This window comes from Pedobacter immunditicola (assembly GCF_037482985.1).
In the GTDB taxonomy this organism is placed as follows: domain Bacteria; phylum Bacteroidota; class Bacteroidia; order Sphingobacteriales; family Sphingobacteriaceae; genus Pedobacter; species Pedobacter immunditicola.
Genome location: NZ_JBBHKC010000005.1, coordinates 287,459 through 345,129, shown reverse-complemented (window position 1 = coordinate 345,129; position 57,671 = coordinate 287,459). Strand labels below are relative to the sequence as shown.

The following is a 57,671-nucleotide window of genomic DNA, read 5'->3' as shown; positions in this document are numbered from 1 at the left end:
GAATTGCTAACTTTAGTTATCCAATTAAATCGCGTATGAAAAGCAAATGTATGCTGTTCGTAGTTCTTTTGGCATTAACGGTTATGAAAAGTGCCTTCGCTCAATTAAATAACGCCGCAATAACTGGTGCATGGCAAATCAAAGAAGCAGACAAAGAACAGGTATTGATTTTCCAGGACGGATTCTTCTTTCATACGGCTTACAACAAAAACGAAAAGCGCTTTATTTACAGTCGTGGCGGAACATATACGCACCATGCGGATACATTAAACTGTAAGATTTCTTTTAATTCAGTGAATAAAGAAGAGGTCGGGAAGCAGTTCAGCGCAAAGTATTCAATTGCCGACCATACGGTTCATCTATTCATCAATGGGGAAACACAAAATTGGCAGCGACTAGATGATAGTTCTGCACCCCTGGCTGGTGTATGGCGAATTACTTCGCGTATGCAGGATGGTCAACTGACTCCCATTCATCAGACGGGGTCAAGACAGACCTATAAAATTCTTACCGGCACTCGCTTTCAGTGGGCAGCAATAGATCCTGATAAAAAAGAATTCTCAGGAACCGGAGGGGGTACCTATACCTTCACAAATGGAAAATACGTGGAAGCTATTGAATTTTTCTCACGTGACAGCTCACGTGTAGGTGCTTCCCTGACCTTTGATGGGAAGCTAGAAAATGGCGAATGGCATCATAGTGGCCGAAGCTCGAAAGGTGATCCGATTTATGAAATATGGAGCCGGGTGAGATGAGTTAACCGTACACTGCAATTCCATCACCCCTTCGGCCGAATTAACGAGTAAATCACATCATCTAAAAACTCACCATTATAATACGTTTTCTCTTTAAAATGAGCTTCTTTCACAAAATTATTCCGCTGCAACAAATTCTCCGAAGCCGTATTTAAGGGATCAATCAGTGCTTCCAGGGAATGGAACTTCAATGTATTAAAAGCATAATCAATGACGGTTTTCAAAGCCTCATCAGCAATACCTTTTCCATGAAACACAGGATTAAGGATATAACCAATTTCAGTCCTGTAATTTTCAGGCTGTATATTTACCAGGCAGATCATGCCGATCAGCCTGTCCTTTCCTTTTTCAGTAATGGCCCAGTTGATGGATTGATTGGCAGCGAGGCCCCGGTTGATCACTTCAATATGGTTCAAGGCGTCCTGCAAATCTTTAGCCAATGGCCGGGGTATGTATTTCATTACCCCGGCATCCGACCGCAATAAAAAAACTTCCTTTACATCCGTTTCATTTACCTTTCTAAGCTTCAAACGAGCAGATTCCAGTTCGGGAAATGGTTTAAAATTGATTTGCAGCATAACAGCATTTTTATACCTTAAGCTTAGGGATTTCTTTTAACACGGCCAAAAGAAAAGGCCAATATTTTTGCACAGAAGAAATCTGTACCCGTTCATCCGGCGAATGTGCTCCAAGGATGGTAGGTCCGAAAGAAATCATATCCATGCCCGGTAAATGACCACCCAAAATACCACATTCCAATCCGGCATGACAAGCCTCCACCCTGGGCGCCTCAGCAAAGCGTTCCTGGTATAAATTAACCATCAATCTCAATATCTCCGAATCAGGATCAGGCTTCCAACCAGGATAATCACCATTTCTTGTCACCGTGAAGCCGATGTTTTCGAAAGCCGCACCGACAGCATTCGCTACATCCGCCTTCGTGCTTTCCACACTGCTGCGTTGCAAAGACTGGGTAATAAACTGTCCATCCTTGATGATCACCCTGGCCAGATTGGTAGAGGCTTCGACCAAGTTGCTGATATCAGGACTCATGCGAAAAACACCATTTGGTACGGCATAAATTGCATTCACAATTTTCACAAGATCGGGCATATCCATCACCACTTGAGGCATTGCGCATTCTTCAACCGTGATAGCTAAAGCAGGCTCTACGGTTTGGTATTCTTCTCTTAATATGGTAGAGAAAATGCCAACTAGGGCTAAAAATTCCAGTTTCTGTGCAACAGGTAACACTACAACAGCCCTAGATTCCCTTGGAATGGCATTTCTTAAACTTCCGCCATCAAGTTCATGAACATGGAGCGACAAAGTCTTTAAGCCTTCGTAGAACAGACGGTTCATCAGTTTATTGGCATTAGCACGTCCTTTGTGGATATCCATTCCCGAATGCCCGCCGGTTAATCCCTTCACGTTGATTTCAAACGCGATTCCATTTTTATCAGCCGCCACATGGGTATAGGTATACGTGGTATTGGTATCTACGCCACCGGCACAGCCGATCGTCAGTTCATCATCTGCTTCCGTATCCAGGTTCAATAAAATAGAGCCTGTAAAATTTGCCGGATCCAATTGCTTTGCGCCGGTCATCCCCGTTTCTTCATCAATGGTAAACATGGCTTCTAAAGCAGGATGAGCAATTGACGTACTTTCCAGCAGGGCCATAATGGTGGCTACACCAATGCCATTATCAGCACCAAGAGTAGTGCCGCGTGCTTTTACCCAGTCACCTTCAACAAACATATCAATCCCTTGCGTATCGAAATCGAAAACTGTATCACTATTTTTTTGGTGCACCATATCCAGGTGAGATTGTAAAACCACCGTTTGGCGGTCCTCCATCCCTTTGCTGGCCGGTTTTTTAATCACCACATTTCCTGCAGGATCTTGGATAGTCTCCAGACCTAAACGTTCCCCAAAACTGCGCATAAAAGCAATCACACGTTCTTCCTTTTTTGAAGCACGTGGTACAGCGTTTAAATCTGCAAAATTGCGCCAAAGTTCCTGAGGTTCTAAATTTTTGATATCCATAAGCCGATTAACAAGTGTTTTTTGTAATAAGGTAAAGTTATAAAACTAATGATATTTGTCTTGATGTGAAATAATAGTTCAGTTTGATTTTCTTCAGTTGGTAGGCTGGATAAAGCTCGCTAAAGATCCATGGTACCCCTAGATCCACTATCACCTATCAGTCATGACTCCCTCACCTGAATTCACTTTGCCTTTTAACGAATAACCACCTGATTAGCCATTTGATTTCAACCAAGCATTGACTCATTTTTAGTGAAAGCTCAACTATTTGTATACATTTGCATCGCTTTTGGTTCCTACCCTGCACAAACAGGATGGATTAAAAGGGAATCTGGTGTAAATCCAGAACTGTCCCGCAGCTGTAAGCTCCAATAACTAAGGTATAATCAAAAGGTCACTGTTCAAATTTTGAATGGGAAGGCCATACCGAGGGGAGCAAGTCAGAATACCTGCCATCGCATTATATAATTCATAGCTTTCGGGGATTGAAGCTGGAATGAAGATGCCGTAGGCATTTCCATTTTCAGTATGCTCTATGCCGTTTGCTTTGCAAGGGTATCGACATGGAAAAACTAACAATTACAGTACTTCTCTTCTTCATTGCAGCATTAGGCTTGGTGTTTTTGTGTCCTGACGCCGCTGCACAGCAGCCGGATTCAGTGAAGGTCCGGAGCCTTAAGGAAGTGCGGGTGCAGGGTAAAATAAACTCCATCAGAAATACTTCGGCAACTCCTGCACAGGTAATTGGAGGTGAAGCCTTACAACGACTCAATAGCTTTTCTGTTGCCGATGCCCTCCGCTATTTTAGCGGTGTTCAGCTCAAAGATTATGGCGGGGTTGGCGGACTAAAGACGGTTAACGTAAGAAGTCTGGGCAGCAATCACACGACCGTCTTTTATGATGGCGTCCAGATGGGAAATGCCCAAAACGGACAGGTAGACCTCGGCCGGTTTTCTCTTGACAACCTGGAGGAAGTGGCGCTTTATAATGGCCAAAAAAGCGATATTTTCCAGCCTGCCAGATCTTTTTCTGCTGCAAGTTCAATCTATATGCGCAGCAGGATACCAAAATTTGCGGATGGGAAATCCTCGAACATAGGGTTGGGCTATAAGGGCGGTTCTTTCGGACTGCTGAACCCATCTCTTTTATACGAACAGAAGATTACTGCACGAACCGCTGCCTCATTGAGCACAGAATGGGTAAATTCACACGGGCAGTATAAGTTCCGTTATACCAATGGCGTTTATGATACCACCGCTTTACGCAACAATACCGACATCAACGCGTATAGGATGGAGGCTGGATTAAACGGCCAGCTAAGGGATAGCTCAAATTGGTCGGTAAAAGCCTATGGCTATACTTCTGCCAGAGGACTTCCCGGTGCGATTGTGTCCAATAGGTTCAACTATAACCAGCGCCAGTGGGACCGTAATCTTTTTCTGCAGGGGCATTTCCAGACGCCTGAAAACCGCAGGTACGGCCTGAAGCTCAACGCAAAATATGCAAACGATTACCTCCGCTACCTGGACCCTGATTTTACAACCCTCAATGGCTTCCAGGATAACAGGTTCCGTCAGCAGGAAATCTACATCTCTGCAGCAAACCGATTTCGCATCCTTCCCATTTGGGATGTTGCTTTTTCTACAGATTATCAGTGGAACACCCTGGATGCGAACCTTTACAGGTTCCCCTACCCGACCAGGCATACTGTACTCAGCTCGGTGGCATCAGCGGTAAAACTTAAAAAGTTCAGCCTTCAGGCATCCCTCCTTGGAACCTTTGTTTTTGACCAGGTAAAAGAGTTTTCCAGTGCCGGAAACAAACAGGAATTCAGCCCCACGGCAATGGCTACTTTTCATCCATTTGACAGCAAAAAACTGATGTTCAGGGCATTTTATAAAAAAATATTCAGGCTCCCCACCTTTAACGATCTCTATTATACCTTCATCGGCAATTCGTTGCTGCGTCCGGAGTTTACAAACCAGTATGACCTGGGAATAACCTATTCCATACAGCCCAAAACTACGGCACTGACCTCGCTTTCGATACAGGCAGATGCTTATTATAACCAGGTGAAGGATAAGATTGTGGCCGTTCCCAGTGCAAACCTGTACCGCTGGACGATGTATAATATCGGCAAGGTTGCTATAAAGGGATTGGAGACAAACGTGCAGTCGGTTTGGGCTGTATCCGCTGGTGTGACTATCAATGTCTCGGCTAGTTATACCTTTCAACAGGCGAGGGATGTGACCGAAGGAAGGAATGACCGATACAATATCCCCTATATGCCGCTTCATAGTGGATCGCTGACTATGGGTGGCGACTGGAAAAAACTGGAGTTGAACTACAGCTACATTTATTCCGGTGAACGCTACAATCAGCTCAGCACGTACCAGAATGCTGTTTACAACCGCATGGAGCCTTGGTATACCCATGATATGGGAATCGGGTACAAGCTGAACGTAATGGGCAGAAAAGCAAAGGTAAATATGGAGGTCAACAATATTTTCAACCAGGACCGGGAGATCATTTCCAACTTCCCCATGCCCAGAAGATTTTACCGTTTCAAGTTAAGCTATACGATATGAGAATAGACAATCAGTGCATTGCATTATTGATGGGCGCTCTTTTGTTGCTTCTTGGCGCATGCAGAAAAGATCCTGCCGTTGCTCCTGAACAGACAGAGACTGCCTTTCCACCAAATCCATCGAGTGTAATCAAGGGCCTGTACCTGCTCAACGAAGGCAACATGAACATGAACAAGGCCTCGCTGGATTTTGTGGACCTCCGAACAGGAAACTACAGGCGCAACATTTATGGCCAGGCCAATCCGGAAGTAACCAAAGGCCTCGGTGATGTTGGGAATGACATCGGCGTCTATGGGTCGAAGCTCTATGTGGTGGTTAACCTATCCAACAAACTGGAAATCCTGGATGTGAAGACTTCCAAAAAGATCAAGCAGATAGACATTACCAATGGCCGCTATGTTACTTTTTACAAGGGCAAGGCTTATGTAAGCGCCTACCTTGGAAAGGTCGGTGACCCAACTGCGCCTAACGGCAGCATTACCGAGATCGACACGGCCACGCTTCAGGTGGAACGAAAGGTTGATGTGGGTAGACAGCCCGAAGAAATGGCGATAGTCGGTGAAAAACTCTATATCGCAAATTCCGGGGGTTATAGCCCACCGAATTACGAAAGGACCATATCGGTCATTGACCTTCATTCTTTTACCGAAATCAAGCGTATAGATGTAGCCATCAACCTCGCCAGACTGAAAGCAGACCGTTATGGTGATCTTTATGTTACCTCCAGGGGCGACTATTACCATATCCCCTCGAAACTTTTCGTCATAGACACCAAAACAGATCAGATCAAAAAGTCATTTGATATCGCAGCGAGCAACCTCTGGATAGATGATGATACGGCATACCTCTATGCGACCGAATGGAGCTATATCCAACAGAAGAATATCATTTCCTATTCGATGATCAATGTAAAGGACGAAACGCTGGTCGATAAAAAATTCATTACCGACGGAACTGATGCGCAGATTAAGATTCCATACGGGATCATGGTAGACCCGCTGACCAAAGAGGTTTATGTGAGCGATGCCAAAGATTACGTCACGCCCGGAACCCTTTATTGCTTCGACGCAAATGGGAATAAAAAGTGGTCAGTCGTTACGGGCGACATTCCCGCACATTTTGCCTTTGTATACTAATACTTATCATCCATATATACTATATCAAAATCATATGAAACTGAAATCTGTAACCGTACTGACCCTTTTATCTGTTGTGCTCCTTTCCTGCAAAAAGGAAAACACAGCAGAGAATGAAAAACCAGTAGCGGAATTATCGCCCTATGTAAATAAGATCTATGAATTTAAGCCGGCTCCGGGGCAGTTTATCAACGATGGTGGCAGCACAGATCTTGCTAAGACTGAAATCCTGATCGGTGCCGTAGGTAATGGCCTGGTTTCCCTTGGCGGATTCGGTGGCTATATCGTTTTCGGATTTGACCACCCGATAACCAATGGTTCCGGAGCAGATCTGGGGATTTATGGCAACCCTTTGGTTGGTGCAGGCATGGAGTTTTCTGAACCCGGCATCGTATGCGTCATGCAGGACCAGAACAAAAACGGCCTGCCGGATGATCAGTGGTATGAGCTGGCAGGAAGCGATTATAGCGCTGCGACCACCATAAAAAATTACAAAATCACCTATCATAGACCCGCCAGTTTAAGTGATGATATCCGGTGGACAGATAACCAGGGTAAGGAAGGACTGATTTTAAGAAACAAGTTCCATGCACAGGATTATTTTCCTGGCTGGACAACCGCAGCTGAGCTATCATTTACGGGCACACTGGTCAGAAGTACATTGACAGCCGGAGATCTTATTAACAATAAGCCATTGGGATTTGGTTATGCCGATAATGGCTCCAATGATTACCTGGCCTTGCAGGAACAGTTGGGCAGGGGCTACAATACCTTCGATATCGACTGGGCCGTTAGTTCCAATGGCAATAAGGTGGCCTTGACCTCAATAGACTTCGTGAAAATCTATACGGCGCAAAACAGTAATGGAAATCCGTTTAGTCCGGATAACAGCAATGAACGTTCCCGCTACATCGGTGAGATTTCGACTGAATTTGCTGGAGCGGTAGATCTTAAACTTTTAAAAAACAAATAAATAATAACATATGAAACACTTCAACTTTAAGCAATTATTCGTAGCGGCATTGCTCCTGGCAACGGGTCTTTCCGCTTGTAAAAAGGACAATGTCGATGATCCACAAATTGACCCGGCAGCGGGCAAATATAAGAATGGGTTCTTTGTGATCAGTGAGGGTTCTTACGCACAAAACGCTGGCACCATCAACTTTTACAGCTACGGCGACGATACACTTTCGACCAGGGTTTATGAAAAAGAAAATCCGGGCAAGATTTTGTCAAATGCAGCTAAAACCAGCAGCCTGCAATTCGCTTCAGTAATCAACGGCAGCATTTACCTGATGAGCAAAATGAATGGGCCGATTGTAAAAGTAAATGCGTTCAGCCTGAAGGAAGAAGCCAGATATGTGCAAGAAACAAGCAACTGGAGAAGCATCATCCCGGTAGAGGGAAACAGAGGTTTGGTGAGTGCAAACGACGGGGTGTATCAAATCGATTTGAACACACTTTCTCTTCAAAATAAATTGACAACAGTTGGCGCCTTAAACACAGGTGATCTATGGAAAAAAGGCGACTATATTTACCTGTTGCAGAGTAATGGTGCCAAAATTGTATCAGCTGGCAATTATTCATTGGTGAAAAGCTTCTCCAATATCAACCGCGGGTTCGCGGAGACACCAAATGGTAAAGTCTGGGCTTCTACGGGCTCCCGTTTAATTTCTATTGATCAGAATTTAGATACCGCTGGTGTAGCTTTATCGGTGACGGTAGGTTCATTTGGTCTTGATGCGCCAACCAGGCTTACCGCATCAACCAAGGAAAATGCAGTGTTCTATCATTCAGGAAAGGCTATCTATAAGTATATAGATGGCAATGCCTCCTCATTAAAACAGCCATTTATCACGATCACCGAGAATCCTTTCATGATTTACGGTGCGATCCGTTATGATAAGAATAAGGATTACATTGTCGTGAACGGTATTCAGGGTTACGGAGCAGCTTCTACTGTAAACTATCTGCTGATCTATAATGCTTCTACCGGTGAGCTGGTAAAAAAGATTAAATATGGTGGTGATGGCGTTACGGTTGATTTCTCTAAGATCTTCTTCCCAGATCTAACGGTTTTTCACTAAACATTTTTTAAACTGAACCCTATTTATACGCTAGAAAATGCCAGATCTGGAAAGCGCTAAGAAATACATAAATATTTTAAAATTATTTTAAGGTTGACACAATATTTGGCTCAACAAAGCGTCTTATATCCGAGAGCGTTAATTTAGATGACGGGGATTTGGTTTTAGAACTAGATCCCCGTTTCTTTTTTAAGCTTTTTTATAATATTCTAATTTTTTTAGATTTTCAAATCCTTTGCTATTTCAAGATTCTTCCTCCTGCTGCTTAATATTCGAAAGGATAAGTCTCGGGGATTTTATGTCCATCCGGTTTCAGGTGTAAAGGATGAAGTGCCCTGGTTTGATCAATATATAGAAAGGCATCGTACCTTAAATTTAAAATCGTAGGCACATAGTTTCCAAATTTTTCACGTTCGGGATGATAAACCACCCCAATAGCACGATGCGCTATCCAGGGATAAAGATTTTCATCGTCATGAGCTGCATCAAAAGCCTTATCAAAAATTAACAGTTGATTTGCCGCAAACTGTTGATGCAACTGTGCTTCAACACTATCTTTTCTTGCCTCAGGCACGGGCATCACTTCCATTGGTGCGCTCCAGGCTTTGCCCGCAATCACCGTACCCTGGAAAGAGCCAAAGCCAACCAGCACCACATCCTTTTCGCCCCTTGCTTCCCTCACCAATTGCCCGACGTTGATGAGTCCGGCTTTTTTCATATCTGTATAACGGGCATCTCCAACATGCGTATTGTGTTCCCAAACAATGGCCTTTGATGCAGCTCCATGGAACTTAAACAACCGCAGCAGCGTTTCCATCATGTGTGTATCCCGCATATTCCAGGTATTGTCGTTGAAACTTGTCATATTGGTATAATACGCTTCGGCGTTAACAGCGATATGAACATTTTGCGCTGCATTTAAGGCAGCCTCAGGGTCATGGTCATAACTAGGCACTTTCTTTTTGATATGAGAAAGCAAGCGGATAAGCGGTTCGCGGCATGATGCCGACATGGTGAATTGAGCCCTGGCATAACGGTGTTCATCTTCACCATAAGGCTCAAAACACCGAATGGCTTTCTTTGCCAGGTCTGCCGCAACGGGATCTTCTTGCTCCAGGTAGGATACAATGGTATTCATAGATTCCCACAAACTGTAAACATCAAGCCCGTAAAAGCCCACTTTCTGCTCCATGGGCAGTTTCGCATTATGTGCCTTCAACCAGTTGACTAAAGAGACAATTTCCCAGTTGGCCCACATCCAGGTAGGCCAGCGGTCGAAACTATGTAAAACAGCTGCAGGCTTCTTATCCTGGTCATCCAAGCCTTTAATATACCTGTTGATCTTGTAACAGTCTGGCCAGTCGCCCTCTACGGCAATGAAATTGAACCCCTTTTCCTTGATCAGTCTTTTCGTGATGGCCGTACGCCAGGTATAATACTCATGTGTACCATGCGAAGCTTCACCGAGCAGCACAGCATGTGCATCACCCACCCGTTCCATCAGCGGATCCAGGTCGCCGGATTTCGTTAAACGATATAACCGCTGCTGTACCATGTGAAGGCATTTATCACCTTAACAATCCGCTGATTTATTTGTTTAACTCCGCTGTTTCCCGCTGCTTATCATCTGGTAACATTACGACACAATGGAAGTATTAATTTTTATCAAATGCCGTAAGCAATTCATTTAACTGTTTAACTTCATCTGCTTTATCTCGCTCCGCATAAATTTCGTCAACACGATTAAACGCTAATTCATATTCTTCACCTGTTGATATTTTTCCCTTCTTTAATATCTTTTGGATTGCTTTTAAGCGGGCTTTATCAACTGCCTCATAATCAATATGTAATTTTTCCTTAAAAAGGCCTTTTAATTTATTAGCCATTGATAATGGCATATGTCTGATCACCTGATCATCAATATCAATACTTATAGCCTTAAGCGGCTTCATTTTTCCTTCTTGATAAGCAGCTTCTATATATTTATTTGCAGCTAGATAAGTACCCATTAATTCTCTTGGAATAGCTCCGCTATCAATCATAAATTGGTTATATAAAATGCATTTATCCCTTAATGTCTTTAACGCAATATTCTCCATCTTTTTCATTTTACATTAGGCTACTCTGTCTATTCGGGTATGACCATAGGTCCAACGCTCTCAAATACCAGCTTGATTTAGATTTCCGGCTATCACTTGTTAACAACTTCTTCCACTTCCTTAGGTTTAGTAAGGTAATAAACAGGAATCCCGGCCAGCATAATCACTACCCCCCAGCCACAAGTATTAGTTTTGGTAATCAGCAGCGATATACAAATCGCTGTAGCAACAATGATGTAAAACATTGGCAGAAAAGGATAGCCGAAAGCTTTATAAGGACGTTCTGCATTCGGCATTTTACGCCTTAAAATGAAAATCCCATAAATGGTGAGGATATAGAAAATGATCACAATGATCATCACATAGTCCAAAAGAGCACCGTATTTACCAGTGAGGCATAATGCCGAGGCCCAAACACATTGAAACCACAATGCCCAGGCTGGCACCCTTGCTTTGTTAAGCAGGGCGGCTTTTTTAAAGAACAAACCATCATTGGCCATGGTATAATAAACCCTTGCGCCCGCCATAATCAAGCCATTGTTACAGGCGAAAGTAGATATCATGATCATGATGGCGATGATGATGGTCCCCATACTGCCAAAAATATACCCCGCACCCACCACCGCCACCCGGTCGGATTTAGCCAAAGCAATCTCGTTCAGGGGCATCACCGAAATGTACATCAGGTTGGCCAGCACATAAATCACACTGACAATTAAAGTTCCCAGGAAAAGGCTCAAACCGACATTCCGTTTAGGATCCCTGATTTCACCGGCTATAAAAGTGACCCCTACCCAGGCATCACTCGAGAAAAGCGAACCCACCATCGCCGCTGCAATACCTGATAATAACGCAGTACCACCAATACTTACCCATGTGCCGCTGGCCATGTCAAACGCCCTGGTATTCCAGGCATCTGCCCAGTTGGCATTCCACACTTCAGCGCGGGCACCCAAGGTAAAGCCGAAAACAATTAAGCCAAACAGCGAAAGTATCTTAATGATGGTTAAAAAGGTTTGCAACAACTTACTGTTCTTTACCCCCTTGCTATTGAGGTAACTGAGTAAAACGATCGTAACAATGGATACTATTTGTGCCGCATTTAACTGGAAAGACCCAATCTGATATAAGATGTTCTCATCACTGAAGGGTTCGTAGAGGTAAGCGGCGAATTTGGAGAAAGCTACCCCTACTGCGGCAATAGTGCCCGTTTGGATGACAGCAAAAAAGCTCCAGCCATATAAAAAGGCAATCAGCTTATTATAGGCTTCTTTAAGGTATACATATTGGCCGCCGGCTTTGGGAAACATGGCACTCAGCTCGCCGTAACTCACGGCAGCGATAACGGTAATAATTCCGGTGAGTACCCAAACTAAAATCAGCCAGCCTGCAGCACCCACGTTACGTGCGATATCTGCACTGACAATAAAAATTCCTGAGCCGATCATAGAGCCTACCACCAGCATAGTGCCGTCGAGCAGGCCCAGCTCTCGTTTAAAAGACTGATCTTGTTTTTCTTCTTTCATGAAGTGGTTCGTTGGGTTAGGTTTATTTGCTTTGTAGGAACTAATATATTTAAAAAAATGATATATATTAGCAATAGAAGTTAAAGGCTTTAACATAAACCAACCAACCAAATATTTTATGGAGTTTTTACAAAACAATTTAATCTACATGATACCGGCCTTTGGCTTGGTAGGAATTTTAGTGATGGCCATTCAAAGTGCATGGGTGTCACGGCAAGATCCTGGGGATGAAACCATGACCGAACTTGCAGGGTATATTGCTGATGGTGCCATGGCCTTTTTAAAGGCCGAATGGAAGGTGCTATCCTATTTTGTCATCATCGCTGGAACCTTGCTGGCCTGGTCGGGCACTATGAAAGGTACCCCTGAAAACCCTATCCATTCCAGTCCCGTTATTGCCCTGGCCTTTTTATTTGGTGCCGTATGCTCCGCAACCGCTGGTTACCTGGGTATGCGCATTGCCACAAAAGCAAATGTTAGAACCACACAAGCTGCCAGGTTCAGCTTACCAAAAGCGCTGAAAGTGTCATTTACCGGCGGTACCGTCATGGGTTTTGGTGTTGCCGGACTGGCGATTTTTGGTCTGGGAGGCTTATTTATCGTTTTGTATCACAGCTTTGTGCCCGACGGTGTTTTGGCTTCGGGCATGGAGATGAAAAAAACCATTGAAGTACTGGCGGGATTTTCCTTAGGTGCAGAGAGTATTGCCCTTTTCGCACGTGTTGGTGGTGGTATCTACACTAAAGCTGCCGATGTGGGTGCCGACCTTGTGGGTAAAGTGGAAGCAGGCATCCCTGAAGATGATGTCAGGAACCCGGCAACCATTGCTGATAACGTGGGTGATAATGTGGGTGATGTGGCAGGTATGGGTGCGGATTTATTCGGCTCCTACGTGGCAACCATCCTCGCCACGATGGTGTTGGGACAGGAAACAACTTCAGATGATAAATTTGGTGGCATGGCCCCCATCTTACTCCCTATGCTGATTGCAGGCCTGGGATTGTTACTTTCCATAATTTCATCCTGGTTTGTTCGAATCAAAAAAGAAACAGACAGTGTACAGCATGCATTGAATATAGGCAACTGGATGTCAATTGTATTAACCGCGGTGGCTTCGTTCTTTGCCGTTTTCTGGATCATGCCGGATACCATGTCGATCAGAGGCCTGGAATTTACTTCAAAAGACGTATTCCACTCCATTTTAGTGGGTCTGGTCGTAGGCACGTTAATGAGCCTGATCACGGAATATTATACCGCCATGGGCAAGCGCCCGGTAAAATCTATCGTCGATCAATCCTCTACAGGTCATGCCACCAATATCATTGGTGGTTTAGCCATGGGAATGGAATCTACGGTATTGCCAATCCTGGTTTTAGCATCCGGAATCTATTGTTCCTATTTTTTCGCAGGCTTTTATGGCGTAGCTATCGCTGCCGCCGGCATGATGGCTACCACAGCCATGCAATTGTCGATTGATGCTTTTGGCCCTATTGCCGACAATGCAGGTGGTATAGCTGAAATGAGTGGCTTACCCAAAGAAGTAAGAGAACGTACAGATAATTTAGATGCTGTGGGCAATACCACCGCAGCGACAGGTAAAGGTTTTGCTATTGCTTCTGCGGCTTTAACGTCGTTGGCACTGTTTGCGGCTTTCGCAGGGATCTCCGGCATTACATCGATTGATATTTATAAAGCCGATGTCCTGGCTGGTTTGTTTGTCGGCGGCATGATTCCTTTTATATTTTCTTCCTTGTGTATCTCTGCCGTAGGCCGGGCGGCCATGGCCATGGTGCAGGAAGTAAGACGACAATTTAAAGAAATTCCCGGTATCATGGAATATAAGGCAAAACCGGAATATGAAAAATGTGTGGCCATCTCTACCAATGCTTCGATCAGGGAAATGATGCTGCCGGGTGCCATTGCCTTAATTGTACCCATCATTATCGGCTTCGCTTTTGGCCCAGAAGTATTGGGTGGATTGCTGGCCGGAGTTACCGTGTCAGGCGTGCTGATGGGCATCTTCCAGTCGAATGCCGGAGGGGCATGGGACAATGCTAAAAAATCTTTCGAAAAAGGGGTGATGATCCAGGGAACGATGCACTACAAAGGTTCTGAACCACATAAAGCATCCGTAACAGGTGACACGGTTGGCGACCCGTTTAAAGACACTTCCGGTCCTTCCATGAATATCCTCATCAAACTGATGTCTATTGTTTCTTTAATTATTGCGCCACACATTGCAGTTAGCGAAACAACCCTGGCTCAAACTGAAATAAAGAAAGAAATCAAAATTATCAAGACAAGAGATAATTCAGGCATCGTGAAGACAGATACCATCATCAATAAGACTGATACGGTCATTAATTATTGATATAACTTAAAATAAGCTTTAAAAATAAAAGGGATATTAGCACATAAATCCCTTTTATTTTTAAATTATTTTTAATTAGGTTTGGTTTTTTAATTCCCCAAAAATTCAACTATTCAGACAAAACCTTACTAAACCTCAAATTATGTTATTCAAAAAATCAATAGACTCCTTGATTGCGGAGTCTAATGAAACTGGTGAAGGAACCCTAAAGCGCACCTTAGGCGTAGGTAACCTGGTCGCTCTGGGTATTGGTGCCATTATTGGTGCCGGCCTCTTTGTCAGAACAGCAGCAGCAGCAGCTGAACATTCTGGCCCAGCGGTAACCTTATCCTTCATCCTCGCTGCACTTGGCTGTGCGCTGGCAGGCTTATGTTACGCAGAGTTTGCTTCTATGATCCCGATTGCCGGAAGTGCTTATACTTATTCCTATGCTACTATGGGCGAAACGGTTGCCTGGATTATTGGCTGGGATTTGGTATTGGAATATGCCGTTGGTGCGGCTACCGTGGCAATCGCCTGGTCTGAATACCTGAATAAGCTCCTCGAAAACTTTGGCGTCTCCATACCTTATGAATATTGTCACTCCCCATTTCAAACTTCTTTAGATGGCGTACAGGGTATCATTAACCTCCCTGCTTTATTTATCGTTATTTTACTTACTCTGGTGCTGATTAGGGGAACACAAGAGTCTGCAACTATCAATGGAGTCATTGTAGTTTTAAAAGTAGCTATTGTTATTGCATTTATTGCTATCGGATGGGGATTCATCAACCCTGAAAACCACACGCCTTACATCCCTGCGAATACAGGTGAAGTAAAACTGGCAAAAGGCGAGATTGGCTTCTTTGACTTTTTCACAACAGACTTTGGTCATTTTGGCTGGAGTGGTATTATTGCTGGTGCTGGTGTTGTATTCTTTGCCTTTATTGGTTTTGATGCGGTATCTACAGCAGCTCAGGAAGCAAAAAACCCGAAGAGGGATATGCCTTTAGGCATACTGATCTCATTAGCGATTTGTACAGTTCTTTATGTGCTATTCGGACATGTGTTAACAGGCGTAGCTAATTATGACGAATTCAATACCATTGGCAAAGAGGCTTCCGTAGCTTATGCCATTGAAACTTATATGCAAAACTACCATTGGCTATCGGTATTAGTCACAGTGGCTATTTTAGCTGGTTTCTCTTCTGTAATTTTAGTGATGCTGCTTGGCCAATCGAGGGTATTCTTCTCCATGTCTAAAGATGGTCTTGTACCGAGAGTGTTCTCAGCGATACATCCTAAATTTAAAACACCATATAAATCAAACCTGATCTTCCTGGTTTTCGTAGGCTTATTCGCTGCCTTTGTACCAGGAGATGTGGTTGGTGATATGACGAGTATCGGAACATTATTCGCTTTTACCCTGGTGTGTATAGGGATTTTGGTATTACGTAAAACTGACCCTGACAGACCAAGGCCTTTCAAAACACCGTTCATGCCCTTTGTACCTATTTTAGGTGCGCTAGTCTGCATTACCATGATGATTGGCTTGGGTAAACACAACTGGGAGCGTTTAGGGATCTGGATGGCCCTGGGTATGGTGATCTACTTTGCTTATGGCGTCAGAAATTCTGTGGTCCGTAAACAACACAAGAAAAATAATCCATAATACTTTCTAAAAAATATTGCAGAGGCTACTTTAACAGGTAGCCTCTTTTGTTTTAAACAACATTAATTTACTTAGCTTTGCATAAATAAATTAATGCTATGGAATTAAATTTTAGTGAGATCCTTTCCACTACGATGGTGCTTTTCGCCATTATTGACATCCTGGGTTCTATACCCATCGTAATTAACCTGCGACAAAAAGCCGGTCATATTGAATCAGAAAAAGCAACCATTGTAGCCACCGTATTAATGATCTTATTTCTTTTTCTGGGTGAAGAGATGCTGAAGATTATCGGTCTGGATGTAGCCTCCTTTGCCATAGCAGGTTCCTTTGTGATCTTTGTCCTAGCTTTAGAGATGATCCTCGGGCTGACTTTATTTAAAGAAGAAGCGCCAGAAACTGTTTCTATTGTCCCCCTGGCCTTCCCTTTGATTGCAGGCGCAGGAACCATGACCACCCTGCTCTCCTTGAAAACAGAATACGCCACACAGAACATCCTGATAGGGATTATTATTAATATGATCTTTGTTTATTTTGTATTGAAGAATACCAGCAGGTTGGAGAAGTTTTTCGGAATTACAGGCTTGAATATTCTCAGAAAAGCATTTGGGATTATTCTTTTAGCCATCGCGATCAAGCTATTCAGAAATAATACAGGACTCTAGCTTTTAAGCAGACGCGCTACAAACATCGTGTCTGCTTTATCATCGTATCCTTTAATCACTTCCATACTTTCCAGTTTCAAATGATGTTCTTCCTGTAGGAAAGCAACCACCTCTTCATTTTCCTGCTTAAATACAGAGCAGGTGATGTAAATCAAGGGTTTCCCCGGCTTCAGGTAGGCCATAACATTCGAAGCGATACTTTTTTGAAGTTGCTGGAAGAAGCTGATTTTATGCTGATCAAAATACTGAAGCATTTCGGGAGTCCGGCCCCAGGTACCCGAACCAGAACAAGGCGCATCTAAAATAATGCCGTCAAAAGTATAATGGTGCAGCTCCTGCTCGTTATTGAGCAACAGGTCCAATACTTTTTTCTGGTATTTCTTTAAACCTGCCAATTGAAAGCGCTCATCGAGGTTGTTTAAACTCGTTTCCCTCACGTCACTCACCAGCAATTGTACAGTAGGCTCCAGGTCATGGAGCAGCAGCGATTTACCCCCTGAAGCAGCACAGCAGTCCCACCAGTAATCATATTTCTGCGGCTGAAAATAAGCGCCGGTTTTCTGTGAAGACAGGTCCTGCACCTGGTAGTGCTTTTGATCAGGGATGATTGTTTCCAGCTTGGTACCGTTGGGCATAGCGAAAGTCTTTTCACCAAGGTCATGCACCATCACACCAGCATCCCTCAGCGTATTTAACATCTTCAGCGAATGGTTTTGCTGTACCCTGATAAAAAGGTCAGGTTGGGTAAAAAAAGAGGTATAAAAGGCATCCTTATCAATGGTATCGGAAAGCAGTGCCGGAGAAAAGGGAAACACTTCTTCTATTTTAAAATCCGGATAAAGATCCATGATCAAGGTTAGCTTAGCTTTAACCGGCAAATTAACCTGCTCCTTCAACTGTGGCAGGTAAGTATCAACGACCAGGCTTACCGTTGTATTGCATAAAAAATCAGCCACAGCTAATCGTTCCACCTTGTCAACATGGCTTAAAGCCTTACCCAAACGGTAATAGCTATAAACATAACGACTGGCCCAGCGGCGGTCGGAAGAGCCCATCTTTTTATTGCGCTTAAAATAAGTCACCAAAAAACGATGAAGCGGCAATAACCCGTCATAGCTATTCATTATTTGCTCAAAAGCCCTGACCTGGTGCTCAATCTTCATTATATAGGTGTTTTTGTAGGTGTTTAAGCGATGATAAGGATAACTGGGAACGATTATTCATCAATTAATTATTCAATAACATTCAATTTAAATCCCTTGTACTGTAAGAGCATCAGACTGGTGTTAATGAACCCATTCTGCTCATCTTGCTGAAAGGCAAAGTCATTGTGCAGGCCCTTGTATTTTTCCTTGCTTAAATGCTCCAGGTAGTTGGCGCCATGTTTGGAAAACTGCTTTCCAAAGTAATAACCAATATCAAAACCTTTAAAAGCGTATTCACCGGGCTCAAAATTAAATGCTTTCCTGTACTTTTTAATGAAATTTATCACTGCCGGACTGTTGTAATCAATTCTATAAGAAGAAGTGATGATGGTATTCAAAGCCTGCAGCTTATCTGTGTTATACGTTTGCTTCATCCAATCAGGGTGCCCGAAAAGGTCGACGTTAAAACCGGCATTCCTCATTTTGGTCAATTTATCGATGGTCGAAGCCACGAATGTCTGGCTCGAAGAACTCAGCATCACCACGTACTTTTTATCTTTCACCAATTTAGTTTCCATGGTAAAAACCGAACCATATTCCTGGAAAGTAAGCTTAGTCCCTTTGTTCAAAAAATAATCACGAAGGGGACTACCAAGCAGCTCGTCTGACGGGCTTTTTGTGCTGATCAATACGACTACGGTTTTCTCAGGTGCGTATTTTTTGAGGATGTAATCGCCAATTTTAGCAGCATGGAGGTCGATATTGTTAACGATAGAAATCAGGTTCGGATTGGCAAATTCAGAAGGCTGTGAGGCTGCCAGCGGCGACACCACAGGCAACTGATTTTGCAGGGAATAGTTTTTCATGTATTTTAAGCCATCAGGAAAAACCGGCCCTACCAACAGATCGCTGCCATCCAATTTGTGATTCTGAATCAAACTGGCCAAGCGGCTGTTATTATCCTCAGTATCATAAACATTCAGCTTGAAGTTTAAACCAGCAGCGGCTGCAGAATCTATCCCGAGTTTAAAACCCTGGTAAAAATCAATAGCCAGGGCATGTTTTTCCACCTCGGCCTTGTTAAGGGCTTTTGTTTTGAAATCATCGAGGTTAAAAGGGATAAGCAATGAAATTGTTGCCTCCGTGAATTTCTTTTTTGACGGTTTTGTCTCCACCACCTCTTTCACTTCTTCAGGAGGTGCCTCTTTTTTAACGGTTTGTACCTTGGGCGAGCAAGCCGCCAGGCACAAACCGATAAAGATCGATAGTACTAATTTATTCCCACTCAATGGTAGCAGGCGGTTTTGAACTGATATCATATACTACCCGGTTAATTCCTTTTACCTTGTTAATTATCTCATTAGAAATCTTGGCAAGTACATTATAGGGTAAATGACACCAATCGGCCGTCATTCCATCCACAGATTCAACCGCTCTAAGGCAAATCACGTTTTCATAAGTACGCTCATCTCCCATTACCCCTACAGATTGTACAGGTAAAAAGATTGCGCCCGCCTGCCATACTTTATCATAAAGTCCGGCTTCTTTTAAATTATTGATATAAATAGCATCTGCTTCCTGCAAGATAGCTACTTTTTCTGCAGTAACCTCGCCAAGAATTCTGATTGCTAAACCAGGCCCAGGGAAAGGGTGACGGCCAATGATAAAATGCTCCAGTCCTAATGACCTTCCCACTCTTCTCACCTCATCTTTAAACAAAGTGTTTAGCGGCTCAACAACTTTTAATTTCATGTAATCCGGCAAGCCGCCCACATTGTGGTGCGATTTGATGGTTGCTGATGGTCCGTTAACAGAAACAGATTCAATTACATCGGGATATATTGTTCCCTGTCCAAGCCATTTCACATCCTGAATCAGGTGTGCTTCTGTATCAAATACTTCGATAAATACCCTGCCGATTGCTTTACGCTTTAACTCAGGATCTTTCAAGCCTTCCAGCTGACTTAAGAAGCGTTCTTTAGCATCAACACCTTTAATGTTTAAACCAAGGTGTTTATATTGCTCTAATACGCCTTCATACTCATCTTTTCGTAATAAACCATTATCCACAAAAATGCAGTGTAGGTTTTTTCCAATCGCTTTGTGCATTAAAATTGCAGCAACACTGGAGTCAACACCACCAGATAAGGCCAATACGACCTTGTCATTACCCAACTGCGCCTTTAATGAAGCAATGGTTGTTTCTACAAACGCATCAGGGGTCCAGTTTTGCTGGCAACCGCAGATATCTACCAAAAAGTTTTCCAGCAATTGCTTGCCATCTAAACTATGGGTAACCTCAGGGTGAAACTGGATCGCATAAGTATCCGTATCTTTTACCTGGTAGGCTGCTACCCTTACATTATCTGTGCTGGCAATTAGTTCAAAGCTTTCAGGAACGGCTGTAATGGTATCGCCATGCGACATCCATACCTGTGAATCAGGTGCGATGTTTTTGAACAGCTTGTTACCAGCATCAATGAAATTCAGGTTTGCCCTGCCATATTCTCTGGTTGTTGAAGGGATGACCTCTCCGCCAGATTGTTGTGCAATGTATTGCGCTCCATAACATACGGCTAGAACTGGATACTTGTTATGAAATTTAGTGAGGTCAATTTGAGGGGCATCTTCCTGGCGTACTGAATATGGACTACCGGAAAAGATGATACCTTTTACCTCTGTTGAAAACTCTGGAATATGATGGAAAGGATATATTTCGCAAAAGACGTTCAGTTCACGAACCCTGCGTGCAATTAACTGCGTATATTGTGATCCAAAATCGATAATGATGATTTTTTCTAGCATGGGCACAAAGTTAATATTTATTCACTTCTACGCCGAATCTTTTTAAGAAATCGACCCCTTCATCACTGGACAATCCTTTATAGGCTGCATAAGAATCTTTATAGACCACCACTTTGATGCCCGACGACAAGATTAAGCGTGCACAGGCGATGCAGGGAGAGAGCGTAGTATATAAAGTAGCACCCTGAATATTGGAGCCATTTTTAGTCGCATACAGTATCGCATTTTCTTCGGCATGCAGGGCAAGCAAGCAACTGCCCCTTGAATCTCTGGCACACCCTGTTTCTGGCCATTCTTCATCACAGTTATGGGTTTTGGCCGGCGGCCCGTTATAGCCGATGGAAATAATACGGGTGTCTTTGGTTAAAACAGCGCCAACCTGTGCCCGTACGCAATGCGAACGAAAGGCAAGGTCTGTAGCGAGGTTCATAAAAATATCAGTAAAGCTGCGTTTCATGTTCAATTTTGTTCTAAATAAAAACCATCATGAGCAACACTCACAAAAAGCAATGAATATTGCTCATGATAGCTTCATTACCTTTAAATAACAAACTATCTAAAAATGAAAAATCCCCCCTTGATGTAAGGAGGGATTTTATTTTCTATAGATTAGTGGCCTCCTTCAGCCGCTATTTGTTCAACGTTAAAGCCTTGTTTTTTTAATATCCCGCTCACTTTCCATGCAAAGAAAATCAGGTATACAAAACCTAAGGCGGGCACAATATACGAATTATGTATTCCACTGGTATCCGCAAGGAAACCTTGCACCGGTGGAATGATGGCACCACCTAAAATCATCATGATCAGGAAAGAAGATCCCTGGCTGGTATATTTCCCTAAGCCGGTAATTGATAAGGCAAAGATAGAAGGCCACATGATCGAGCAGCACAAACCACCACTGATGAAAGCAAATACAGCAACATCACCCGTAGTAAATAAACCGATCAACATCGCAATTACACCCAAGGTGCTGAATAAAGCTAAAGTCTTAGCCGGTTTTTCTTGTCCGATGAACACAGCAACAATCATGATGGCGATAGAAACTGCATATACATACATGTTACCAATATTGGTACCTGTGAAATGGTTAACCAATAATATAATTCCGAAAGCAACAAAAGGAACAACTACCGTTAAAATGGTTTTAGTTTGTTTGGTCAGGTTAAAAGCACTCACGGCACCAGTCCAGCGTCCGATCATCATACTTCCCCAGTATAAAGAAATGTATTGTTTGATATCAGACTCTGGTAAACCCCCAAAATCCGGCATGTTAAGCAACGCACCAAGGTTACTTTGAATGGTTACCTCTACCCCCACATAAATGAAGATAGCCAGCATCCCTAGAATGAGTTGCGGATACTGCATGGCACCCCATTGATTAGGGTTTTCTTTTTTATTACCATAAACATATAATAAGGTCAGAACGATAATGGCGAGGGAAGAATAAACCAGGATTTCTTTATTGATACCTGTTGAATTCGCTATTGGATCTACAAGCATCATCATGAAAAAGCCAACCAGCATGATAAGCAATGGCGCATTTGATTTTGAGCTGGATTCCATGGTTTCACTACTGGTTACCACTGGCAATTTAGAGATGCTAAAAAATACAGCCACGGCCAGGAACAAACCTGCAAGTATATAATAAAGGTTATTGATTGATTTAATATCAACTTCTTTAGCTACGGCATCGTTTGCAGTACCGAACAAAACCACACTAACAATCACTGGTCCGAATAAACCACCGAGGTTATTGATACCACCAGCAAGGTTTAACCTGTGGGTACCACTTTCTGGTGGGCCCAAAGCAACAACGAAAGGATTAGCGGCCGTTTGTTGTAAAGAGAAACCAATCGCAATAAAAAAGAAAGCCACAAGGATAAAGATAAACGATCCTGAATGCACAGCAGGTATCATCAGCAAAGCACCGGCTGCGGAAACAACCAAACCGGCAATGATCCCTTTTTTATAACCAATTTTATTAAGGATATCTATTTTACTAGCCTGAGAAGCGAAGTAAAGAATCAGGGAACCGATGAAATAACCTCCATAAAAGGTGAAATCTATCAATTGCGATTCAAACTGCGTGAGGTTAAAATGTGTTTTACAAAATGGGATAAAGATACCATTTGATGCGGCTACAAATCCCCAGAAGAAAAACACTGTGATGATTGTATACAGCGCAGTTCCATAATTTTTTTGCGATTGTTGTTCCATGTGTGTGGTTAATGAATTGTTGATTTGATATTATTCAGGTGCTAAAACTAGTAAAAAAAATAGGAGTTTTTCACCTTTAAAATCGCATATTGCATAAAAATACGTTTAAGTTAAATGTTTGAAGCAATTTTACAAGGGATAGGTGCAGGTATTTTGTTTTCCTTTTTAACGGGACCTGTATTCTTCTCGATGATCAAAACGAGTATTGAAAAAGGGTTTAAAGCAGGGTTTTCTTTAGCAGTCGGCGTGATACTCAGCGACATCATATTCATCACTGCGACCATCTTCAGTTCTCAGTTTGTTGTATACAATTCACAATACAATGTTTACATAGGTACCATAGGCGGACTGTTTTTACTTGGGGTGGGTTTATATTACCTGATTAAGCGGGTACATGTAAATTATTGTGTGGAAGAGGAAGTTAAAATCAAAAAGAGGGGTTATATCATCAAAGGGTTTTTGATGTGCCTGCTCTCTCCTACGACATTGATGTTCTGGATTATGGTAGGGGGAGTGATTACTGTTCACCTCGATTATACATTTACTGAGAAAGTGGTCTTTTTTGTTGTAGCCCTGATTACTCAATTAAGCATTGATTCCATTAAAACTTTTTATGCCGCCAAATTGCGCTACAGGATTAAAGAGAGGTCTATTCAAAGACTCAACCGTATAGCCGGCGCCGTGATCATCATTTTTGCCATCCGCCTCTTTGTAGAGGTGATCAATAAATACCATTAATTTTTCTAGCGTTTCAGCGCTTTTTATGGAATAACAGCTTGGCTGTTTCGGCAACCTGGAGGCAGCTAAGGGGATGCCTTAAATTGAGGGAGCAGTGGCAGGGTGTTCGTCCGGCGTTACGAGGGGGTTGATAGGGCTATTAGCCCTATCAACCCCCTACCAACCCCCTGGTAACCCCCTAATAACGCCCTGGCAAAATTCCCTGAAGAAAGAGTTGCCATTGCGGACGCTATATTGGATCTTTTTTCTTTTTAAGCTTAATAAGCTCTTTGATTATTTCCTTCTTTCCAGTTGACGAAAGCTTTATTAACAACTTTATTACCGCCTGGTGTTGGATAATTTCCGGAGAAATACCAGTCGCCTTTATGATCCGGGCAAGCGATATGTAAGTTATCCAAAGTCTGGTAAATGACCTGAACTTCAGCATTTGTGCCCGGAGGCGTAATAATCTTGGTGATCTGCGCAGAGATTTCTTCTTGCTTAAAAGGTCTGTATATGTCTTTTACATGGTTACAAATCTCTTCTTTAGGCAAGAGCAGGGATGCTTTACACTTCTCGTAGACCTCATCAATGATATGTGCCATGCCTCTTTCTTTCAACAGCTGAATAGCCGCTTCGAAAGCAACAAACTCACCCATTTTCGACATGTCAATACCATAACAATCCGGGTAACGGATCTGCGGTGCCGAAGAAACAATGATAATCTTTTTAGGATGCAGCCTGTCTATAATTTTAATGATACTTTGTTTTAAAGTTGTTCCCCTTACAATAGAGTCGTCAACGGCAACTAAAGTATCCGTATGGTTTTTAATCAAGCCGTAAGTGGTATCATATACGTGAGCAACCATGTCGCCACGGTCAGCATCTTGTGTAATAAATGTCCGCAGCTTTACATCTTTAATAGCCAATTTCTCTACACGTGGTGTCATGCTCAGCAATTCATCCAGTTGCTCGTCTGTAAGCTCCTCTTTACGGTGCAGCAAGGTATCTTTCTGTAAAGTTCGGATATGGGTGTGCAATCCTTCCACCATGCCGAAAAACGAAACCTCAGCTGTATTTGGGATAAAAGAGAATACGGTATTTTTCAGGTCTCCATCTACCGCATTCAATATTTGTTTGCAAAGTAATTGTCCTAAATGTTTTCTTTCTTTATAGATCTCCGCATCACTGCCTCTGGAGAAGTAAATTCTTTCAAAAGAGCAGGCACGTTTTTCTTCTGGCTCCCTGAATACCTGGTGAGTAACTTTACCGTTCTTTTTAACAATTAAAGCATGACCAGGTTCAATTTCTTTCACATCATCAAAGTGGATGTTGAAAGCAGTTTGAATGGCAGGCCTTTCAGAAGCAGCAACCACAATTTCATCATCTGCATAATAAAAAGCGGGGCGAATTCCAGCTGGGTCACGCAATACAAAAGCATCACCGTTTCCTACTATTCCGGAGATTGCATATCCCCCATCCCATGTTTTTGCCGAGCGGCGCAGAATCTTTGCAATGTTTAACGAATCAGATATTTTATGCGTGATCTCTACGTTATCAAATCCTTGTTTTTTATAGAAGTCAAACAGGGCCTGGTTTTCGTCATCTAAAAAGTGACCTATTTTTTCTAAAACCGTTACCGTATCTGCTTGTTCTTTTGGATGCTGGCCCAGTTCGTACAACTGCTCCAGTAATTCATCTACATTGGTCATGTTGAAGTTACCGGCAAGCACCAGGTTACGGGTCATCCAGTTGTTCTGACGTAAGAATGGGTGGCAATTTTCAATGCTGTTTTTACCGTGTGTGCCATAACGAAGGTGCCCTAACAACACTTCCCCTAAAAAACTCACATTGGCTTTTAACCATTCGGTGTCCTGCATTAATTCAGGCGTATTTTTCTGAATATCTACAAATTTGTTTTGCACATAACTAAAAATATCAGCCACGGCATTTGTTGCCATGGAACGGTAACGGCTGATGTAACGATGGCCTGGTTTTACATCCAGTTTAATTGTTGCAATACCGGCACCATCCTGTCCGCGGTTATGCTGTTTTTCCATCAGAAGATACAACTTGTTAAGTCCGTAAAGTGCTGTACCGTATTTCTCTTCGTAGAAGGATAAAGGCTTCAGCAAACGGATAAAAGCAATTCCGCATTCGTGTTTGATCTGCTCGCTCATTGGTGTGTTAATTGAGCCGCAAATTTACAGTTATTAACATTTAGAACCTAGTAAGAAATAGAATCTTTCTATAAGCGAACCTAAAACTTAAAAAAGGGCTTTAATGCCAAATTACTTCATATTCGACGTTTTTGTATCCTCAAATGAGGCCATCATTGCCTTCAAGAACCTCGAAATTTGAATGGACTGGCGGCAATCTTCAGGGATAAGTCGTTTTATTAACAGTTTTCTGACAATTTTATCTGTTTAGAAACAATGTTTTTCTCAAAAAACAAAGAAGCCCTGTTATCAAAAATCTCCAGGTCACCAGAGGTGAAAAACTGGTATTGGCCTTGTTTCCCAATCTGCCCTTCAATTTCTGGATGTTGGTGCAAATACTTTTTCAGACTTTGAGCAACAATCTCTCCTTGTGAGATCACTTTAATATTTGAAGAAAGCATTTGCTGCAATTTCGGAATAATTAAGGGATAATGTGTGCAGGCTAATAAGATGCAATCAAGATCCGGCGCTTGCAGCATTAACTCATCAATGTATTTCTTGACAAAATGATCAGCACCGGCGCCAAGGTGTTCATTGTTTTCTATGAGCGGCACCAGCATCGGACAGCTTTGCTGCACTACTTTAACTTCCGGAAAGAACTTTTTTATTTCCATGGGATAAGAAGCGGAATTCACTGTACCTCTTGTGCCCAGCACACCAATGGTTTTCGATTGCGTATACTCACCAATCACTTCTGCGGTTGGCCTGATCACACCCAATACGCGGTGGTTGGGATATTTTACCGGAAGCACTTTTTGCTGTATGGAACGTAGGGCCTTAGCAGATGCGGTATTGCAGGCAAGGATCACCAACGGGCAACCCTGGGCAAAGAGCCATTCTACGCATTCTAATGTGTACTGGTAAACAATGTCAAAAGAGTGGTCACCATAAGGTGCCCGGGCATTGTCGCCAAGGTAGATATAATTGTATTCAGGCAGTTCCTTAATGATGGATTTAAACACTGTTAAACCGCCGTAGCCTGAATCAAAAACACCTATGGAATTATTATTGGTCATCACAAAAAAAAAGCGGACCAGCGCTTGATTGCACTGGTCCGCCAAATTAGTTATTTAAACTTAATTATTTCTTAGGCGCTGCAGCTGCAGAGATACCCAATTTAGTTTTTACCGCAGCGGTAACGTTATCGCCACCATCTGAATATAATAAGTTGTTTGCACCTTGTTGTGCAGCAATATCAAATACATAAGCTAAACCTTTTTCCTTAGCTACTGCTTTCACTGCTGTTTCAAACTTCTGGTTGATCGGCATGAACAATTCGCTTTGTTTAGTGGCAACTTCTTGTTGAGCTTTAGTACGTGCATCATTGATGCGTTTTTCCATACCTTGTAATTCTTCGCCCATTACCTGCAATTCTTTCGTTACAGCTTCTTTATTAGCTTCACTTAAGGTTTTGTTTTTTGCTACTGCAGCTTCATACTTGGTTTGGTATTCCGTCTGCATTTTAGTGATTTCAGCTTGTTTAGCCTTACCTAAAGTTTCAAGTGTAGTCTGAGCAGTTTTAGCTTCAGGCATAGCACCAAAAATCTCCTCTGAATTTAAATGACCAATTTTTTGTTGTGCACTGGCTACATTAGCTGTTAACAACAGGCCTGCTGCTACAAAGAATACATTAATTAACTTTCTCATTTCTATTTTTCTTAGTGTTTGTTTTTACTTTTATGTTTGTTTGTTCTTATTTATCAATATTCCCAGGCTTGTAACCCAGTTTAATCACCACATCCTTACTCAGGTCAAAATTAGTGCTTGCATAAACCATCATGGTTGCTTCGCTGCCTTTGTCAAAAATGAAGTCTAAACCTTTAGCTTTGGCAAATTCAGCTATGGTTTTACTAACTTTTTCCTGGATAGGATTGAGTAATTTAATCCGCTGCTGGAACAGGTCGCCTTCAGGGCCAAACGTCTTGCGCTGGAATTCTTTGGCGGCCTTCTCTTTTTCAATGATGTCGTTCTCTCTCCGCTTACGCATGTCGTCAGTTAATAAAACCTGATCGGCCTGGTAAGTTTTGTACATCTCATCGATTTCTGAGAATTTAACGTCTAATTGCTTCTGAAATTGTTCTGAAGAAGCACTCAGCTGTTTGATGGCAGCTTTATACTCCGGCAAATGTTGTAAGATATATTCCGTATCCACATAAGCGAACTTTTGTGCAAAGGATCCAAATCCAGTGAAAAGCAGGAAACTTAATAAGATATATTTTTTCATTTGTTTATTATTTAATATTCAACGTTAATGAAGCTATCATAAGCTGCTGATGGTGATTAGTTAAAACCGCCCAATTGTTGTGCGATACTAAAAGTAAATGCTTGTTTACCACCATCAACTTCACCTGGGATTGCATCAAATGCATGACCATAATCTATGCCAAGCATACCAAAGATTGGTAAAAATATTCTGGCACCAACACCGGCAGATCTTCTGATGTTAAATGGATTGTAGTCTTTGAATGAATTCCATGTATTACCACCCTCAGCAAAGCCTACAATATAAGCAGTAGCCTGTTGACTTGCAATAACCGGGTACCTTAATTCAAGTACATACTTCGTAAAAATTGGGCTACCTGAGTTACGGGCAATGTTAGGATCAGCACCAACTGGTATAACCACATTGTTTGCATAACCACGCATTTTAATAAGCTCAGATCCTTGAAGGTAATCAAAACCCTGCATACCATCACCACCCAATTTGAAACGCTCAAACGGAGATTGTCCGACAGCACTGTTGTAACTTCCTAAGAAACCAAACTGTGCCTGTGCCATCAGCACCAATTTACCAGTCATGCGCTGAAACCACTGTGACTCAAATTTCCACTTGTGGTATTCTGTAAATTCATATTTCTCTTTATCCGATGCCGTTGAATAGTTGATATCGTTAAACAATGAATAAGGAGGAGTTGCTTGAATAGTGAACCTGAAATAAGAACCACCTGTAGGGAAAATTGGCGAGTCTCTGGAGTCCCTGCTTAATTCCTGTGTCAAGTTAAAGTTATAGGAGGTACCTGTGCTGAATTTATATCCCGGGTAATTCTGTAAAATATATTGTTGTGCATTCACCGAGTGGGTTAACTGGAAATAGTTATCCGGCCAGTTTAATCTTCTACCTAAACTCACAGTTAAACCATTTAAACGGATCTTTTGAAAACGCGGATCATTTTCATCCACACCATAATAACCACTTCCACCATTGGAAGATAAAGAGGTAAAAGCACTCACGCCGAAACTGATTGGTTTTTTACCACCTAACCAAGGCTCGGAGAAGGAGAAACTATATGACTGGTATTGCTTACCATTGGTTTGTCCACGTAAGCTTAATTTTTGTCCGTCACCTTTTGGAAGCGGCTTATAAGCTTTCAGGTTGAACAGGTTTCTTAAAGAGAAGTTATTAAAAGTTAAACCTAAGGTACCGATAATACGGCCCCCACCAAAACCACCTGAAAGTTCAATCTGGTCTGAAGGTTTTTCCTCCACAGCATACTCAATATCTACCGTACCATCTGCAGGATTTGGTCTTGGTGTAGGTACAGTTTTAGTTTCATCGAAATTACCCAGCTGGCCAATTTCTCTTACCGTACGCACCAATAATTCTTTGGAGAATTTATCACCTGGTTTAGTTCTGATCTCTCTCAACACCACACGGTCGTTGGTGATGGTATTTCCTTTTACAGTGATTCTGTTATTGGTATACTGAGGACCTTCGTAAATGCGCATCTCAATATTAACCGTATCATTATGAATTTTAGTTTGAACAGGATCAACATTAAAAGTTAAATAACCATCATTCAAATAAACACTGGAAACATCATCACTGCTTCCGTCACCTCTTAATCTTCTTTCCAGCTTTTCTTCACTAAAAACTTCACCCTTTTCTATACTTAAGACTTTTTCAAGATCTTTAGTGGCATATTTTGCATTACCCGACCAGGTAATATCACCGAAGTAGTATTTTGGCCCTTCAAAAACTTCAATATTGATTCCAACAGCTTTATCACTGTGACGGAAAATACTGTCATCAACAATGGCGGCATCACGGTAGCCCTGACCTTGCATTTTACTTACCAGGGTCAATTTATCCTCATCGTATTTGGTTTGGTTAAACTTACCAGAACCAAAAACCTTATAAAAAGCCTGTTGCTTGGTTTTCTTTAGAAACTTCCGAAGTTTAGCGTCAGCAAAGACTTCATTACCGGTAAAATTAATCTGGTTAACCTTTACTTTCCGGCCTTTATCCACATTTACTTGTAAAATCACGCTATTTTCCTGGTTTGGATCCGGCAGATTTTTAAAGTCTACTTTAGTAAAGAAGTATCCTTTTTCAGAAAGGTATTTAGTGATGGTATTTTTAGTGGTGTTATACAGATTCTCGTTAACAACAGTTTTACCGGTTCTTGAGTTCAGCTGCTCAGTAAGGTCAGTCTTTTGAGATTTACTAAGTCCTAACAACTCAAAAGAGCTCAGTCTTGGACGCTCTGCCACTTCGATTTCAAAATAGACAGTGTCACCTTCTAATTTAGTAACATCAAGGCTCACATCATCAAATAAGCCTTGGGCCCAAAGGTTTTTAATGGCATTACCCGTTGCTTCACCTGGAAGGGTAATAGTTTCACCTTTAATTAATTTTGAAAGTGTAATGATCACCTCCTTATCTAAGTGCTTTGTACCAGTTAAGGTCGTACCGCCAATGATATATTCTTTTGGGCTAAAATAATCCATGTTCAATCCATCAACCTTCAACGTTGGGGGTGCCGGGTTTGATGGTGGACGTGTGATCTGTGCCATTGATGGTAAACCGATCAATAACAATAATATAAGTTGGTATATTCTTTTCATTTACTTTCTAAAAATCGTCGCTAAGTTATATTAAACACATGTTAAAAAGTGTTAAAAGTAAAATTAGTTCAGTTGTTCACTAATTTTGCCAAAGCGTCTTTCGCGTTTTTGGTAGTCTACAATAGCTTTAAACAAGTCTTCCCGTCGGAAGTCCGGCCATAAAGTTTCGGTAAAATATAATTCGGTATAAGCCATTTGCCACAATAAGAAATTGCTTATCCGGTGCTCGCCACTGGTTCTGATCATCAGTTCGGGATCAGGCATATCTTTTGTTGTCAGCAATGCCGAGAAATCCTGTTCCTTAATATCGCTGATATTAATTTCCTGGTCAAGCACTTTTTGGGCAAGTTTTTTTGCTGCCTCGGTAATCTCCCATTTGGCACTGTAACTCAAAGCCAATGTTAAGGTGCAACGGGTATTGTTGGCCGTTTTTTCCATGGCATTTTTCAAATCATCAATGCATTTTTGCGGCAATGATGCAATATCACCGATGGCGTTCAACCTGATGTTATTTTTGGTTAAACGTGGGGTTTCCTCATTAATGGTAGAAATAAAAATCTCCATTAATGCATTAACTTCATCAACAGGTCTGTTCCAGTTCTCTGTAGAAAATGTATATATGGTCAGGTATTTTATGCCAATGTCAGCGCAACCTTCCACAATGTCTTTTACAGAAAGCACACCATTCTCATGACCGAAAACCCTGAATTTACCTTGGTTTTTTGCCCAGCGGCCGTTACCATCCATAATTATTGCAATATGTTCAGGCAAACGCGTAAGGTCAATTTGTTCTTTAAATCCCATCTAACTATATGAAAATGATCCTAAAAAGTCTAACTTTTTGGGACACAAAGGTAAAATTTTCTATGATTAATAACTTACTTATCTGTAAATGACGCTAAAAGATGGAACAATTGTTACATAAAAAGGTATAGGATAGTCCCAGCTGGGTAAACATGTAAGTGTCCCTCCTCCTTGAATCACCCCTTTGTGAACCTATTTTACTGGGATCACCGGAAGGATTGGCCAGAAAAATACGGTCAGGATCTCCATCAGTGATTCGTTTGTAATTCCGGCTTACATCATCAAGGTAATCGGTATAAGCAGTTCTGTAACCTAAGTTACCAAATAAAGTTAAATTAGATTTAACTTTATATTTAATACCAGCCCCATAAGGAATGGTGAAGGCATAATTTTTATAAGGCGTATATTGATCCTCAGTTCTGTACAACCTTAAATACTTCACTTCGTCGCCGATTTTACGTTTAGGATTATAAATAACGCCGCCAACACCAGCATAAATATAGGGGGTAAAACGCTTGTGGCCGCCACCGGCAAAAAAATCAAAGAAGTTAAAATCTACCATAGCACTCGCCTCATGGATCGGTGCGTAGAACTTTAAATCGCCGTTATCACCTTTAATGCGTCCATAAGTATAATGCATGCCCAGGCTCCAAAAAGGATCCAGGTTAAGTTTCACAAAACCACCGACCGCCGGACCTGAGAATTTAAGCGGTTTATTCATATTCAAATCGCCCATATAGCCTGCTGCACCTGCACCAACACCAATTTCCCAGTTCTGAGCCTGAGCGGTTCCCAACCCAAACAGGGTTCCGAATACAAATAAGAGTGCGCTTTTTTTTCTCATGTTAATAATTACGGGTATCAATCCCCCATAATAGTTTATTTCTCAAAGTAGTTAGATAGCTTTCTTCATTTAAACGAACCAGATTGACATGAAAATCGGCCTTATTGAGCCTGATTTTCACCCCCTTATCTACTGTTTCCGTTCTGGAATCACAAGACACGAGAAACTTCGCACTTCTGGCCTCTACTTCAAAAGTTAAATTAACATGATCAGGAATAACTAAAGGGCGGACATTCAAGTTATGCGGCGCCACCGGCGTGATGACGAAACTTTGGGAGCTGGGAAAAATAATAGGTCCACCACAGCTCAAAGAATAAGCCGTAGAGCCCGTAGGCGTTGCAATGATCAACCCATCTGCCCAATAGGAGTTGATAAATTCATTATCCATGTAAGCATTGATGAGCATCATGGCAGAATCATCCCTGCGGTGAATGGTAATGTCATTCAAAGCAAAGTTCTCCTCACCAAAAAGGTTATTCTCTGATTCAATTCGCAGTAAACTACGCTTATCCAGGGAGAACTCTTTATTTAAAAGCGCTTCAATCGCTTTCCTGATATCGTCTTTATTTACACTGGCCAGAAAACCCAAACGGCCAAAATTAATCCCTATAACCGGGATCCCGGAGTTCCTGACTAACGCCAGTGTGTCCAGCAAAGTACCGTCACCTCCTAAACTGATCAACAAATCAGCCTGGCCAACTAAAGAGGCACTGTCATTAAATGTAGCAATGGATTCGGGTAGAATTACTTTGCCGATAACAAAGTCGTAAAACTTTTCAAATACAATAGGTTGGATTTGATGTTCTTCAAGTGAATCAAACACTTCCTGAACAAAAGGCAGAACGGTTGCACTAAACTCCCGTCCGTAGATAGCAATTCTCATTATACGTTTAAGTAATTCATGAAGGAATTATACCGGTCTTCCGTACCCTGGTTGGTAGCGGTACTATTGAAAACTGCTTTAACCTCATAGTCATAGCGCTCAAAAGAAGAAATGATACCGGATAGTTCCGTTTTATTTATTTTTAAGGTAACCTCCAGTTTGGTTGAGTCGGGGAAAGATTGCACATATGAAGAAAGAATCTGCGCATTATCTGCCTCCACAATTTGCGCCATGTGCGACAAAGAATTATTTCTGTTACTGATTTCCAGCACAATGATTCCGCCCGGTTCTTTTACTGCATATATCTCTGAAGTATAAGCAATCAGGCTATGGATAGAAATGATACCCATGTAATGTTTGTTATGATCCAACACCGGCACAATAGATAAATTGAGCTGGTTAAATAACCGGATCACCTCATATATATGGGTATCGGTGTAAACGAAAGGATGGATAAGATTTAAAGAAGAATGCGTAAGGGTTTGCGTTACATCCCTAACTTCTATAAGGTCATCTTCTGTAACCGTACCCAGGTAATGATTACCTTTTACAAGGGGCAGGTGAAAGAGTTTAAAATCAGAAAGACGCTCCAATGCCAGCTGCACAGTGTCAGTACCCCTTAATGGGGGAATTGAGTTCGATATGAGTGCAGAGGCATACATTATTTCAAAAGTATTCTATTTAAAAATTTATTCAAATATTCATTAAAAGCTTCTGGCTGCTCCATCATCGGCGCATGACCACATTTATCTACCCAGTTTAATTCAGAGTTAGGTAATAACTCATGAAACTCTTCAGCCACATCGGGTGGCGTTACTTTATCCTGCAGCCCCCAAATTAAGGAAACAGGGATGGTGATCTTTGACAAGTCTTTCGACATGTTATGGCGGATTGCTGATTTCGCTAATGCCAAAATCCTGATCACTCTCGAGCGTTCGTTTACAGTTTTAAAAACCTCATCAACTAACTCTTTGGTGGCCGTAGCAGGGTCATAAAACGTAAAGGCCGTTTTCTCCCTGATGTATTCGTAACTCTCTCTTTTAGGGAAAGAACCACCAAAAGCATTTTCATATAAGCCAGAACTACCTGTCAATACCAGGGCTTTAACTTTTTCCTGGTGTGCATAGGTAAAAACAAGGCCAACATGACCTCCAAGTGAATTACCAATCAATACCACCTGGCTCAGTTTCTTAAACTTTAAGAAACGATATACATATTTCGACAAACTCCTTACCCCTAAAGTTAATAAAGGCAATTCATATATGGGCAAAATTGGAACAATTACACGATAACGATCTTTAAAATAATCGATCGTATGCTCCCAATTACTTAATTCACCCATTAAACCATGAAGTAATACCAGTGTTTCTCCCTCGCCTTCTTCTATATACTTAAACCCATTATCTTCTATTACTTCGTATTTCATACTTATTTTTGGATGTGCTACTAAGTTAGTAGACATATGTTAATTATAGGCAATTAAGACGTCTTTTTTTCAAAAAAAGCATCATTTTTATTTAAAGCACAATTTATGCCAATTGCGTTTTTACAATTTCGGCAATTAATTTACCATCTGCCTTGCCCGCAAGTTCTTTATTAGCAAGACCAACAACTTTACCCATATCTTTCATCGAACCGGCACCAGTTTCTTTAATTATTTTGGATATAATTACCTCAACTTCAGCTTTATCCAATTGCTTCGGCAAAAAAGCACCAATCACTTCAATTTCCTCATCTTCCACTAAAGCCAAATCCTCACGACCTTGTTGCTTGTAAATATCCGATGATTCCTTGCGTTGTTTAATTAATTTTTGAAGGATCTTTAATTCGCCATCTTCAGTTATTTCTTCCGAAGATCCTTTTTCTGTTCTAGCTAATAAAAGTGCCGCTTTAATCGCTCTTAAACCACGCAATTGTGCTTGATTTTTAGCCAGCATGGCTTTTTTTATTTCCTGGTCTATAGTATTTGATATCATCATTTTATTTTTTCTTTGTTATCGTTGCTGAAGCCTGGGCTGTGGGCATAATCAGCATATCATTGATATTAATATGTGCGGGCCTGCTTACCGCAAACCAAATGGCATCGGCAATATCCTGTGCCATCAAAGGCTCAAAATTCTGGTAAACCGCTTTTGCACGTTCTTCATCCCCCTTAAAACGAACCAGGGAGAATTCTGTTTCCACCATCCCCGGGTTAATCGCTGTTACTTTAATGCCATGCGGAAGTAAGTCCATTCTCATTCCTTTATTCAGCGCATCAACGGCATGCTTTGTGGCGCAATAGACATTCCCATTGGGGTAAACTTCCTTTCCGGCAATAGAACCAATATTGATGATATGGCCGCTTTCCAACGGGATCATCCAGTTGGAAACAATCTTTGTTACATATAAAAAGCCTTTTACGTTCGTGTCAATCATCGTATCCCAGTCATCTGTGTCACCTTTATCAATAGGATCAAGTCCCTGGCTTAAACCTGCATTATTGATTAAAACGGATACTTTTTTCCATTCTTCAGGCAGTGCTTCGAGAATGGTATTCAATTCTATTTTGTTTCTTACATCCAGTACGAGTGGCATCACCTGCACTGCATAAGTGTTCTGCAGCTGGGTGGATAATTGGTGTAACCGATCCGAACGCCTGCCTGCTATAATCAATTGATAACCTTGCTGGGCAAATAAAGTGGCACAGGCCTCGCCTATTCCTGAGGTAGCCCCCGTAATGAATGCAATTTTTGATGTCATAGAAATTAATTTACTGAATATATAAACTAAATGTGACGTTTCTCAACATCAGCTTGTCAATAGGTTGTGAAAAAAGACTATTATCCTGACTTAGTATATTGTTTAAAGAGGAAGAATATTTAATTTCTGGCGACAGCTTAAAATATTTAAGGTACAGGTCAAATCCCATTCCTGCTTCATAAGAAAAATAACTTTTACTGTTTTTTAACATCTTTTCCAGGGGCACTTTATCGGCATCGTTATTTCGCTTTCCAGAAGATATATCAGCACTGTATTTTAAACCACCGACTAAATAAGCACCGAAATTATGCAGCCTTGTTGACTTTAGTTTCATACTCAATGGAAACTCAATCAGCGATGCTTTTACCTCCCGGTCTATAAAATAAGATGGAGTGCCATCAAGGTTTATTCCCACAAAATTATGAAAACCATACTTGATCTGCCGGTCGGCTAAAGTCAGCGTAGGCACCAGCCTGAGCTCTACATTTTCATGTATATTTTTACTTATTCCCAATCCAACAGCAAAGCCTGAAGTCACCGGTGATCTCATGGAAGCTAAGGAATGTTGCGAGTCTGCACCCGGAAACACGCTGTATTGTGAAGTTACATATTGCAGGGTATAGGTGAAATGTATAGCCTCGAAATCATCTTCCCAACCCCAATTCTGGGCGCGGACTGAATTAAAAAAGAAAAGACAGGACAGCAGTAAGTAAATTCTTTTATTCATGAGCGCCAACAATATAATTTCAGTCTATTTAATTCCGGTATAAATGGAGCAGATCCCAAAAGTAAGTGACCTGTGTTTGCTCGCTTTAAATCCTATTTTATTCATCAGGGTCGTAAATGCCGGTCCATCTGGAAAAGCCGCTACTGATTCGGGAAGATAGGTATATGCACGGGAATCTTTTGAAAATAATTTACCAAATACAGGAAGTATATGCCGGAAGTAAAAATTATAAGCCTGTTTAACAGGGAATTTCTGTGGCTTTGAAAACTCCAGGATAACGATTTTGCCCTCAGGTTTCAATACCCGGTACATATCAGCAAGCCCTTTTTCAAGGTTTTCGTAATTACGGACACCGAAGGCGACAGTAATGGCATCAAAATGATCATTTTCGAAGTTCAGACCTTCAGAATCGCCGGTTTGAACAGAAAAAACCGAACCGAGGTTACGCTCTTCGATCTTTTTTCGCGCCACATTGAGCATGCCCTCAGAAATATCCACCCCAATGATCCGCTCCGGCTTCAGGATTTTGATGGCTTCAAAAGCAAAGTCGCCCGTACCTGTTGCCACATCAAGCATCACCCTTGGTTTTATGGACTTCAACTCCCCTATGGCCATTTTACGCCATATAATGTCTATCCCCAGGGAAAGAAAATGGTTTAGAAAGTCGTAGGTTTTCGAAATATTATTGAACATATCTGCCACCTGCTCTTTCTTGGTCGCTGATTTTGATTGGTATGGTGTTATATTTTCATTCATGGTTGTGCCGCAAAGATAAGTATTGTTGAAAACTAATTTTCTACCTTTGTAAAATGATTATAAAATCAGCAACATTCGTGTGTAGCAATACAAAGCTTGCACCATTACCGGTTGCCAATATGCCGGAGTATGCATTTATTGGCCGTTCTAACGTTGGAAAATCCTCACTGATCAACATGTTAGTTAATCAGCACGGACTGGCAAAGACCTCACAAAGACCGGGTAAAACCCAGTTAATCAACCATTTTTTAATAAACGAAAAGTGGTATATCGTCGATTTACCTGGCTATGGTTATGCTAAAGTATCGAAAAACAGCCGGGAGAAATGGGAAAAATTTATCCGGAACTACATCACAAAAAGAGAAAGTCTGCAATGTGTATTCGTATTGGTGGACAGTCGCCTCGAGCCGCAAAAGATCGACATTGAATTCTGCTGCTGGCTAGGTGAGTGCCAGGTGCCCTTTGCGCTGATTTTTACAAAAGCCGACAAACAATCTGCTGTAAAAACAGATCAAAATGTAGCGCAGTTTAAAAAAGAACTGCAAGGCTGGTTTGAAGAAATACCACCTTATGTGGTCAGCTCAGCCGAAAAAGGACAGGGCCGGGATGAGATCTTGCAGTTCATTGATGATGTCAACAAGAATTTTGTAATGCCTGTTTTAGCGCCGAAAGAAATTCCGGAATAATAGGAATAAGGAAATATACATGAAGAAATATTTTTCGCTTGTGCTTTTTGCACATTCCATTTTTGCCCTGCCATTTGCTTTAATCGGTTTTTTTCTTGGCGTTATCACTACGGATGCCCCTTTTCAATGGCATTTATTTCTACTGGTGCTCTTGTGTATGGTTTTTGCCCGCAATGCTGCAATGGCTTTTAACCGCTACCTGGATAGAAATATTGATGCAAAAAACCCGCGCACCAGTATGCGTGATATTCCCGCAGGAAAAATATCTGCTAATGAAGCGCTGATTTTTGTCATCCTCAACTGTGTTTTATTTGTCATCACGACAGCCTTTATCAATAATCTCTGCCTGTACTTATCCCCCATCGCTTTATTCGTGGTGTTATTTTACAGCTACACCAAAAGATTTACCGCCTTATGCCATATGGTTTTAGGGCTGGGCTTATCGTTAGCCCCTATCGGTGCTTATATTGCTGTCACCGGTTATTTTGATATTGTGCCTGTTCTTTACTCTTTTGCAGTATTATTCTGGGTAAGTGGTTTCGACATTATTTATGCCCTGCAGGATGAAGATTTCGACCGCGATGAAAAACTGCATTCCATACCCGCAGCAATGGGTATTAAAAATGCGCTGAAACTTTCTGTGGTACTCCATGTTTTTTCTGCACTTTGTGTCATTATCCCTGTGTTTTTTATCCCATTTAGCTGGATCTATTACATTGGCATCGCCTTCTTTTGTGCTGCACTCATCTACCAGCACCTGCTGGTTAAACCTCATGACATCAGTAAAGTCAATAAAGCATTTGCAACCACCAATGGTTATGCCTCAGTGGTTTTTGCCATTTGTTTTTTATTAGATGCCTATTTCAGAACTAATTTTTAAATTTAAACCTTATGATCGATTTGAACATACCGAAAAAGAAACGGAATTATGTCCCACAGGAGCTGGAAATGAAATGGGATGTGTTGGAGCCGATGTTAAGTGAATTGCTGGCCAGGCAAATCAATAATGTGGCTGAGCTGGAATCGTGGCTTAAAGATAAAAGTGAACTGCAGGCGGCTTTGGAAGAAGATTTTGCCTGGCGATATATCAAAATGACCTGTGATACGGCCAATGAAGCATTGGTGAAAGATTTCCAATACTTTGCTACGGAGATAGAACCCCGTATTGCGCCTTTAAATAACGACCTGAATCAAAAACTGGTAGCTAGTGCTTATGTTGACGAACTTGATCAGGATAAATACTTTGTTTACCTCCGTGGCGTAAGAAAAGCACTGGAGATTTACAGGGATGAGAACATTGAACTGTTTACAAAAATACAGGTTACCCAGCAGCGTTATCAATCCATTACCGGGGCAATGAGCGTTACCCTTAACGATCAGGAGTATACCCTGGAACAGGCCGCTAATTTCTTAAAGGACACCAACCGTTCTGTTCGTGAAGAAGCATGGAAAACCATTCAGCAGCGCCGACTTGTCGATAAAGACGAGCTGAATCAGTTATTTGATGAACTGATAACGATGCGCAACCAGGTAGCGTTGAACGCCGGTTTTGAGAACTTCCGCGATTATATGTTTCAGGCCCTCGGCAGGTTCGATTACAGTCCGAGAGATTGTTACGATTTCCATGAAGCTATAGAAAGCGAAATTGTACCTATATTAAAAGAGCAGGCTGAAAAGCGTGCCGAATTGTTGGGTCTTGAAGTTTTGAGGCCATGGGACCAGGAGGTCAGCACCAGCGGCAAGCCTGCTTTAAAGCCTTTTAAAGATGGACAGGAGCTGATCGACAAAAGTATAGCCTGTTTCAACGTCATTGATCCTAAATTGGGTCAGATGCTGTCGATAATGAAAGCTAATCAATTATTTGATGTGGAAAGCCGCAAAGGAAAGGCACCAGGAGGCTATAACTATCCGCTGGCAGAAACCGGTGCTCCTTTTATTTTCATGAATTCGGCCAATTCTTTAAGAGACCTGACTACAATGGTTCATGAAGGCGGCCATGCAGTGCATACTTTCTTAACTGCCAATCTGGAACTGAATGATTTTAAACATTGTCCCTCGGAAGTAGCTGAACTCGCTTCCATGAGCATGGAACTGATGTCGATGGATCATTGGGACCTCTATTTTGATAACGAAGAAGATCTAGTCAGGGCAAAAAAAGAACAACTGCAAGACGTTTTAAAAACCCTGCCATGGGTGGCGGTGATTGACCAGTTTCAGCACTGGATTTACACCAATATTGGCCATACGGCTGCTGACCGCGAAGAAGCCTTTAAGCAAATCTACACCACTTTCGGCGGTGGATTTTCTGACTGGGAAGGTCAGGAAGCGATGTTTGGCAATCTGTGGCAAAAACAACTGCACCTTTTTGAAGTCCCTTTTTATTATATAGAATACGCAATTGCCCAATTGGGTGCTATAGCTATCTGGAAAAACTTTAAGGAGAATCCTGAAAAAGCATTGCGCCAATATTTAGATGCACTGGCATTGGGCTATACCAAACCCATGAATGAAATTTATGAAACTGCAGGCATCAAGTTCGATTTTAGTATTGACTATGTTAAAGAGCTTGCTTCCTTTGTAAAAAATGAACTGGACAAGTTAGCATAGTTTCAATCCATTTTTTTATGTTTGAAAACACTAAACGGAATAACCATAATTTATGCTCGAAAAGCTCTTAAGAAAGAAGTCAATCCCGAAAATACTGGCTGACGCGGAAAAAGGATATGGCGACCACGAACCTTCCCTCAGTAAAACGTTAGGTGTAAGAGACTTAACCGCATTTGGAATTGCAGCCATTATTGGTGCAGGAATTTTCAGCACGATTGGTAAAGCCAGTGCAGACGGAGGCCCTGCGGTCATCTTTCTTTTTATTTTCACGGCAATCGCCTGTAGTTTTGCAGCTTTTGCCTATGCAGAATTTGCATCCATGGTACCGGTGTCTGGTAGTGCTTACACTTATTCTTATGTTGCTTTCGGCGAATTGGTAGCCTGGATCATTGGCTGGTCCCTCATCATGGAATACGCCATCGGTAATATCACCGTGGCCATCTCCTGGTCTGATTATTTTACCGGGCTGATGTCCTCCATCCGGATTCCGGCGCTGGATATCAATGGAATTCATTTACCAGATTGGATGACCATGGATTACCTCAGTGCCTACAAAGGCCATCAGCATGCTGAAGCGCTGATCAATGCAGGAAAAAGCTTTAACAATTTAGATGAAGCAACCCGCCTGGCCAATAATGCCTGGATAACAGCTCCAAAAATAGGTAACTTTCATTTGGTAGCAGACTTACCCGCACTGGCCATTATTATTTTCATTACCTGGTTGGTTTACAGGGGCATGAAAGAATCAAGAAATGCCAGTAATGCCATGGTAGTGGTTAAACTTGCCGTTATTTTACTGGTTTTAGCTGTGGGTGTTTTCTATGTAGATACAGCCAACTGGGATCCATTTGCACCAAACGGCGTAAGTGGTGTGCTTAAAGGTGTATCAGCTGTATTTTTCGCTTACATCGGCTTTGATGCCATCTCTACCACCGCAGAGGAATGCAAAGACCCCCAAAGGGATTTGCCCAGGGGCATGATGTGGGCCATTATCATCTGTACCGTTTTATATGTGGCTATAGCTCTTGTGTTAACAGGGATGGTTAACTCCAGTCTCCTGGCAGTAGGTGATCCCCTGGCATTTGTATTCGACCAGGTGGATTTGAAAATGATCAGCGGCATTATTGCTGTCAGTGCCGTATTTGCCATGGCCAGTGTTTTATTGGTTTTCCAAATGGGGCAACCGCGTATCTGGATGAGCATGAGCCGTGATGGTCTTTTACCGAAGTCATTTTCCAGGATACACCCTAAATACAAAACCCCTTCTTTTGCAACCATCGTAGTGGGTTTTGTAGTGGCTGTGCCTTCCTTATTCATGAACCTGACGATCGTTACTGATTTATGTTCCATAGGCACTTTATTTGCTTTTGTAGTGGTATGTGCAGGGGTACTGGTACTGCAGAACAAACCCGATGTCCAAAGAGGAAAGTTTAAAATTCCTTATGCCAATGCTAAATATTTTGTCCCGCTATTATTTGCGGCCATGTTATTTGCGGCTTTCACTACCTTTAAAACGGAAAGCAATAATTTCATATTCAATACAGACAAGGCTTATGAACCTGCGGTATTCGTTACTTCTTTGGATGCTGCTGAATTAAAATCGGTGCAAAATCAAATCATTGAGAACCAGAGCCGTGTGAATATCATTTCAAGAAACCCGGATGCCGAAGCCTATTTGCGCAAGCTGGAGGCCCCAGCTTACCAGAAATTTCTGGACGAGTCAACGGTGAATGCCGATAAAAAATATGATAGTGGCTGGAGTTTGTTTATGCATAAAATACCAATGTGGATCTTCATCATCCTTTGTGGGGTAATCTGTTATTATAGCATTGTGAAAAACCTGAGCCTGATCCCTGTTTTAGGCTTATTAAGCTGTCTTTACATGATGTGCGAACTCGGTATATCCAATTGGATCGGTTTCGGGATCTGGCTGCTGATCGGCCTGGTGGTTTACTTTTTATATGGCTATAAACACAGTAAGCTAAATCAAAAAGAACCTTCCCCATCGTTAGATGTTAAATTGTAAGGTTATTTATCGCTTCATCACTGTTAAAAAAACTTAAGCTTATCCTTGATCGCATATACGCTATTACATTGGCTTTTTGTTTTTCAATGAAGGGAAAGAAGTAAATACAGCATTTTATATCAAATGCGGTTTTGTGCTGGCCTCAGTTATACTGCAAAGTGTTTTATCAAGGCGTGAACGAGTGTTAACTATGTCTTCTTAGTATAAGCCAATGATCACTATTGACTTAACTTGATAGAAGCTGAGGTATCCCTTATAAAAATAATCGCATCAAAATCTACACCCGGCTTAATCGGTAATGGTTTTGGCTCCTGCCTGTTAGCGTATATATTCGTGATCAAGCTAGTGGTTCCTATGAATGGGCTCTGCTGAGGAAAAGGGAGAAAAAATGTTTTGTACCTAGCTTGAGCAAGCATATTAGACAAACTGTTAGCCTGCGCTTGAAAAGTAAGCATCTCAAATTCACCATCATGCAATACATTAACCATCCCTTTGAAAGTGTCAAAACCAATTGCGTAAAACGCATTCCCAAAATGCTGGTTTAAGTATGAACCCATTGCCAGAGAGTTAGAGATCGTGTCTTTCAACATATGCACGTTATGTGTCCAAACTATAGTTTTACTTTTCCTAACTTTATAAGATCTAATGAGATTCTCCGTCATTAATTTATCACGGGTATAGGGGTCGCCCCAGTAATCTTCATGGTCCATACCCATTAAAACCACCTTATCTTCCGTCACCTTGCCTTTGTTGTATTGTCTTATCCGTTCAAATAGGTTAAATATTTCTTCCGTACTATATAAATACATATGCCGCATAAGCTCCCTCAAGTTACCTTCTCCGGTCTGTAGGTATATATTAATTGGCGCCATTGTAGCTTGCGGACTTTCAAAGCAAAGCAATTTAAATTCGCATTTGTTGATGAGATATTCTATAATCCGCGCTTTTTGAAGATAAAATTCCCGAGTGCCATGGGAAGCCTCCCCTAGTCCGACTATGTTTTTACCTTTTAATTCTTTGGATAAAAACAACAGGTCCTTGTTCGTAGCGTCTGATTTTAATTCGTAGGCGTTTTTATTCACCCAACTCAGTGAAACCTGGCCAGTGGCCGTAAAAGCAAATAACAGGAGGAAGATAAAAGATATCCTAAATTTTATCCAGTGGATTGAATATACGTTTTTCATTTGAGAATAATTTGTTTTAAAGGTGATGAAGCTATCATAAGCTTATATTCATTGCTATTTGTAAGCTGCAAGCTTATGATGGTTTCAGAGGTTTTAGTTTAGCGGTTTCTAATAGATGTCGCACATAACAGAATTCCATAATTCCTGCGAATACTTCATCAACTAAACCAATTTTTGTGTAACCTTGGCACATGAAAAAAATTATACTCTCCCTTACTTTATTTATGGCAGCTACTTGTACCTATGCCCAAAAAGACAGTTTGGCAAATGCCATTGAAATGCGATCAGCAGCCCTGGGTCATAATGGGAACAATGAAATTAAAGTAAACTTGCTTTACCTGGTTTTAGGCTTGCCAGAAATAAGTTATGAAAGACTAATTTCAGATAATATGGGCATCGGCTTATCTGCAACAGTAGCTGTTGATGACCAGGGCTTGAGGCACGCTTTCCTGGCGAGTTACCGTTTGTATTTCGGCAACAAAAAAGCCAATGGTTTTTTTATTGAAGGCAATATGGGCGTAGTTTCTGAGGAAGAACACAATTATTTTTATACCCCCGACTATAATGGCAACTATCAAGTCACCGAAAGTAACCACACCTATTTTGGTTTGGGTGCTGCCGCAGGTGCTAAATTTTTGACAAGAAACGGATTTCTTGGAGAAGCTTACTTGGGTGCGGGAAGACTTTTAGGAGAAAGCCAATCGGAGTATTATCCAAGAATTGGCATTACCATCGGGAAAAGGTTTTAAAATAGGGAGTGATACGGTAGGCATCTTCTATCTTTGCGAAAAAATTAAATAGCAGATATTTAAACGCCAGAGAATGGAAAACCTACAAATAGCGCATTTACAAAACGAGCTGAAAGAACTAAGGAACGAGCTTCGTTTCCATAAATTATACCAGAGCCTGTCCTCCCTGGATGATATAAAGCTATTCATGGAAGCTCATGTATTCGCTGTATGGGATTTTATGTCATTGTTAAAAGCACTGCAAATTAACCTCACTACGGTAACCCTACCTTGGATACCGAGAAAAAATCCGGTCCTGGCAAGGTTTATCAATGAAATCGTACATGGCGAGGAAAGCGATATCAATGAATTGGGTGAGCCAAGAAGCCATTTCGAGATGTATCTGGAAGCAATGCAACAACTAGGAGCCGATACCACTGCAATTAATGCGTTTGTTAAATCGATAACGGGTGGAGAGACTGTAGATCGTGCAATGGAGCTCATTGAATTAAACCCAGAGGTAGGAAACTTCATGAGCCATACATTTGAAGTAATCGCCACTCAAAAACCTCATTTGGTTGCCTCTTCATTTACATTTGGCAGAGAGGACCTCATTCCTGATATGTTCATCGAGATTTTAAAAGGATCAGATCAGGAAAACAAAAAATATACTAAACTACGCTATTACCTGGAAAGGCACATAGCGGTAGATGGAGGTGAGCATGGTCCGTTATCTTTACAAATGATCACAGAACTATGTGGCAACGATTTAGAGAAATGGGAAGAAACATTAGAGGTTGCTAAAAAATCACTTCAACAGCGATTAAAATTATGGGATCACATAGCCGGGAAACTGGCGGTAACCTAAATTTCAGAAGGTCACGATGAACGACTTAATTACAGCAATAATAGCAAGTTAGGTTGCCATAATAAGCCTAGCGCTTACTATGGCAATCTGTTTAATTCAATATCATCAGGGGCCACAAAAATCAACGGTACTTTTTCTACATCAACATAACTGGTATCCAAACCAAAACCACTCTCTTCAGATAAGCTTAGCTTTTTCAGAATGAAGTAGTATTTAAGAATGTATTCATCGTAAAAGCTTAAAGAAGTAAACTTGGCCAGGTGTTTTTCAATCAATACAAACCTGAAATCGCCCGTAATTTTATGTTTCTTTAAAGAAGTATACTGACTGGTGATATCAACCTCGCCATTTTTCACCAGCTCTTCCACTACTTTCCGGTATAAAAGATTCACCCTTTGCTCCTCCCTGAAACCTAATCTAAAATCAATCCGGATCAATTTCCCCGGTATCAAAAAGGTCACCTTATAATCACTGGCATAAGGTTGATCCAACACATCTACATGCACCAGCCAATAGATATCAGCACGCTTAGGTTCTTTTTGAATAATAGAATAAATGATCTTGGCTTCTATTTCTGTTTTGAAGTTTGCACTGGTTAAATAAACCAGTTGTGAGGAGAATTTAGGCACTGATTCATCTTTACTCAGTTCTTCAATGATCTGATAGTAATCTTCAATCTCCACATATTTAACAAAACGGTTTTTGATCTTCCTGGAAGCATACCAGCTCCACATCACTGAAAATAAGACGGCACCGATCATCAGTGTCACAAAACCACCATGCAAAAACTTAGTCATGTTACCGGCAAGGAAAGCAATCTCCAATACGCCATAAACGATCAGGAACAAAGCAATGATATAGTTCGGCACCCGCTTTAGGTACATGTAAACAGCCACCAGAATGGTGGTTGCCAAGAAAGTGAAGTTGATGGCCAGGCCATAAGCCCCCTCCATATTCACAGATTTTTTAAACAGCAATACCATGCCTATACACCCGAAACAAAGCAACCAGTTGATGGAAGGCACATAAATCTGCCCTTTTTGATCGCTCGGGTAATTGATGCGCACTTTTGGCCACAGGTTCAAGCGTACTGCTTCAGATATTAAAGTAAAGGAGCCAGTAATCATGGCCTGACTAGCAATAATAGCGGCAATTGTAGCCAGGGCAACCATGGCCAGTAAGTATTGTTCTGGTACAATTTCGAAAAACGGGTTTATATCAGCAGTGTATTCCGGATGCTGCAGCAGCCATACCCCCTGCCCCAGGTAATTTAATATCAAGGTCACTTTTACAAAAATCCAGCTCACCCTGATGTTTTTTCTGCCGCAATGACCCAAATCTGAATATAAGGCCTCAGCACCAGTGGTACATAAAAACACACCTCCCAAAATCAATAGGGCTTCAGGATTGGTGGTCAGCAAATGATAAGCATAATATGGGTTTAAAGCTTTTAAGATGGAATAATCCTGGGCTACATAATGAAGACCCAGAAGAGCCAAAGTTGTGAACCAAAGGAACATAATCGGACCAAAAAATTTCCCAACCAGGTTAGTTCCAAATTGTTGAATGACAAAAAGGATGACCAGGATAGCGATAACCACAGGGATGACCTGGAACCAGGGAAACTTGAGTTGCAAGCCTTCTATGGCAGATGTGACAGTAATACTGGGTGTGATCATGCCATCGGCAAGCAAGGCACAACCGCCGAGGATGGCGGGTACGACCAGCCATTTGGCTTTTTTCCGGACCAACGAATAAAGGGATAAAATACCGCCTTCACCCTTGTTATCTGCCCTCAAAGTAATTACCACATACTTTATGGTGGTCTGTAAGGTTAATGTCCAAATGATACAGGATAAAGAACCAAGAACCAGTAAAGTTGAAATGGGTTGTCCGGCGTCATTGACGGTTTTAAATATTGCCCGCAGGGTATATAATGGGGACGTACCGATGTCTCCATATACAATTCCTAAACTAATGAGTAAACCTGCAGCTGATAATTTGTTAATCTTTTTGTGATCTGGCACTTCTGTAGTGGATAACGGTGTGTGTGTAAAATTTGTTAAATATTGTTAAATCTCGTCTTTTAAACAAATTGTTTGAAATCTTTGTTTTATAATCTCTACTTTTGTTAAAGCCAGATGAATAGAAAATCAAAAATAACGCTTTTTCTCTATACCTTATGCATTACTTGCATGAGTGTTCTTGCAAGTGCCAAGGTTTTTGCACAACCATCCGACAGTATTTCTTATACTGTTTCAAAAAAGAGAATAAACAATACCCCACAAATTAAAACAAACATTAAACCATACCGTCAATCTTTTGGTTTTATACCCTATAACACGTTTTTAACCGGTTCCACTAAAGCTGCAACAGTTAAGCAAGAGAAAATTTTAACAGTTGTAAAGGTTTACCCTAACCCTGTTGACGATCAGATTAACATCACCCTTAAATTAGAACGTGAAACTATATTAACGATAAAGATCATGGATTTATTGGGTAATGAAGTGATTACTTTGTCAAATGAACGTTATCCTTCCGGAGAATCTACGAAAAGTTTCAATATTCCTAATCGCTTAAATAGCGGCATTTACTTCCTGAGGGTTGTTGCAGGGGGAGAAACCAGTGTAAAACGCATCTCTGTTTTATAGTTTTCAGCTTTTTCTTTTCTACTTTTACAGGAAAACGAATAACTTGTTTGCTGCATGCTCGTGCAAGCACAATTACCACTATAAATATAATTTAAATGAAGATCATTGCCATTGGACGCAATTATGCGGCACACGCGAAAGAATTAAATAATCCGGTGCCTACCACGCCGGTTATTTTTATGAAACCTGATACAGCCCTGTTAAAAGATAATAAACCCTTTTATATCCCTGATTTTTCCAATGATATCCATTACGAACTGGAAGTAGTGTTAAAGATCTGTAAAGAAGGAAAACATATACAGGAAAAATTCGCAGCTAATTATTATGAAGAAATCGGTCTGGGAATAGATTTTACGGCAAGGGATATCCAAAGCCGGCACAAGGAAAAGGGCTTACCCTGGGAACTTGCCAAATCATTTGACAATTCTGCAGCCGTCAGTAATTTCATCCCCAAAACCCAGGTTGAAAACATTTATGACTTTGACTTTAAGCTAGATATCAACCAGGAAAACCGACAGCTAGGGAACACTAAAAACCTGCTTTTCTCGTTTGAAAAGATAATAGCATTTGTTTCTCAATACATCACGCTTAAAAAAGGCGATCTGATTTTTACCGGCACCCCTGAAGGAGTTGGCCAGGTTCTTGCCGGAGACCATCTGGAAGCCTGGCTGAATGGCGAGAAGCTTCTTAATTTTAATATAAAATAAGTTTAATGGTTAAATCGTCCACCTTAATTCTACTTCTTTCCTGTTCTTTCTTTTTCGCCAAGTCACAACCGCTGTACAGTACTAACAAATACCCGCTCGTTGACTTCAGGCCACCCATGGATATCCAGCCACCAGCATTATCGGGTTCATTTGGTGAGATAAGAGGCAACCACTTCCATTCAGGCATTGATTACAGAACAAACCAACGGGAGGGTTACCCGGTTTATGCCATTGCCGACGGCTACATTTCCAGGATAAAAGTTGAAAATAGTGGCTTCGGGCTTGCTTTATACCTCAACCATCCGAATGGTTTTACCTCAGTATATGGGCACCTGCAGCGTTTTAATCCAAAAATTAGCCAGCAGGTAGCGCAGCTTCAATACCAAAAGAAAAGCTTCCAGCTGGATGAATTTCCTTTTCCCACCCTCATCCCGGTGCGTAAAGGAGACCTGATCGCCTATTCGGGAAACCGTGGGAGCTCTGGTGGTCCGCACCTGCATTTTGAAATCCGCGATACCAAAACAGAAGCTACAGTTAACCCGCAGCTCTTTGGCCTGGAAATAGCAGACAATATTCCACCGGTAATTTATTCCATGTATGTGTACCGGCTCAACAATCAGCCCTTTAACGAATTCACACCTAAACAATATTACCAGGTAACAGGCGCTGCCGGAAAGTACCGCTTAAAAACTGTAAGCACCTTAAATATCGGCGGAGAGTTTGGTTTAGGGATTACCGTGACCGATAAACATAACGGTGCCTCGGGTACAAATGGTGTTTATTCTATACAACTGGAAGTAGATGGCAAAGTTGTTTATACCTCTGCCCTGGAGCGCTTTAAATTTGAAAATAGTAAAGGCGTAAATTCTCACATTGATTACCCTGCCTACGTCACGGCCAAACAAAGTATTCAGAAAAGTTTCGTTGATCCGGGCAACCCCTTACAGATCTATTACAACCTGGTAAACAATGGCCGCATTTCTTTTACAGACCAGGCTATTCATGATGTGAAGTATACGGTTACCGATAGTAAAGGTAACGAAAGCACCCTGCAGTTTAAAGTGCTGTCAGACCCGAAGGCAGTGATCCCAACAAAAGAACAGCCCGCCGGACTGCTATTCCCCTACAACCAGCTCAATGAATTTAACAACGGCGAGGTCAAAGTAAGCATCCCCAAGGGGGCACTGTATAATGACCTGAACTTTGTTTATGCTACCAAGCCTAAACCGGCTAGCAATGCTTTCAGTGCGATTCATGAAATCCACAATAAACTAACACCCTTACACACGGCCTTTGATTTGTGGATTAAAGCAGATTCTACTTTAACACCATTTATAGATAAAGCATTGATTGTGAACACCAACCGGGTTTCGCAGGGTGGAGCTTTTGAAAAAGGTTATATCAAAACCAAGGTACGGAATTTCGGAAGTTTCTTTATTGCGATAGATACTTTGGCGCCAACCATTGTGCCTTTAAACGTCAGTCAGGGAAAGAGTATGAAGGGTATCAGTAAAATGAGTTTCAAAATACGTGACAACCTTTCAGGTTTAAAAAGTTTTAATGGCTATATTGACGGCAAGTGGGTATTGATGGAATTCGACGCAAAAACGGCCACCTTATGGCATACTTTTGACCACCGTACTGCTGCCGGGAAACATACGGCAACCCTGGTGGTGGTAGATTTGAAAAACAACAGCAAAACGATTAACATTGATTTTTACAGATAACTATTAAACAATGAGCACATTAACAGCGGGACAAAAAGCTCCCGATTTTACAGCTAATGATCAACAGGGAAAGGCAGTTTCCCTGCAACAGTTTACAGGAAAAAAAGTTGTATTGTACTTTTACCCAAAAGATGATACCCCCGGTTGTACCGCAGAAGCTTGCGACTTCAGGGATAATTACCAGAGTTTAACAGCGCAGGATATTGTGGTCTTGGGCGTTAGCGTAGACGACGAAAAGTCGCATCAGAAATTTATCACTAAACACGACCTTCCTTTTACCTTACTGGCAGATACCGACAAGAAAATAGTTGAAGATTATGGCGTTTGGGTTGAAAAAAACAATTTCGGCAAGAAATACATGGGCATTGCTCGTAAAACTTTCCTGATTAATGAAGAGGGCGTAATTACCCATATCATCGACAAAGTTGACACAAAAAATGCTACAGCACAGGTTTTAGCGCTATTAAAATAAATCATATATCAACAAGTAAATATTACATTTGTTGTAATAACAGAATATATCATCTATTAAAAAACAATATATATTGATGAAACACACAATCAATGAATTAGAAGATATTGCTTCTCAAGTAAGAAGAGATATTGTAAGAATGGTTCATGGATGCCAATCCGGACATCCAGGAGGATCACTAGGCTGTGCAGATTTCCTGACTGCTTTGTATTTCGAGGCGATGAATCATTCGACAGATTTTAACATGGACGGCATTGGCGAAGATCTGTTCTTCTTGTCTAATGGTCACATCTCTCCTGTATGGTATAGCGTATTGGCCAGGGCTGGTTATTTTGACCCAAGTGAATTGGTGACTTTCAGAAAATTAAACACACGTTTACAGGGACACCCGACTACGCATGAGCACCTTCCGGGAATAAGGATTGCCTCGGGCTCTTTAGGCCAGGGATTATCGGTTGCTATCGGTACTGCTTTAGCTAAAAAACTGAATAAAGACAACTCACTTGTTTACACGTTGATGGGTGATGGTGAATTGCAGGAAGGTCAAAACTGGGAAGCGATCATGTTTGCTCCTCATAACAAGGTGGATAATTTAATTGCTACAGTAGATTACAACGGACAACAAATTGATGGGCCTACGGAGAAAGTTTTATCTCTTGAAAACCTGCAGGCTAAGTTTGAGGCTTTTGGCTGGCATGTAATTACCTCTGATGGTAATGACATGGACAATATTGTTAAAGCATTGCATTACGCTAAATCTTTAACAGGAAAAGGCAGGCCAATTTTGAATTTAATGAGCACGCAAATGGGCAGTGGTGTTGATTTCATGATGGGATCGCACAAATGGCATGGTGTTGCTCCTAATGATGAACAACTGGCTAACGCGCTAGCGCAATTAAACAGCACTTTACAAGACTACTAAAAAGAATCCCGTGAGAAAAAAATATACATACACTGAAAAAAAAGACACCCGCTCAGGTTTTGGCGCCGGACTGCTTGAAGCTGGAAAAAAGAATCCTGAGGTCGTTGCACTTTGTGCTGATCTTGTAGGTTCTTTAAAAATGGATGCCTTTATTAAAGAATTTCCTGAACGCTTTTTCCAGATCGGTATCGCCGAAGCTAACATGATTGGTATTGCGGCTGGATTAACGATTGGTGGTAAAATTCCTTTTACAGGAACTTTCGCCAATTTTTCCACTGGCCGTGTCTACGACCAGATCCGTCAGTCGGTAGCTTATTCAAATAAAAACGTAAAAATCTGCGCTTCGCATGCCGGTCTTACTTTAGGTGAGGATGGTGCTACGCATCAGATTTTAGAAGATATTGGCTTAATGAAAATGCTTCCGGGAATGACCGTGATCAACACTTGTGATTACAACCAGACTAAGGCAGCAACCATTGCTATTGCAGAATATGAAGGACCTGTTTACCTGCGTTTCGGCAGGCCGGTATTGCCTGTATTTACTCCCGCTGATCAGAAATTCGAGATCGGTAAGGCATGGATGGTTGACGAAGGCACTGATGTAACCATTATTGCTACCGGCCATATGGTATGGAAAGCCATCGAAGCTGGTGAACAACTAGCAGAAATGGGCATCCAGGCAGAGATTATCAATATCCACACCATTAAACCTTTAGATGAGGAAGCTATCCTTAAATCTATCAGAAAAACAGGTTGTGTGGTTACTGCTGAAGAGCATAATAAATTTGGCGGTCTGGGTGAAAGCGTTGCACGTCTGCTTTCTACGGAATTGCCTTCTCCACAAGAATTTGTAGCTGTTAACGACAGCTTTGGAGAAAGCGGTACACCTGATCAGTTAATGACCAAATATGGTTTGGATGCCATTAACATCGTCGAAGCAGCACAAAAAGTTATCAAAAGAAAATAAGATTTATGAAGCAGGTTGAAGACGCAGAAATTATCGCCAAATTCTCTCAGGAGAATACCCGCAATGAAGCCTTTAACCTGCTTTTAAACAAATACCAGCAGAAAATATACTGGCATATACGCCGCCTGGTGATCGACCATGATGATACCGATGACCTGGTGCAGGAGGTATTTATCAAAGTATGGAAAAACCTGGAAAAGTTCAGGAATGACTCTCAATTGTACACCTGGATCTACAGGATTGCCACTAATGAATCCATTACCTTCCTCAATAAGAAAAAACAAAAAAACAATACCCCTTTAGATGAAGTTTCTGCTGAACTTGCAGAAAGCCTTGTGGAAACCTCTTACTTTAACGGGGATAAAGTGGAATTGAAATTGCAGCAGGCCATATTAACTTTACCTGAAAAACAAAGGTTAGTTTTTAACATGAAGTTCTACGATGATTTGAAATACGAAGAAATTTCTGCCATTGTTGGAACCAGCGTAGGTGCCTTAAAAGCATCTTATCACATTGCTGTGAAAAAAATCGAAACATTTATGCTAAATGAAGACATTACCTTTTAAACCTTTTGCTATTTAATGCATCAATACATATGTTATGGATAACCACTTTACTGTACCGGAAAATTATTTTGAACAACTGAACAGGGATATTCAAACCCGTATTGCAGAAGAGAGATTAAAAGCACTTACTGATGGCAGAGGTTTTATTGTGCCGGATTTATATTTTGAACAACTCAGCAGCAGGATTGAGGCCAGATTAATACCAGAAGAAGATAAAAAAGCCGCTAAAGTTGTTCGTTTATGGAACAATGACTTGTTGAAGTATGCGACTGCAGCCTGTTTCATTCTCATTACAGCATTTGGGCTGTACCTGAATAACAGACCGGCAGAAACACCGGTGATGTCCGCAGAAATGGCTTCTGAACAATTCCTTTTGGATATTGATGAACAACTGATCCTGGATGAAGTAGGGGATCAGCAGCTCAGGCAAACCAATACCTCAGCATCAGAACAAGAACTTGAAACCTATATATTAAGCAATTATTCTTCAAATGAAATTGCTGCCAACTTCTGATCAAGCTTGTGAGCTCCATAAACGTTAAATAAAATCCTTAAGATGAAACAATTAATACTATTCGTTCTATTTATTTGTGTTGGCCATTATGCATCTGCGCAAAAGCCTAATGACAGAAGAAATGAAATAGAATCTTACAAAATTGCTTACCTGACACAGAAAATGGAACTTTCTCCTGAAGAGGCTAAAGTATTCTGGCCGATCTATAAAAACTGGCAGCAAGAGCAAATCAACCTGAGAAAGGAACGTAGCCAAAAGGTGATCAGTTACAGAAAAATTGAAGAGATCGAGAATTTAAGTGATAATGAGGTGCAAAGCCTGATTGCCAATGAGCTTACCATCAAACAGAAAGCATTGGATATTGAAAAGAAATATTATAACCAGCTGAAGTCTAAGCTGCCTATTAAAACGGTAGGAAAATATTATAGGGCGCAGGAAACATTTAAAAAGGAACTTCTTCACAGGTATAAAGATGGGAGAAGGTCAAATTAACCGGATATGAAAAAGGCAGCTGTAAAACAGCTGCCTTTTTTGATTTATAGACTGATATTATAATTGCTTGTCTAGCTTTTGAGCCAATACTGATTTTGGCACAGCACCAACTTGCTTATCTACTACCTCACCACCTTTGAAGTATAATAAAGCAGGAATATTACGAATTCCAAACTGCGTAGAGATTTGTGGATTGTTATCTACGTTTACTTTTCCAACAATAGCTTTTCCTTCGTATTCTTTGGAAATTTCATCTACAACTGGACCAACCATGCGACAAGGGCCACACCACTCTGCCCAAAAGTCAACTAATACGGGTTTATCTGATTTTAAAACAAGCTCTTCAAAGTTTGCATCCGTGATTTCTATAGCCATAATTTCTATTTTTATATATTAGATTCTAAAATTAACAGGTTCAGCACCTATTCGCAAATATTTTTTATCAACTGACTGCGGTGCTCTCTGATACAAAGATAGGAGCAATACTAATGCCACCAACAAATCAATGCCAAAATGACACTAGTTCAACTTATAATTCCCCACCTGCAGACTTTCCAATTGACTCATAAAATGATTATCGGGGTTAATTTTTATTGACTTTGAAGGCATTGTCAATCGTATATTCTGCTCACGATCATACACTTCAAAATCCAATTTACAGTTTTGTTGCTCTGTATTTACTTTGTTATCCTCAATAATAGCATTCACTTCCCTAATAAATTCTTCATTGATTTGTTCTATCGGAATTTGAATAGTAATACATTTCGCCAACTTATCCCTTAAATCAGATAATAGCGCAATAGAGGTAATTTTAAATTCCCAGTCACCTTCTTTGCGGAAGCGCTCTCCTACCCTGCCCCTGATCTGCAGAAAATAACCATCGGTAAGGAACTGTTTAAACTTAATGAAATCCTCGCCAAACAATGCCAGCTCACAGCTATCATCGTAATCTTCAAAAACGATGGTACCAAAAGGTTTACCAGTCCTGGTCATGCGCTGCTCAGCAAGCACCACCAGACCACCAATAACCAGTTCCTTGTTTTTTAAGGTCTCAAATTCTGCCAGCACCTCCTCATTGGTGTCGCCGGTTCTGATCTTATTGATCACACTGAGGTGTTTAACCGTTTGCAGACAGAAGTTTTTAAGTTCGAATTTATAATTATCCAGCGGGTGACCACTTAAAAATATCCCGATAGCATCTTTTTCATATTTAAGCCTGTCGATAATACTCCATTCTGGAGCGGCAGGTAAAGAAGGTTCTAAAATTAGGTCAGCAATGGAGCCGCCGAATAAAGAAGATTGTGCCGAAGATTCATTGTTCTGGAAGTCATTGGCATATTTAATCAACTTTTCAATACCATTCAATTTATCATTAATGCCGACGAAGAAATACTGTGCTCTGTGGAAACCGAAACTATCGAAGGCACCACTGTGGACAAAACTTTCATAAGCTTTTTTATTAACGGTCCTCGTATTTGACCGCTTTGCAAAGTCGTATACACTGGTAAAGAACCCTTTGGCATTTCGTTCCTCGATGATACTCTCCACGGCCTTTTCTCCTACACCTTTCACACCCGATAAGCCGAAACGAACTTCGCCCCGATCGTTGACAGAGAATTTAATGTCCGATTCATTAACATCAGGACCAAGCACCTGAACATCCATCTGGCGGCACTCTTCCATAAAGAAGGCCACTTGCTTAATGTCGTTCATGTTATTGGTAAGTACAGCCGCCATATACTCTGCAGGATAATGCGCTTTTAAATAAGCTGTCTGGTAAGCAATCCAGGCATAGCAGGTAGAGTGGGATTTGTTGAAAGCATAGGATGCAAAGGCTTCCCAGTCTTTCCATATTTTTTCCAGCACCTGTGGCGAATGGCCTTTCTCGGCAGCCTGTGCTACAAATTTCGGCTTCATCTTATCGAGGACCTCTTTTTGCTTCTTACCCATGGCCTTACGCAGCACGTCGGCCTCACCTTTGGTAAACCCAGCAAGTTTCTGCGAAAGCAGCATCACCTGCTCCTGGTATACGGTAATACCGTAGGTTTCTTTTAAATATTCTTCACAAGCATCAAGGTCATATTTGATCTCCTCTTCACCGTTCTTTCTACGTACGAAACTTGGAATATATTCCAGCGGTCCCGGGCGGTACAGGGCATTCATGGCAATTAAATCTGCAAAAACTGTAGGTTTTAATTCCTTCATGTACTTCTGCATCCCGTTAGACTCGTATTGGAAGATACCTATCGTTTCACCACGCTGGAACAGCTCGTAAGTCTTCTGGTCATCGATAGGGAATTCATCAGGATCGAGCTCAATACCACTTCGTAGCTTCACCAGCTTCACCGTATCCTTGATCAGGGTAAGGGTCTTTAAACCCAGAAAATCCATTTTCAGTAAGCCGGCACTTTCCACCACCGAGTTGTCGAACTGCGTAACATACAGGTCTGAATCTTTCGCGGTCGCCACAGGCACAAAATTGGTGATGTCATCAGGGGTGATAATAACCCCACAGGCATGGATACCAGTATTTCTTAAAGAACCTTCTAATATCTGCGCCTGCGAAATCGTCTCCGCACTAAGGTCTTTGGCATTCGCAATAGACTTGAGCTCTACAACACGTTCATATTCATCAGGCCGCAGGGACTCCTTTAATGTTTTCTCATCCAGGTTGAAGATCTTGGCAAGCTTCATATTAGGAATGAGCTTGGCAATCCTGTTGGCATCAAATAGCGGCAAATCCAACACCCTGGCGGTATCTTTGATAGATGATTTGGCGGCCATGGTACCATAGGTGATGATTTGAGCCACCTGGTTGGAACCATATTTCTTGATTACGTAATCCATTACCCTGCCCCGACCTTCATCATCAAAGTCAATATCGATATCGGGCATGGATACCCGGTCAGGATTTAAGAAACGC

At 41.5% G+C, this 57,671-nt stretch carries 52 protein-coding genes and 1 riboswitch (1 of these 53 cut by a window edge); of the genes, 24 read left to right on the top strand and 28 right to left on the bottom strand.

Translation table 11 applies throughout. The annotated features are described in order from the left end of the window. Positions 1–35: 35 nt before the first annotated feature. The gene (locus tag WG905_RS10975) at positions 36–755 is read left to right on the top strand and encodes a hypothetical protein (protein WP_339591758.1); all 720 of its coding nucleotides are present in this window, start codon (positions 36–38) and stop codon (positions 753–755) included. Between the two features lie 23 nt (positions 756–778). Here WG905_RS10975 and WG905_RS10970 read toward each other — a convergent pair whose 3' ends face one another. Further along, on the bottom strand, positions 779–1,333 hold the full coding sequence (locus tag WG905_RS10970; protein ID WP_339591757.1) for a GNAT family N-acetyltransferase: 555 nt from the start codon (positions 1,331–1,333) through the stop codon (positions 779–781). A gap of 10 nt (positions 1,334–1,343) precedes the next feature. Further along, entirely contained in the window at positions 1,344–2,804 is a 1,461-nt protein-coding gene (locus WG905_RS10965; protein ID WP_339591756.1) for an aminoacyl-histidine dipeptidase, read from the bottom strand. A gap of 272 nt (positions 2,805–3,076) precedes the next feature. Beyond that, positions 3,077–3,275, top strand: a riboswitch (cobalamin riboswitch). A 92-nt stretch (positions 3,276–3,367) separates the two neighbouring features. Here WG905_RS10965 and WG905_RS10960 point away from each other — a divergent pair. The 4 genes from WG905_RS10960 to WG905_RS10945 are packed head-to-tail and all read left to right on the top strand — an operon-like array spanning position 3,368 to position 8,615. Then, positions 3,368–5,392 (top strand): TonB-dependent receptor, encoded by a 2,025-nt coding sequence (locus WG905_RS10960; protein WP_339591755.1) that lies wholly within the window; start codon positions 3,368–3,370, stop codon positions 5,390–5,392. Beyond that, entirely contained in the window at positions 5,389–6,528 is a 1,140-nt protein-coding gene (locus tag WG905_RS10955) for a YncE family protein (RefSeq protein WP_339591754.1), read from the top strand. The genes WG905_RS10960 and WG905_RS10955 overlap by 4 nt, the downstream gene beginning before the upstream one ends. A 34-nt stretch (positions 6,529–6,562) precedes the next feature. Beyond that, a complete protein-coding gene (locus tag WG905_RS10950; protein ID WP_339591753.1) occupies positions 6,563–7,501 on the top strand; it encodes a PKD domain-containing protein in 939 nt (312 codons plus the stop codon). Between the two features lie 10 nt (positions 7,502–7,511). Continuing rightward, entirely contained in the window at positions 7,512–8,615 is a 1,104-nt protein-coding gene (locus WG905_RS10945; protein ID WP_339591752.1) for a DUF5074 domain-containing protein, read from the top strand. Between the two features lie 265 nt (positions 8,616–8,880). Here WG905_RS10945 and WG905_RS10940 read toward each other — a convergent pair whose 3' ends face one another. The 3 genes from WG905_RS10940 to WG905_RS10930 all read right to left on the bottom strand — a co-directional run bounded on the left by WG905_RS10940 (position 8,881) and on the right by WG905_RS10930 (position 12,240). After that, positions 8,881–10,170 (bottom strand): erythromycin esterase family protein, encoded by a 1,290-nt coding sequence (locus WG905_RS10940; protein ID WP_339591751.1) that lies wholly within the window; start codon positions 10,168–10,170, stop codon positions 8,881–8,883. Between the two features lie 100 nt (positions 10,171–10,270). Beyond that, positions 10,271–10,714, bottom strand: a complete 444-nt coding sequence (locus WG905_RS10935; protein WP_339591750.1) for a hypothetical protein — start codon at positions 10,712–10,714, stop codon at positions 10,271–10,273. Positions 10,715–10,806: 92 nt separating this feature from the next. Continuing rightward, positions 10,807–12,240: an APC family permease gene (locus WG905_RS10930; RefSeq protein ID WP_339591749.1), complete on the bottom strand. Its 1,434-nt coding sequence runs from the start codon at positions 12,238–12,240 to the stop codon at positions 10,807–10,809. 118 nt (positions 12,241–12,358) lie between these two features. Here WG905_RS10930 and WG905_RS10925 point away from each other — a divergent pair, with 118 nt between their 5' ends. The 3 genes from WG905_RS10925 (at position 12,359) to WG905_RS10915 (ending at position 16,927) form a co-directional block, all read left to right on the top strand. Beyond that, positions 12,359–14,611 (top strand): sodium-translocating pyrophosphatase, encoded by a 2,253-nt coding sequence (locus WG905_RS10925; RefSeq protein WP_339591748.1) that lies wholly within the window; start codon positions 12,359–12,361, stop codon positions 14,609–14,611. Between the two features lie 142 nt (positions 14,612–14,753). Further along, positions 14,754–16,262 carry an amino acid permease gene (locus WG905_RS10920; RefSeq protein ID WP_339591747.1) on the top strand — a complete coding sequence of 503 codons (1,509 nt, stop codon included), beginning with the start codon at positions 14,754–14,756 and terminating at the stop codon, positions 16,260–16,262. 98 nt (positions 16,263–16,360) lie between these two features. Beyond that, positions 16,361–16,927, top strand: a complete 567-nt coding sequence (locus WG905_RS10915; protein WP_339591746.1) for a MarC family protein — start codon at positions 16,361–16,363, stop codon at positions 16,925–16,927. Here the strand turns inward: WG905_RS10915 and WG905_RS10910 are convergent. The 5 genes from WG905_RS10910 to WG905_RS10890 all read right to left on the bottom strand — a co-directional run bounded on the left by WG905_RS10910 (position 16,924) and on the right by WG905_RS10890 (position 23,094). Continuing rightward, the gene (locus tag WG905_RS10910; protein WP_339591745.1) at positions 16,924–18,090 is read right to left on the bottom strand and encodes an RsmB/NOP family class I SAM-dependent RNA methyltransferase; all 1,167 of its coding nucleotides are present in this window, start codon (positions 18,088–18,090) and stop codon (positions 16,924–16,926) included. The genes WG905_RS10915 and WG905_RS10910 overlap by 4 nt on opposite strands. A gap of 68 nt (positions 18,091–18,158) precedes the next feature. Further along, positions 18,159–19,391 carry an ABC transporter substrate-binding protein gene (locus tag WG905_RS10905; RefSeq protein ID WP_339591744.1) on the bottom strand — a complete coding sequence of 411 codons (1,233 nt, stop codon included), beginning with the start codon at positions 19,389–19,391 and terminating at the stop codon, positions 18,159–18,161. Next, positions 19,348–20,877, bottom strand: a complete 1,530-nt coding sequence (gene guaA / locus WG905_RS10900; protein WP_339591743.1) for a glutamine-hydrolyzing GMP synthase — start codon at positions 20,875–20,877, stop codon at positions 19,348–19,350. Before guaA ends, WG905_RS10905 begins: the two co-directional genes overlap by 44 nt. A 10-nt stretch (positions 20,878–20,887) precedes the next feature. After that, positions 20,888–21,334 carry a deoxycytidylate deaminase gene (locus WG905_RS10895; RefSeq protein ID WP_339591742.1) on the bottom strand — a complete coding sequence of 149 codons (447 nt, stop codon included), beginning with the start codon at positions 21,332–21,334 and terminating at the stop codon, positions 20,888–20,890. A gap of 152 nt (positions 21,335–21,486) precedes the next feature. Beyond that, positions 21,487–23,094: an MFS transporter gene (locus WG905_RS10890; RefSeq protein WP_339591741.1), complete on the bottom strand. Its 1,608-nt coding sequence runs from the start codon at positions 23,092–23,094 to the stop codon at positions 21,487–21,489. A gap of 114 nt (positions 23,095–23,208) precedes the next feature. Here WG905_RS10890 and WG905_RS10885 point away from each other — a divergent pair, with 114 nt between their 5' ends. Beyond that, entirely contained in the window at positions 23,209–23,832 is a 624-nt protein-coding gene (locus tag WG905_RS10885) for a LysE family translocator (protein WP_339591740.1), read from the top strand. Between the two features lie 257 nt (positions 23,833–24,089). On the opposite strand, the gene WG905_RS10880 is transcribed toward WG905_RS10885, so the two are convergent. The 14 genes from WG905_RS10880 to ubiE form a co-directional block, all read right to left on the bottom strand. Next, on the bottom strand, positions 24,090–25,991 hold the full coding sequence (locus WG905_RS10880) for an amidophosphoribosyltransferase (RefSeq protein ID WP_339591739.1): 1,902 nt from the start codon (positions 25,989–25,991) through the stop codon (positions 24,090–24,092). A gap of 218 nt (positions 25,992–26,209) precedes the next feature. Then, on the bottom strand, positions 26,210–27,046 hold the full coding sequence (gene murI / locus WG905_RS10875; protein ID WP_339591738.1) for a glutamate racemase: 837 nt from the start codon (positions 27,044–27,046) through the stop codon (positions 26,210–26,212). A 64-nt stretch (positions 27,047–27,110) separates the two neighbouring features. Further along, positions 27,111–27,677, bottom strand: coding sequence for an OmpH/Skp family outer membrane protein (locus WG905_RS10870; RefSeq protein WP_339591737.1), 567 nt, complete (start codon positions 27,675–27,677; stop codon positions 27,111–27,113). 46 nt (positions 27,678–27,723) lie between these two features. Continuing rightward, on the bottom strand, positions 27,724–28,254 hold the full coding sequence (locus WG905_RS10865; RefSeq protein WP_339591736.1) for an OmpH/Skp family outer membrane protein: 531 nt from the start codon (positions 28,252–28,254) through the stop codon (positions 27,724–27,726). A gap of 56 nt (positions 28,255–28,310) precedes the next feature. After that, a complete protein-coding gene (gene bamA, locus WG905_RS10860; protein ID WP_339591735.1) occupies positions 28,311–30,875 on the bottom strand; it encodes an outer membrane protein assembly factor BamA in 2,565 nt (854 codons plus the stop codon). 63 nt (positions 30,876–30,938) lie between these two features. Then, positions 30,939–31,679 carry an undecaprenyl pyrophosphate synthase gene (uppS, locus tag WG905_RS10855; protein ID WP_339591734.1) on the bottom strand — a complete coding sequence of 247 codons (741 nt, stop codon included), beginning with the start codon at positions 31,677–31,679 and terminating at the stop codon, positions 30,939–30,941. A 94-nt stretch (positions 31,680–31,773) separates the two neighbouring features. Continuing rightward, positions 31,774–32,523 carry a type IX secretion system protein PorG gene (gene porG / locus WG905_RS10850; RefSeq protein WP_339591733.1) on the bottom strand — a complete coding sequence of 250 codons (750 nt, stop codon included), beginning with the start codon at positions 32,521–32,523 and terminating at the stop codon, positions 31,774–31,776. Position 32,524: 1 nt separating this feature from the next. Next, a complete protein-coding gene (locus WG905_RS10845; RefSeq protein WP_339591732.1) occupies positions 32,525–33,406 on the bottom strand; it encodes an NAD kinase in 882 nt (293 codons plus the stop codon). Beyond that, positions 33,406–34,068, bottom strand: coding sequence for a CBS domain-containing protein (locus WG905_RS10840; protein ID WP_339591731.1), 663 nt, complete (start codon positions 34,066–34,068; stop codon positions 33,406–33,408). The genes WG905_RS10845 and WG905_RS10840 overlap by 1 nt, the downstream gene beginning before the upstream one ends. Then, a complete protein-coding gene (locus WG905_RS10835) occupies positions 34,068–34,832 on the bottom strand; it encodes an alpha/beta fold hydrolase (protein WP_339591839.1) in 765 nt (254 codons plus the stop codon). Before WG905_RS10835 ends, WG905_RS10840 begins: the two co-directional genes overlap by 1 nt. 103 nt (positions 34,833–34,935) lie before the next feature. After that, positions 34,936–35,382, bottom strand: coding sequence for a GatB/YqeY domain-containing protein (locus tag WG905_RS10830; protein WP_339591838.1), 447 nt, complete (start codon positions 35,380–35,382; stop codon positions 34,936–34,938). A gap of 4 nt (positions 35,383–35,386) precedes the next feature. After that, positions 35,387–36,148 (bottom strand): SDR family oxidoreductase, encoded by a 762-nt coding sequence (locus tag WG905_RS10825; RefSeq protein ID WP_339591730.1) that lies wholly within the window; start codon positions 36,146–36,148, stop codon positions 35,387–35,389. A gap of 10 nt (positions 36,149–36,158) precedes the next feature. Then, positions 36,159–36,875 carry a type IX secretion/gliding motility protein PorT/SprT gene (porT, locus tag WG905_RS10820; protein ID WP_339591729.1) on the bottom strand — a complete coding sequence of 239 codons (717 nt, stop codon included), beginning with the start codon at positions 36,873–36,875 and terminating at the stop codon, positions 36,159–36,161. A 24-nt stretch (positions 36,876–36,899) separates the two neighbouring features. Next, positions 36,900–37,631 (bottom strand): bifunctional demethylmenaquinone methyltransferase/2-methoxy-6-polyprenyl-1,4-benzoquinol methylase UbiE, encoded by a 732-nt coding sequence (ubiE, locus tag WG905_RS10815; protein ID WP_339591728.1) that lies wholly within the window; start codon positions 37,629–37,631, stop codon positions 36,900–36,902. Between the two features lie 53 nt (positions 37,632–37,684). On the opposite strand from ubiE, the gene yihA reads away from it, so the two are divergent. Genes yihA through WG905_RS10795 form a run of 4 tightly spaced genes read left to right on the top strand, consistent with a single transcriptional unit; the run spans position 37,685 to position 42,950 of the window. Then, the gene (gene yihA, locus WG905_RS10810; RefSeq protein WP_339591727.1) at positions 37,685–38,317 is read left to right on the top strand and encodes a ribosome biogenesis GTP-binding protein YihA/YsxC; all 633 of its coding nucleotides are present in this window, start codon (positions 37,685–37,687) and stop codon (positions 38,315–38,317) included. Between the two features lie 19 nt (positions 38,318–38,336). Then, complete coding sequence (locus WG905_RS10805; RefSeq protein WP_339591726.1) at positions 38,337–39,197, top strand: UbiA-like polyprenyltransferase; 861 nt, start codon at positions 38,337–38,339, stop codon at positions 39,195–39,197. Between the two features lie 11 nt (positions 39,198–39,208). Further along, the gene (locus tag WG905_RS10800; protein WP_339591725.1) at positions 39,209–40,924 is read left to right on the top strand and encodes a M3 family oligoendopeptidase; all 1,716 of its coding nucleotides are present in this window, start codon (positions 39,209–39,211) and stop codon (positions 40,922–40,924) included. A gap of 52 nt (positions 40,925–40,976) precedes the next feature. After that, the gene (locus WG905_RS10795) at positions 40,977–42,950 is read left to right on the top strand and encodes an amino acid permease (RefSeq protein WP_339591724.1); all 1,974 of its coding nucleotides are present in this window, start codon (positions 40,977–40,979) and stop codon (positions 42,948–42,950) included. Between the two features lie 218 nt (positions 42,951–43,168). Here WG905_RS10795 and WG905_RS10790 read toward each other — a convergent pair whose 3' ends face one another. Next, positions 43,169–44,134 (bottom strand): erythromycin esterase family protein, encoded by a 966-nt coding sequence (locus tag WG905_RS10790; protein ID WP_339591723.1) that lies wholly within the window; start codon positions 44,132–44,134, stop codon positions 43,169–43,171. Between the two features lie 191 nt (positions 44,135–44,325). On the opposite strand from WG905_RS10790, the gene WG905_RS10785 reads away from it, so the two are divergent. Together WG905_RS10785 and WG905_RS10780 are read left to right on the top strand one after the other, a co-directional pair. After that, on the top strand, positions 44,326–44,883 hold the full coding sequence (locus tag WG905_RS10785) for a hypothetical protein (RefSeq protein ID WP_339591722.1): 558 nt from the start codon (positions 44,326–44,328) through the stop codon (positions 44,881–44,883). 73 nt (positions 44,884–44,956) lie between these two features. After that, the gene (locus WG905_RS10780; protein ID WP_339591721.1) at positions 44,957–45,730 is read left to right on the top strand and encodes a DUF3050 domain-containing protein; all 774 of its coding nucleotides are present in this window, start codon (positions 44,957–44,959) and stop codon (positions 45,728–45,730) included. Positions 45,731–45,807: 77 nt separating this feature from the next. Here the strand turns inward: WG905_RS10780 and WG905_RS10775 are convergent, their stop codons facing one another. Beyond that, entirely contained in the window at positions 45,808–47,757 is a 1,950-nt protein-coding gene (locus WG905_RS10775; protein WP_339591720.1) for a KUP/HAK/KT family potassium transporter, read from the bottom strand. Between the two features lie 114 nt (positions 47,758–47,871). Between WG905_RS10775 and WG905_RS10770 the strand changes: the two genes are divergently transcribed. The 9 genes from WG905_RS10770 to WG905_RS10730 all read left to right on the top strand — a co-directional run bounded on the left by WG905_RS10770 (position 47,872) and on the right by WG905_RS10730 (position 54,748). After that, positions 47,872–48,381 (top strand): T9SS type A sorting domain-containing protein, encoded by a 510-nt coding sequence (locus WG905_RS10770; RefSeq protein ID WP_339591719.1) that lies wholly within the window; start codon positions 47,872–47,874, stop codon positions 48,379–48,381. A gap of 95 nt (positions 48,382–48,476) precedes the next feature. Continuing rightward, on the top strand, positions 48,477–49,088 hold the full coding sequence (locus tag WG905_RS10765) for a fumarylacetoacetate hydrolase family protein (protein WP_339591718.1): 612 nt from the start codon (positions 48,477–48,479) through the stop codon (positions 49,086–49,088). Between the two features lie 5 nt (positions 49,089–49,093). After that, positions 49,094–50,815 carry a M23 family metallopeptidase gene (locus WG905_RS10760; RefSeq protein WP_339591717.1) on the top strand — a complete coding sequence of 574 codons (1,722 nt, stop codon included), beginning with the start codon at positions 49,094–49,096 and terminating at the stop codon, positions 50,813–50,815. 10 nt (positions 50,816–50,825) lie between these two features. After that, entirely contained in the window at positions 50,826–51,287 is a 462-nt protein-coding gene (gene bcp / locus WG905_RS10755) for a thioredoxin-dependent thiol peroxidase (RefSeq protein ID WP_339591716.1), read from the top strand. Positions 51,288–51,342: 55 nt separating this feature from the next. Next, positions 51,343–52,209: a transketolase gene (locus WG905_RS10750; RefSeq protein ID WP_339591837.1), complete on the top strand. Its 867-nt coding sequence runs from the start codon at positions 51,343–51,345 to the stop codon at positions 52,207–52,209. Positions 52,210–52,219: 10 nt separating this feature from the next. Beyond that, positions 52,220–53,176 (top strand): transketolase family protein, encoded by a 957-nt coding sequence (locus tag WG905_RS10745; protein ID WP_339591715.1) that lies wholly within the window; start codon positions 52,220–52,222, stop codon positions 53,174–53,176. A gap of 5 nt (positions 53,177–53,181) precedes the next feature. Further along, positions 53,182–53,742, top strand: coding sequence for an RNA polymerase sigma factor (locus tag WG905_RS10740; RefSeq protein ID WP_339591714.1), 561 nt, complete (start codon positions 53,182–53,184; stop codon positions 53,740–53,742). A 34-nt stretch (positions 53,743–53,776) separates the two neighbouring features. Further along, positions 53,777–54,256 (top strand): hypothetical protein, encoded by a 480-nt coding sequence (locus tag WG905_RS10735; RefSeq protein WP_339591713.1) that lies wholly within the window; start codon positions 53,777–53,779, stop codon positions 54,254–54,256. A 42-nt stretch (positions 54,257–54,298) separates the two neighbouring features. Next, positions 54,299–54,748 carry a hypothetical protein gene (locus WG905_RS10730; RefSeq protein WP_339591712.1) on the top strand — a complete coding sequence of 150 codons (450 nt, stop codon included), beginning with the start codon at positions 54,299–54,301 and terminating at the stop codon, positions 54,746–54,748. A gap of 57 nt (positions 54,749–54,805) precedes the next feature. On the opposite strand, the gene trxA is transcribed toward WG905_RS10730, so the two are convergent. Next, complete coding sequence (trxA, locus tag WG905_RS10725; RefSeq protein WP_339591711.1) at positions 54,806–55,123, bottom strand: thioredoxin; 318 nt, start codon at positions 55,121–55,123, stop codon at positions 54,806–54,808. A gap of 144 nt (positions 55,124–55,267) precedes the next feature. Beyond that, on the bottom strand, positions 55,268–57,671 hold the 3' portion of the coding sequence (dnaE, locus tag WG905_RS10720; protein WP_339591710.1) for a DNA polymerase III subunit alpha. The gene runs 2,030 nt beyond the window's last position; only the last 2,404 of its 4,434 coding nucleotides appear in the window; its start codon lies off the right edge, out of view; the stop codon is at positions 55,268–55,270.

Excerpts from the sequence above, each read along its gene's own strand:
- WG905_RS10975 (WP_339591758.1), top strand. The coding sequence starts at position 36 with ATGAAAAGCAAATGTATGCTGTTCGTAGTTCTTTTGGCATTAACGGTT.
- WG905_RS10970 (WP_339591757.1), bottom strand. The coding sequence starts at position 1,333 with ATGCTGCAAATCAATTTTAAACCATTTCCCGAACTGGAATCTGCTCGT.
- WG905_RS10965 (WP_339591756.1), bottom strand. The coding sequence starts at position 2,804 with ATGGATATCAAAAATTTAGAACCTCAGGAACTTTGGCGCAATTTTGCA.
- WG905_RS10960 (WP_339591755.1), top strand. The coding sequence starts at position 3,368 with ATGGAAAAACTAACAATTACAGTACTTCTCTTCTTCATTGCAGCATTA.
- WG905_RS10955 (WP_339591754.1), top strand. The coding sequence starts at position 5,389 with ATGAGAATAGACAATCAGTGCATTGCATTATTGATGGGCGCTCTTTTG.
- WG905_RS10950 (WP_339591753.1), top strand. The coding sequence starts at position 6,563 with ATGAAACTGAAATCTGTAACCGTACTGACCCTTTTATCTGTTGTGCTC.
- WG905_RS10945 (WP_339591752.1), top strand. The coding sequence starts at position 7,512 with ATGAAACACTTCAACTTTAAGCAATTATTCGTAGCGGCATTGCTCCTG.
- WG905_RS10940 (WP_339591751.1), bottom strand. The coding sequence starts at position 10,170 with ATGGTACAGCAGCGGTTATATCGTTTAACGAAATCCGGCGACCTGGAT.
- WG905_RS10935 (WP_339591750.1), bottom strand. The coding sequence starts at position 10,714 with ATGGAGAATATTGCGTTAAAGACATTAAGGGATAAATGCATTTTATAT.
- WG905_RS10930 (WP_339591749.1), bottom strand. The coding sequence starts at position 12,240 with ATGAAAGAAGAAAAACAAGATCAGTCTTTTAAACGAGAGCTGGGCCTG.
- WG905_RS10925 (WP_339591748.1), top strand. The coding sequence starts at position 12,359 with ATGGAGTTTTTACAAAACAATTTAATCTACATGATACCGGCCTTTGGC.
- WG905_RS10920 (WP_339591747.1), top strand. The coding sequence starts at position 14,754 with ATGTTATTCAAAAAATCAATAGACTCCTTGATTGCGGAGTCTAATGAA.
- WG905_RS10915 (WP_339591746.1), top strand. The coding sequence starts at position 16,361 with ATGGAATTAAATTTTAGTGAGATCCTTTCCACTACGATGGTGCTTTTC.
- WG905_RS10910 (WP_339591745.1), bottom strand. The coding sequence starts at position 18,090 with ATGAAGATTGAGCACCAGGTCAGGGCTTTTGAGCAAATAATGAATAGC.
- WG905_RS10905 (WP_339591744.1), bottom strand. The coding sequence starts at position 19,391 with ATGATATCAGTTCAAAACCGCCTGCTACCATTGAGTGGGAATAAATTA.
- guaA (WP_339591743.1), bottom strand. The coding sequence starts at position 20,877 with ATGCTAGAAAAAATCATCATTATCGATTTTGGATCACAATATACGCAG.
- WG905_RS10895 (WP_339591742.1), bottom strand. The coding sequence starts at position 21,334 with ATGAAACGCAGCTTTACTGATATTTTTATGAACCTCGCTACAGACCTT.
- WG905_RS10890 (WP_339591741.1), bottom strand. The coding sequence starts at position 23,094 with ATGGAACAACAATCGCAAAAAAATTATGGAACTGCGCTGTATACAATC.
- WG905_RS10885 (WP_339591740.1), top strand. The coding sequence starts at position 23,209 with ATGTTTGAAGCAATTTTACAAGGGATAGGTGCAGGTATTTTGTTTTCC.
- WG905_RS10880 (WP_339591739.1), bottom strand. The coding sequence starts at position 25,991 with ATGAGCGAGCAGATCAAACACGAATGCGGAATTGCTTTTATCCGTTTG.
- murI (WP_339591738.1), bottom strand. The coding sequence starts at position 27,046 with ATGACCAATAATAATTCCATAGGTGTTTTTGATTCAGGCTACGGCGGT.
- WG905_RS10870 (WP_339591737.1), bottom strand. The coding sequence starts at position 27,677 with ATGAGAAAGTTAATTAATGTATTCTTTGTAGCAGCAGGCCTGTTGTTA.
- WG905_RS10865 (WP_339591736.1), bottom strand. The coding sequence starts at position 28,254 with ATGAAAAAATATATCTTATTAAGTTTCCTGCTTTTCACTGGATTTGGA.
- bamA (WP_339591735.1), bottom strand. The coding sequence starts at position 30,875 with ATGAAAAGAATATACCAACTTATATTATTGTTATTGATCGGTTTACCA.
- uppS (WP_339591734.1), bottom strand. The coding sequence starts at position 31,679 with ATGGGATTTAAAGAACAAATTGACCTTACGCGTTTGCCTGAACATATT.
- porG (WP_339591733.1), bottom strand. The coding sequence starts at position 32,523 with ATGAGAAAAAAAAGCGCACTCTTATTTGTATTCGGAACCCTGTTTGGG.
- WG905_RS10845 (WP_339591732.1), bottom strand. The coding sequence starts at position 33,406 with ATGAGAATTGCTATCTACGGACGGGAGTTTAGTGCAACCGTTCTGCCT.
- WG905_RS10840 (WP_339591731.1), bottom strand. The coding sequence starts at position 34,068 with ATGTATGCCTCTGCACTCATATCGAACTCAATTCCCCCATTAAGGGGT.
- WG905_RS10835 (WP_339591839.1), bottom strand. The coding sequence starts at position 34,832 with ATGAAATACGAAGTAATAGAAGATAATGGGTTTAAGTATATAGAAGAA.
- WG905_RS10830 (WP_339591838.1), bottom strand. The coding sequence starts at position 35,382 with ATGATATCAAATACTATAGACCAGGAAATAAAAAAAGCCATGCTGGCT.
- WG905_RS10825 (WP_339591730.1), bottom strand. The coding sequence starts at position 36,148 with ATGACATCAAAAATTGCATTCATTACGGGGGCTACCTCAGGAATAGGC.
- porT (WP_339591729.1), bottom strand. The coding sequence starts at position 36,875 with ATGAATAAAAGAATTTACTTACTGCTGTCCTGTCTTTTCTTTTTTAAT.
- ubiE (WP_339591728.1), bottom strand. The coding sequence starts at position 37,631 with ATGAATGAAAATATAACACCATACCAATCAAAATCAGCGACCAAGAAA.
- yihA (WP_339591727.1), top strand. The coding sequence starts at position 37,685 with ATGATTATAAAATCAGCAACATTCGTGTGTAGCAATACAAAGCTTGCA.
- WG905_RS10805 (WP_339591726.1), top strand. The coding sequence starts at position 38,337 with ATGAAGAAATATTTTTCGCTTGTGCTTTTTGCACATTCCATTTTTGCC.
- WG905_RS10800 (WP_339591725.1), top strand. The coding sequence starts at position 39,209 with ATGATCGATTTGAACATACCGAAAAAGAAACGGAATTATGTCCCACAG.
- WG905_RS10795 (WP_339591724.1), top strand. The coding sequence starts at position 40,977 with ATGCTCGAAAAGCTCTTAAGAAAGAAGTCAATCCCGAAAATACTGGCT.
- WG905_RS10790 (WP_339591723.1), bottom strand. The coding sequence starts at position 44,134 with ATGAAAAACGTATATTCAATCCACTGGATAAAATTTAGGATATCTTTT.
- WG905_RS10785 (WP_339591722.1), top strand. The coding sequence starts at position 44,326 with ATGAAAAAAATTATACTCTCCCTTACTTTATTTATGGCAGCTACTTGT.
- WG905_RS10780 (WP_339591721.1), top strand. The coding sequence starts at position 44,957 with ATGGAAAACCTACAAATAGCGCATTTACAAAACGAGCTGAAAGAACTA.
- WG905_RS10770 (WP_339591719.1), top strand. The coding sequence starts at position 47,872 with ATGAATAGAAAATCAAAAATAACGCTTTTTCTCTATACCTTATGCATT.
- WG905_RS10765 (WP_339591718.1), top strand. The coding sequence starts at position 48,477 with ATGAAGATCATTGCCATTGGACGCAATTATGCGGCACACGCGAAAGAA.
- WG905_RS10760 (WP_339591717.1), top strand. The coding sequence starts at position 49,094 with ATGGTTAAATCGTCCACCTTAATTCTACTTCTTTCCTGTTCTTTCTTT.
- bcp (WP_339591716.1), top strand. The coding sequence starts at position 50,826 with ATGAGCACATTAACAGCGGGACAAAAAGCTCCCGATTTTACAGCTAAT.
- WG905_RS10740 (WP_339591714.1), top strand. The coding sequence starts at position 53,182 with ATGAAGCAGGTTGAAGACGCAGAAATTATCGCCAAATTCTCTCAGGAG.
- WG905_RS10735 (WP_339591713.1), top strand. The coding sequence starts at position 53,777 with ATGGATAACCACTTTACTGTACCGGAAAATTATTTTGAACAACTGAAC.
- WG905_RS10730 (WP_339591712.1), top strand. The coding sequence starts at position 54,299 with ATGAAACAATTAATACTATTCGTTCTATTTATTTGTGTTGGCCATTAT.
- trxA (WP_339591711.1), bottom strand. The coding sequence starts at position 55,123 with ATGGCTATAGAAATCACGGATGCAAACTTTGAAGAGCTTGTTTTAAAA.